A 57671-nucleotide genomic window follows, 5' to 3' on the forward strand; every position below is an offset into this window, starting at 1 on the left:
GTAACTAACAGACACTGCCACACTATTTGGTGACAGGCTAGGAAACGCTTCTTTGCGTAACGTAGTCAACGATAAGGCGCCAATTACAATGGTGCCTACAAGTAGTAAATTGGCAGCTACCGAGTTTCTCGCAAACCAACCAATAATACCTTCTTTTTCGTAAGTTTCTGAACCAGCCATTATTATTAGCCTTCTACAATTGGGTTGATCTGCATGCCTACAACGTAGTTGCTGAGTGGTCGTTTAATGACTTGCGCATCGTCCATCCCTGCAAGTGGTGCAATATAAACCACACCCGCTTTTTCAAAATATTTCTCGACACTGGCTTTGGCTAGTTTATTACCTTGTTCGACGTACCAAATTTCACCAGATTGCGAAATCGCAGATGATGGCAGCGCCCAAACACGTTGCAACTCCCGACCTTCAATATCCACTTTAACAAAGGTGCCAGGGAATAAACCTGTGTCCAAACCAAAAGGATTATCAACAGCAACAATTATAGATCGCTGACGCGAGCTAGTATCAACATGCAGCTCAACTCGAGAGACATAACCCTGCCAAGTCAGCTTATCTTCTGCATCGTTTAATTTAGCTGCTATAGTATTTTCAGAGTTAAGCAAATCAAAATTATTTAATTTAGGTAAGTTTTGCCATTGCCCTAACGACAGCGGCACTTCGACTTCAACCCGATCAGTACTGTACAGAGTGGCTACCGTTGTTGTGGTTTGCACATAGCTGCCCGGTTGAATATCGCGACTGACAATCAGCGCATCGAAAGGCGCTCTGATTTCAGTTTTAGACAAATCTTGCTCTGCTTTTTCTAAGCTGTATTTTGCATTTTCATAAGCAGCCTGCGCAGCTACTAATTGAGGTTCGCGCAATACTAATTCAGAATCAGGTTCACCACCTAAACCTGAGCTTCGCCATTGTAAGCGAACTTGCTCACCGGTTCGCTCTTCCTCTAGTAAATCCAAACGAGCATCAGCTAAGTTACTCTGCGCTAGCGCAACAGCTTGCAAATAAGACGTATTTTCGATTGTTGCCAACAACGTACCCGCAGCAACAATATTACCACTGGCAAAATCTTCACTGACACTGCTGACTCGACCGCTAACTTCGGCACTGTATGTCACTTGATAGTGCGCAGAGGCCTCGCCATAACCCGTTACTTCAGCTACATAGCTTTGCGCACTAACACTCACGACATCAATTTTAGGTGCGCTGCTGGTATTTGTGTTGGAATTACCGGCAGGAGCTGCTCCTGCTGGTTGAGATTCTTGAGATCCGCCTGCTGATTGGGCTGGAGGGCCACCTGGGCCACCTGGGCCACCTGATCCGCCAAAACTAACTAATAGTGCAAGTAATAAAAGTACAGCCGACCCAGCAAAAACTGCGATCGTTATTTTTTTCTGATTCATGGTTGAGTAACTCCTAAGCCAAGAGCAAGTCCTAATTCAATACGGTTTGTTAATCTTTCATATGTCACTTCGGTCAGTTGGGCTTTGACATCAAAGGTGCTGGTTTGTGCTGAAATTAAATCAGCAATATCCACTAAGCCTGCCCGATATTTTTCAATGTAATTCTCTAAGCTTTGCTCCGAACTTTGCAGCGCAACTTCAAGATGGGCTTGTTGTGCCGCTAAAGACCGCTCACTCGATAACGCCTCTTCCACTTCGTTGACTGCATTCAATAGCGTTTCCTGATATTGCCAATAGGCTAATTCTGCGGACAACTCTGCCTCAGCTGCAGCAGCTTTTAACTCACCTGCGTTGAAGATAGGTGCCGACAATTGACCCAGCAAATTCCAAACAGGGCTGGTAAATAACGACTCCACCAATGAATCCGATGAATCCATTAACGCCAAGCTTAAATTAAAACTAGGGAGAAGATCTTTATAGGCTGCAACTGCACGGTAGTCGCTGGCCTCGATATTATAGTAAGCACTTTTTAAATCAGGGCGGCGCGATAAGTCTTGCTCTGGTATAGAAACCAATGGCGATAACACTTCAGGAAATTGACTGTCGACATCCACTGACAAATCGACCCCTAAAACACCAACCAACAACGCAAGACTTCGTTGATTCGAAGTTAATGTCTGCTGATATGCCTGATAGTTTGAAAGTGCCGTTGCCAGTGTGGTTTTAGCGGCGTCCAAATCTTCTAGATCGCCTAAGCCGGCACGGTACTGTTGTAGAATAATAGCTTCGTTAGCTTCTAAAACAGTTAATCGGCGTGATTGTATTTCTAACACCTGCTGTTGATAACTAATTTGCAACCAAGAGCGCATAATACTGGCAGCCAGAGTATCCTTAGCTTCCTGAACACCAGCTAACTGACTGGCGATATCTTTGCTTGCGGCTTTGTTCCTTGCGCTCAGTTTACGCCAAACATCCAACTCCCAGCTGATGGTTAAATCAGTTGAGAACGAAACATCCGAGCCTTCTTCTTTCTCCGCATCTAGCCCTGCGGTCACGCTTGGCCAGCTGTCACTTGCCGTTGAGGTTCGCTGAGCATAAGCCGTTTTTAGCGCAATAATGGTTTGCTGCAAACTAGGATTACTGGCCATAGCCTGTTCGATAAGCAGGTTTAACTCAGAGATATTTATCAGATCGGTAATCAGCAAGGCTTCTTCGGCCTGTTGCTGCTCTCCTTGCCACTGACTAATTTCAGGCGAAGATTGCTCCGCCAGTTCAGCGTAGTTTTGTTTTGGTGTGATGGCGCAACTGGCCAAAGCAGCCATAGCGGCCCCTGCCAACAGATGGCGACGTCCATAGAGCATAATAATGATCCATTTCCATTAGTGATTAGCACACAGTATAGGCAGGCTTAGGTTAAGATCAGGTTAAGACGGTCGCTTTTTTACCTAGAAGGGTTAGCTCAGCCGACTTAAGTTAGTCAGCAAAGCCATAAAGGTTATGCTTGTGGTACAGCGCATAGTTAACCACCGCGACAATACGATTTAATGAGTTACGCTCTTCTTCGTTTAACTCAGCGGTCATCGACTCAACTAAACTCGGGTAAGCTGCTTGGCAATCGCTTAGGCTGATTTCGATATCATCAAAATAGACCGAAAACTGCGCAATAAAGTCGGAATTTAACTTTTCTGCTAACGATGAGATATAACGTAATTCATCAAAATCGATAGCACCGATAAAGGCTAAATTGCCTGAATCGACGGTTGAGGTTCCAGAAAATAATTCAAATGCCATGCTTAGCCACCTGCCTGCTGCTGTTTAGATAAGTAAAAGTTACCAGCTTTAAGCCAAGGATTCTAATCAGTGCCTGTCAGCTCTAGAAATTGCGTAAAGCAATCAACAATAACGAGGATGGCACCGACCGGTAGATGATTTAATCCACCAACTGATCTTTCACCTGTTCCAGCAAGAAATCCCTTAACACCTGATTTGCATGAGAAAGATAACTGTCCTTACGCCAAGCAATACTCAGATCAACATAGGTTGGTTCTTCGAACGGCCGAGTTACAATTTGATCGTCTTCCTGAATCGCTACCTTCCACATAGTGGTAATGGCATAGCCTCGTCGAATAAGCTGTTTCATTAGTGGGAGTAGATTGGTTCGATAGCCGATTCTCGGCACCATATCTTCACGCCGACTAATGCTATTTAAAAAATTCTGATAAAAATAACTCTTCCGAAACAGCACCAATTCATAGGCGAGAAAATCGCGATAGTAGATGACTTCTTGCTCTGCCAATGGATGATCTTCCGCCATGCACACAATCATTTCTTCACGTGCTAGAAGACCACTTTCCAATTCAGGCCCAACAGCGTTTTCGGCAATGACACCCAGTTCAAGATCACCATCGATTAATGACTGCCGAATACTGCCCGTACCTGCATCCAAAATATTCAAGGCAATATCAGGATACTGATGTTTAAACGCCATTAATAACGGAGGTAAAAAGTAAGAGCCTAACATGCCTGGCACGACGATTTCGGCCTCACCTTGCTGCAACCCTTCTAGGGCGCCCATGGCTAATTTCGCATCTTTGGTTTGCTTAAGAATTTGCCTAGCGTACTGCATGAATTGGCGGCCGGCTTCGGTTAAATCAACACCTCGATCACGGCGATGGAACAGCCGGACGTTTAAATCCTCTTCGAGCTTTTTGATGCTCGCGCTGATTGCGGGTTGCGCCAAGTGTAGCTTACGGGCCGCAGCAGAGATGGTGCCATTTTCGGCCACGCTGACAAAGTGCTGTAACTGGCGAATTTCCATGCTTAAGGCCTCTGGTAACACTGAAGGTATAAATATTATCTATACACTGAATAAATACAAAATATTTTTTTTATTGCCCTTAACACCTTACCCTACGCGCACTTTCAGCCCACTCCTATGTTTAGAAGTTAATACATTGAAACCACTGCATCACAGCCAACTCATTACTGTGTCAATTTGCCTCTGTTCTGTTGTCACCTTCTTTAATCTTTATTGGGTACAGCCACTGCTACCCTTACTGCAAAAAGATTTTGGCATTAGCTCGCTGGGTGCGACGCTTTCAATATCTTCAGCTCTGATGGGGGTCGGGCTAGGCTTACTCATTTTTGCTAGCTGGTCAGATGCTATTGGGCGTTGTAAATTGCTCATCATTGGCACGGCAGGCGGATTATCGATCACGCTCATCATGCCTCTTATTGAAAACTACAATGTATTTATTGCCCTGCGTTTCATTCAAGGTACCTTATTAGCTGCCTGCCCTGCGGTTGGTGTACCGCTATTGGGAGATGAGCTGAGAAAAAGTTGGCTTGCGCCTGCTATTGGCTTTTATATCGCAGCCAATTCTATTGGCAGTGTCAGTAGTCGCCTTATTGCTGGTTTATGCGCCAGCATCGGCGGTAGCTGGCAATCTGCAGCAATGGTTGTTGCTCTTTTAAGCATGCTGCTATTTGCAATCGTGTTATATATCTTACCTGCCCAAAAACGTTTTAAGCCTACTCCATTCAATTTAAAAGACTGCTTAAAATCTTATCAACGACATTTGCGCAGGCCGCGACTCATTTTGCTGTACGTTATTATTAGCCTAATGTTTGGTAGTTTTGTGAATCTATTTAGTTTCTTAATGATTACGCTAGGTGCAGCGCCTTATGAGTTACCCAGCAGTATTCTTAGTCTAATGTTCATTACTTTTTTTGGCGGTACGATCAGTGCTTCGATGGCAGGAAATTACGCCAAAAAGCATGGCCAGATTTCCGGCGTCGCTATCGGTATTGGCATTATGTTATGTGCAAATCTATTTTTGCTTGAGGGTCATTTAACGGCAATGGTCATAGGCATGATCATTATGGCATCAGGTTTCTTTTTCGGTCATGCTCATGCTTCTACGCTAGTCGGTCGCAGCTGCAAAAAACATAAGGGCAGCGCCCAAGCACTATACAGTTTATTTTATTATGGCGGCGCTAGTGCTGGCGCATTCGTACTTGATCCTTTTTATCAAGCTTGGGGCTGGTCAGGTATTGTTTTTGGAACCAGTACTGCCTTTATTATTTGCTTAGCCTTAATTGCCATAGAGTATTACTACATCACCGACGCTCGCGATGCTAAAGCGTCGGCGGCTTAAAGCCGAAGTCTCTACGCACTCGCTTTTTTAGGTAACCAGAACGAAATGACACTCGCAATAACAATAAAGAACGCCGAAACCCAAAGGCAGGCAACCAAGCCATAAACTTGAAATATCCAGCCAGACAGCACCGTTCCTAACAAGCGGCCCATAGCGTTGGCCATGTAATAAAAGCCGACATCAAGTGAGACACCATCGTCACCTGCGTAACTGACAATCAAATAGCTGTGCAGTGACGAGTTGATCGCAAATAAAGCACCAAAAATCATCAGGCCGACAATTAAACTCACCTGCGGCTGAATATTAAAATTCAATGCTAAGGCGATCAGCGCAGCAGATAAGGCCAGCGGCAATGCCCAATAAAAAGCATGCCTGCCATCCGGTGTTTTTGCCTGTTTACTGCCGGTCAGTTTGGGCGCAAAGCCTTGCACAAAACCATAAGCAATTACCCAGCAAGCTAAAAAGCCACCAACCCACCAATGATTCCAATTAAATTGCGCCGCCAAGTACACTGGCAACGCAACCACAAACCAAACATCACGTGCGCCAAACAAAAACATCCTAGCGGCCGAAAGCAAATTGATAGCGCGGCTTTTAGAAAAAATCTCATTAAATTTAGGTTTATTTTTGGCTTTGCCTAAATCCTGTTTCAGAGTAAAAAGGCTGGCAATCAAAACAGCCAACAGTGCAATAGCCATTGCCAATAGCGCGCCCTGAAAACCTAGCAGTGTGAGTAAGGCTCCGCCGAGAAAAAAGCCAACGCCTTTAAGTGCATTTTTAGAACCGGTCAGAATAGCAACCCATTTATAAAGCTGGCTTTGAGAATCCTTAGGTACCAATAATTTAATTGAGCTTTTCGCGCTCATTTTGTTTAAATCTTTAGCAATACCGGACATCGCTTGTGCAGCCATGACCCAAGGCACGGTCAACAGACTTACCGGAACCAACAACATCGACAGCGCTAATATCTGCAACAGCAAGCCAACGTTCATGGTTTTGTTCAGCCCTAAGTGCGCACCCAGCCAACCACCGACTAGATTGGTAATAACGCCAAAAACTTCATAAAAAATAAACAGCATGGCAATCTGCAAAGGGCTGTAGCCCAAGCCATGAAAATAAAGCACAACCAACATTCGCAGTGCGCCGTCGGTCAGTGTAAAGGCCCAATAATTACCCGTAACAATAATGTACTGACGTACCTCAGATGATAGCTGCGCTAATGCTTTCATAGTTTATGCCTTATCAGATAAACCGACTTTTAATGCCAATTCTGCAACCCGATTTGAATAACCCCATTCGTTATCGTACCAGGCATAAATTTTCACTTGGGTTTCATTAATTACCATGGTCGACAAGGCATCAATAATGCTCGATCGCGGATCGGTCTTATAATCAATAGAAACCAACGGGCGCTCTTCAAACCCTAAGATATCTTTCAGTTCGTTTTCGCTTGCCGACTTCAATAACGCATTAACCTCTTCGGCAGTGGTCGCTCGTTCAACTTCAAAAACGCAATCGGTTAGCGATGCGTTAGTCAGTGGAATGCGAACCGCATGGCCGTTTAACTTGCCTTTAAGCTCAGGGAAAATTTGCGTAATGGCTGTTGCTGAACCCGTCGTCGTCGGAATCAAACTGGTGCCACACGAACGCGCTCGGCGTAAATCTTTATGTGGCGAATCGATGATCGTTTGGGTATTGGTAATATCGTGAATGGTGGTCATCGAACCATGCTTGATACCCAATTTTTCGTGAATCACTTTAACAACCGGCGCTAAACAGTTAGTGGTACACGAGGCGGCTGTCACAATAGGGTGCAGTTCTTTATTGTATAAATCGTCATTCACACCGACAACGACATTCAATACGCTGCCATCCTTTACCGGTGCAGTGACCACGACACGCTTAACACCCTGATCCAAATAGGCTTGCAACAAAGCTTGGCTTTTCATCTTGCCGCTGGCTTCAATCACCACATCGCAGCCACTCCAATCGGTATCAGCAATCGCTTTGTTTTGAGTACAAGAAACTTGTTTATCATTAACAGAAAACGAAGCGCCATCGGTTGCTACAGCTTCGTGTTGCCAGCGACCATGAACGGAGTCGAAATTTAATAGATGCGATAACGCTAAAGCATCACCTGCTGGGTCGTTAACCTGTACAAACTCTAAATCTTTCGAGCCAAAACCTGCGCGCATCGCCAAGCGGCCCATGCGGCCAAAACCATTAATCCCGACTTTGATTGTCATCGTAAGCTCTCCTATGTGCCATTTAATTCGCCGCTCAACGCCGCAAAAATAGAATCAGTAAAAATTATTCGCCAATTGAATAGTGTGTTTTTAAATAATTAAGATGTGGTGCCAGCGTTAACGCCTTTGGTCGTATCGACTGAATTTGAGTTTTCGTCTCTTGCCAGCTAAAGCCTGCTTCCAACATTAAAATGGCGGCCATTAAGCCAGTACGACCGGTGCCACCGCGACAATGTATCGCAAGCGTGTTTTTATTTTCGACCAACTCTAATAGCGCGGCTTTATTTGCTTGCCATGCTTCGGCAAAAGCAGCCTCAGGTTCACAGTCATCTTCAACGGGTAATTGAAACCAACGCATACCCATATCGGCAATTTCATCACCCAACGTAGCAACACCCAATTGGCTGAGTTCTGCATCACCATTCATGGTAATAACCGCGGTTGCGCCTGCTTGTTGCAATACCGTAAGAGCATCGCTAATGGAGGTTTCTTTGGTGCCAGGGCAAGGGGTGAATACGAATGTCGAACCATTCGCTAAGGCTAGCGTATCATGTGGGTGCATATAGAATTCCTCTGTTAAAACTGACTGTCGAGTGCTGCTACCTGACTTAATTACGGCAGGGTGACTATATAAAAGGCTGAGTCTTATACAGGCCTAGCTACTAAAGGCCTAATTACTAAAGACTTAGTTATTAAAGGCTTAGTTATTAAGACTTTGCATAAAGGCATAGTACTACGACGACATATGCGGGAAAACATATATGTTCAATATGACAAAGAGATGACAGCCCGCCAACCTAAGAAACAGACTGGCGAATGGCAGCGAGCCAACTAATGAGCGAGGCGGCTGCGAAGCAATAAGAAGATAAAGTAGCAGCCACCAATAATAGCCACAATGGTTCCGGCTGCGATCTGCGCGGGGTACAGCACCAGCTGACCAAACGTATCGGCAACGAGCATCAAATTAGCGCCGACCAATAAGGCACAAATAAGCTGAGCTAAAACCTTACGCGCGCCAAGCATGACGGCAATATGAGGCGCCAGCAAACCAACAAACGCGACCGGCCCCATGACACTGGTCACTAACGCAACGAGCAGCGCTACGGCACACAAAAGCAGCAGAAATGCCCGCTGCACATTGAGTCCACGGGCATGAGCAAAACTACGGCCACCTGAAATCAGCGTTAACCAACGATGCGCTGTAAACACCAAAGCGAGAATAACCCCAACTACAACAGCTAAAAGAAGCGCCGCCTGTTGCGATACTCGATACGTCGAGCCTGCCAACCAAGCCAAGATGTTATAGGAAGTTTCATCGCCGCGCGCCATGCAAAAATGCACCAGCGCTTCGATCATGGCACCAATCGAAATACCGATCAGCACCACAATAGAGGGCGCGTATTGCTGCTTTCTTGCCAAGAGAATTAACGCCAACAACGCCAACGCACTACCGAGCAACGCCAACAGTGGCCCAGAATGATAGATGTTATGACCAAAGAAAATACTCGCCGCGACCAGCATTAATGTCGCACCTGCGGAAATCCCGAGCACATCAGGGCTGGCGAGCGGGTTATAAATAAGCCGTTGCAATAACACACCAGCAACTGCCGTTGCACTGCCAGCACTGATCGCGGTCAGCATTCTTGGCCAACGTAACGACCAGTTATAGGAACCTGGCAACGAAAACTGCCAACGCTTACCAAGCTCTGTAACATCAATATGAATAAAGCTGGCAAAGCTGATCATTAACAACAGCAGTAATACCAACAGACCCACAGTCACATGAGTAAAGCGAAATCGGCTGTCTGGCAAAGCAAGGTGTAGATTATCTTTAGCCTGTAATTTCACGCGAGAAAAATAGATCAACGCCGGTGCGCCGATCATCGCTGTGGCAACACCAGTGGGCAGTAAGTTAGTGCTAACATTAGTAATAGCAATGGCGAGCGAGTCGGCCAACATTAATATGGCGGCACCTAAAAAGGCACTTAATACTAATTCTTGCCGTGGTAAACGAGCGCCCATTAGCCGCGAGGCGTTGGGTGCCAATAAGCCAATAAAGCTGATCACACCGACGCTGGCAATCGCCACCGACAAACTCCAAATCGCTAAACAGAAGAGCAATAAAAAAGCAGGGATTAAAGAAAGCCCGCGCGCAGAAGCATTGCTCTGCCCTAGGCGTAATAGCATTAACACTCTAGGCGCAAAAACTAAAATCAATAATAACGGCGAAAGCCTTGGCGCTAACCATTGGAAGGTCTGCCAACCGTTCTGTTCTAAATCACCCGCACCCCAAATAAATAAACCCGTCGCGTATTGGTTGTGCAGTAAAATAATAGCAGTCGCAATAGAGCCAAAGAGTATATTGACCGCCAAGCCTGCCAGTACAATCGGCAAGCCTGAAAGATTAGAAAAACCTGCAATCAATATCACCAAGACTAAAGCCAGCATCGCGCCAAACATAGCGATGTATAAACTTAAGTTGGCGGTAATAACCGGCAGCCAAATAGAGCCGATGACTAACGCTAGCCAAGCACCTGAAGCCGTGCCTAACGTGAGTGGCGACACCAACGGATTTTGCGTCAACTGCTGCATTAGGCTGCCAACGATGCCTAATGTCGCACCGACAAACAACGCAACCGCTAAACGAGGCAACCTATTTTCCAGCATCAAAATCGCATCGAAGCTCAGCTCTATATTCTGCTGCAACAAGGCAGATTTAATCAGCAAAAGTTGCTCACTGAACGCCACATCAATACCAACCTGAAGGCTAAAAATTGCCACCAAGCTAAGTATTAAAAATCCGCCGATCGTCCTTTTCATTTACGTCATCATTTCCAAAAGTTATTTAACTCAGCTACTCGCTTTACTTCTCAAGTGCTAACTTTTTATTTAGGTGCTAACTCTAATAGAGCATTGGTCAACACTTCGGCGTTGTACAAAATCGCCATAGCGCCACCGTAGTTCCAAGCAGGCTCAACCGCAGCAACATTGCCTGCTTTTACAAATGGAATCGCCTGCCAAAGGTTGGATTTATCAAGCTCAGCCTGTTGTTCAAACGGCAAATAATAGAGCGCCAATGTTTCGGCCGGTAAACGGCCTAGTTCTTTAACACGTTTTTGAGTAACACCCCATTGAGTTGCAGGTTGTGGCATTGCAGGCTCAAAACCTAAACGCTGCAAGGCATACTGAGGGATTGAATTATCGCCATACAGATAAATCGATTTTGTGTCGGCAAAGCGGTAGCTAATAACTTTTGGAAAATCATTATTATAGGCTGCGGCTAGCTTTTCTTTCATTGCATCAAGCTGGCTTTCCATCTGCGCTAGGCGCTGCTCGGCGTAGGCTTCTTTACCTAATGCTTTAGCCATTAGACGATAATTTTTAATCGCCGCCTCTGCATTGTTGTGATCTTCATTATAGGTATGGAAATAAAGCACAGGCGCAATGGCTTCTAATTTTTTTTGCAAGCCAAGCTGCGGTGAAGCAATGATAATAACGTCCGGTTTTAATTCTGCTAAACGCTCTAGGTTTGGCTCCATACGGGTACCAATATCTTCAACCGATTCTGGTACCGCAGGGCGAACAACCCATTCGCTGTATTCTTTAATGTTAGGTACAACAATCGGCGTCACACCAAGCTCTAAAACTTGCTCGGCGATATCCCAGTTCAGTGCTGCTACACGCTGCGGAGTTTTTGGCAAGGTTTGCATACCATGACTGTCTTCAACCTGAATATCGGCAAACGCACTTACCGCAAAAGTGAAGACAGCTGCACTGAGCAGTGCTTGTTTTAATAATTTGATTTTCTTCATCATAAAATAACCACCTGTTCTGATCGGGTTGGGTGTGGGATAAGCTGTATTTCTGTGTTGTAAAGTTGCGACAAATTTTCTGCCGTCAGTACCGTTTTTGCTTCACCGGTAAATAAAACTTCGCCTTGCTTGAGAGCAATAACTTGGCTTGCGTAGCGCAATGCCAAATTTAAATCGTGCAAAATAACCACGATGCCGCGCTGGTTAATTTGGTTAACTGCCTTAAGCAGCTCCATCACTTGAATTTGGTATTGAATGTCGAGCGCAGAGGTTGGCTCATCTAAAATTAGCAAGCCGGATTGCTGTGCTAACAGCATCGCGATCCAAGCACGCTGACGTTCACCGCCAGAAAGCTCATCAGCCAAATGCTGTCGCAGCGCCGCCAAGCCGGTTTGATTAATCGCCTGATCAATATATTTTTGATCCTCATCGTTCCAACGACCCAACGCGCCGCGCCAAGGGTAACGACCTAAACGGATCAACTCTTCAACATTTAAACCTGAAACCTCGGGTAATTTTTGCGGTAAATACGCAACCTGCTGTGCCAAGATTTTTTTGTTGTAGTCAGTTACTGGTTTATCTTGCCATGCCACCGAACCATGATCGGCCTGTAACTCTGCGGCCAGTAATTTAACCAGCGTCGACTTGCCTGAGCCGTTATGGCCTAACACGACAGTAAAGTCGCCAGCAGCAATGGTTAAATCCGGAACATTAAGAATTTTTTTTCCGTCGCGAATCACTTCAACATCAGTCAGTCGATACACGGTTATTTCCTATTTATTTTTTGTCGATGTAAGCGCGGGCAGTCAGAACAGAGCTCACCACCTTGCGTTTTGTAAACCAAACAGCAACTGCGCCGCACAAAATTAAGCGAACCATCATCGGCTATATTAAACGCTGATAAATAATTTTCGGATAATGAAAAAGCCGCCAACCATTGCTTGCCCTGTTGCAAAATTTGCTCGCCGCTAAACTCCGGCTTCAATTTTTGTAACAGCACTAGATTTGCCAAAATTGAATCCGCTAACAGCACCTGAGTAAAACTTAACGGGCAACGCTTCCAGCGATCAATTTGCTCACGGTAATGATCAAAAAGTGGTTTTAATTGTTGGCCTGAGTTTTTGATAAGACTGGCTTGATTCGCACTATAAATCTGGGCACGTTCAAAACCAAAACCCATAATATAAACGCTGTGTCGTTTTTGCGAAAAGCCTTTAAACGACGGCACGCAACCAAACTCGTAAGTGCCAATCATGGCGATATAAAGCGGCTGCCATAACAACAGGCTCCAACAACGCGCCAACCAATAGCTGTGTCCGGCTTCAGGCGTTTGCTCGGCAATGGCGTCATACAGCTGCTGAATAACGGCTAGGTCTTGCTCACCACCAGCGACATCCTCTGAACGCGGCGAAGCCAACTCGCCCTTTAAATAGGGCGAAATCTGTTGGCAAGCATCGAACAGCTTTGCCAGCATCGCATCATCCGTTATGTCGTTGCTATCTAACATCAGGGCCGTCATATTCACCTTATAGATCACACATCGACAAAAAAATTATCGACCTTACAAGCGCTCAATAGCCCGCACAAGGCGGGCTAAAATTTTTTATCTAATTAAGCTAACCGATTAGAATTTAATATTTAAATTCGCAGTGATATTTCGCTCTGCGCCATACCAGCAATTTTCTGAATCGTAACAGCTGTAATACTCTTCATCGAGTAGGTTATTTACCACAACACTAACCGTCGCATCTTCAACCTTTGGAATCACTGAGCCTAAGTTATAGCCAAGTGATAAATCGAATAACGTATAGTCAGGCACGGTACCTGTGTTAGCTGCGTCAATCTGCATTTCGCCAACGTAGCGGACACCACCGCCGATACGCGTACCGGCTAATATTCCACCGTCAACAAAGTAATTGGCCCACAGGCTAGCACTGTGTTCTGGAACCCAGATAGGCTGCTTACCTTCATAACCATTGTCGTCATCTTCCGTGATTTCCATATTAATGTAAGTATAGCTAGCCGCTAAGTTAAGGCTCGGAGTTAAAGCAATTTTTGCGTCTAACTCAGCACCTTGAGAAACCAACTCACCTACCTGTAGGTATGGTGCGTAAACGTTGCTCGGGTCTGGCAATAGCGCATCGGTTTTAGTGATATGGAATGCAGAGCCAGTAAATTCGACATTGCCCGCGTAAGGAGCATATTTAATACCGGCTTCTAGTTGCTGACCTAACTCTGGCTCGTAGGCATTGCCGTCAGAGTCTGTTCCTGCGGCAGGTTCAAAGCTCGTCGCATAGCTAGCAAAAGGCGACAGACCATTTGCAAATTCATACAGTGAGCCTACTCGGTAAGAGAATGCTTGGTGATCGGCGTCACTTTCATATACAACGTCATAAGTAAAGTCTTCAAAATAGCTGCTGCTTTGATAATCATCATAGCGGCCACCTGCAATCACCACGAGCGAACCTAAGCGAAGCTGATCTTGGAAGTACACACCAAGCTGCTCAACTTCAACATCGTCAACGGCGACATAACTTTCAACTACCGTGTCGGTATCGAGCAAATAATTATCCGCATCGAAAATGTTAAAGCCGTAGAAAGATGCGTCGGTTGTATAGTATTCACTATAGTCACTTACACCGCTGGTAGATTGGTAATCTAGACCTGCTAGTAAACTATGCGTTATTGGGCCGGTAGTGATTAAACCCGATAACTGGTTATCGATCGCTATCGATGACAACTCTTCATCGGTGCTATAAATATTACGCGCCAACTCTCCTGTAGATTCATCAAATACACCGGATTGATGATAAGTATTTTGCTGAGCTAAAGCGCCATCTGTGTATCGAGCATTCTGTAAGAAGCTCCAGTTTTTAGATAGCTCGTGGCTAATCTTATAACCCAGCATTAGCACTTGGCGATCGAACTCATCCCAGTTGGCATCACCTGCGTAAGTAGAAGAATCGGTTGAGCCGTTAGCGTTGTCGTAAATCATTCCAGAAGCAGGCAACGCTGAATTCATACCCATACTTGGATCGTTCTGATAATAGGCATTCACATTAATGAGCGTTTTGTCGCTGACATTCCAGTCTACTGAAGGAGCGATTAAATAAGACTCTTCTTCTGTGGTATCGACCTGACCTTCTTTATAACTGCCCTTAGCAATTAACCGATAGTTAAAGTCGCTATCGCCAACTTGTCCTGTGGTATCTACAGAGCCTTGACGCAACAAACCCGTACCAGTGGCAAGGTTAACTTCGGTAGAGCTAACGCTGCTAGGTGCTTTAGCGATAATGTTCACCATGCCGCCCGGTGGCATTGTGCCATACAGCACCGATGTTGGGCCTTTAAAGACTTCAAGCTGCTCAATAGCAACAGGGTCAATTTGCGGCTGTAAATTCCAGCCATTCAACGGGCTTAGAACGAGGCCATCGTAGTAGCTACGATCCACATCAAAGCCACGAATATTGAAAGTATCGTACATAGTTACACCGCCGCCACGCACTTCTGTATTAACGCCTGGCGTAAAACGTAATGCTTGGGTAACAGAATCCGCGGCTTGTTGCGCGATTTCTTCCGCACTAATAATGCTAATGCCTTGCGGTGTTTCTTCTGGGCGCAACGATGTTTTGGTGGCTGTGTTGCGGTAGGTTTCGCCTTTAACTTCAATGGTTTCGGTTTCTTGCTCGGCGCCATAGGCTGGCACTGCAAGCGCTAGAGCTGCCGAAGCAACAGCAATACTAACGGCAAGTTGTTTTAAACCTGCGTATTCAGGAATTCGGTTCATGATACTTCCACCCTCAAGGGATTTGTAAGTGATAAGCAGACTCTTGTGCAAATGAGAATCATTAGCAAAATAGTACCGCTGAACCGATCCATAAAATTAACAATTTGGTGCAACTTTGCAGTTTGTTTGAATTTTTTAAGCAGAGAGCTGAGATAAGGCTCGGTGGCTAGAAACGAATAATTAGAAGCGAATGAGAAACGAATAAAGTGCTAGAGGCTGATAATCGGCAGCCAATACTCTGCTTTGACCTCTTTTCGAGTGGAGTCGTAAGGCGGGTAATAGATTTCAATTTCGTAAACATCGTCCAAGCCAGCATAGCCAGAAGCCGGCAACCAAGAAGCCATCAACCAAATAATGGCTTTATGGAATTGCTCGACTGGGCCCTGATAAGGCAATACCGCGTAATCGTGCTCTAGCGTGCGTTTGTGTTCAATGCCATCGCCGACCAGCACCGCATCGATATGGTCAGCATCTATTCCGGCCCAATACCGTAGCTCGCCTTGAATACGCTGACTAAAACCGTCGATTAGACCAATGTGCGGCACTTGCCGTAAAGCCTCATTCGGCAAACGGCCAAAAAAATCATCCCACGCACGCGGCACGCTGATGCCAAAATCGGGCTCGGCCGAGAGCAACCCTTTAACTGTGTAAGGCGAACCAACAAAGTCGAATGATTTACCGCGCTCTAAACGCACCTGATAAAGCGACGCTTCAGGGTATTGAGCAAACTGGTCGTCTGGTTTTTTCAGTGGCGTTTTCACGCCAGTAAGAACACCACGGCTGCGATATTCTTTTGGTGAACAGCCAAAAAACTGTTTAAAGGCTCGGCTGAAGGTGATTTCTGAACTAAAACCAAACTCCAGCGCGATATCCATAATCCGATGATCAGTCACTAACAGCTGTTCCGCGCATCGACTGAGTTTTATTTCGCGCACATATTGCGCCACGCTGTAGCCGGTATAGTCCTGAAACACCCGCTGCAACTGCCAACGCGACCAACAGCTGTGCTCAGCCAAGCCTTCTAAAGTGAGCGACTGACGAATGTTCTGATGGATGTGGTCCAAAACCTTTTCTATTCGGTTGAAGGTTGCGGCTGCAGGCACGGCTATTACTCGTGATGACGGAATGGCGTTATGATAACGCGAAAATGAGAATGATTATATTTTATATTCTAATAAGTCGATGGTCTTTTGCTATATAAAACGCCCCTCGACTAGCCTGAACCCTGTTATAACCTTTAACTCACCCAACATTGCTTTATGTTACTCTTGTGACAAATCATCAATACCTGCCGACATCTATATGACTCAAAACAGCTCTTCTCACCTACCGCAATGGTTGGCGGTTACCATTTTAATTAGTGTTGCCACCATGTTTGCAGGCAATCATGTTGCCGCCCGACTTGCTTTCGATAGTGGCGCAGGCCTTATGATCGCGTTAATTGCCCGCAGCGGATTTGCCTTAATCATTATGGTCAGTCTGGTTATTTGGCAAGGCCATTCGATTCGCATTCCAAAAGGTAAGCGCCGCTACCAACTTCTTCTAGGAGTTATGATTACACTACAAAGCCTGTGTTTGTATTCTTCTGTCGCGCGCATTCCTGTTCCCATTGCTTTATTGCTCGTTAACTCTTGGCCAATTGTTTATACGCTTCTTAACTGGGTGCTTTCAGGCGTACGACCAACGCGTTTTTTTGTGATGGTTTTAGCCATGATCAGCTTCGGCCTGCTATTAGTTTTAAATATTCCACAGCTGTTATCTGGAAGTCACACACAGGATGAAAACTGGGCGTCTGGTGTTACCTTAGGTGCAATGTCTGGTTTCTTTCTCGCAGTCGCGATGCGCTTAATGGACAATCAACTTTCTCAAATAAGCGGCTCTGTTCGCAGTAGTTTTTCAATGCTGCTTGTGTTTTCAGTTATATTAATTGCTGGGTTTGCGGATATTGTACCCAATGGCATGGCATTACCAACGCACTCCATCGGCTGGGTCGGCCTTGGCGCATTAGCGTTGCTCTATGGTGCAGGCTCATCGCTTCTATTTATTCTTCTGCCACATTTAAATATGGCGCGTAACGCACCTATCGTAAACTTCGAACCCGTTGCTTCTTTGTTTTTAAGCTTCTGGATTTTGAGCCAGATGCTAACCTTTATTCAATTAGTTGGCGGCGCCATCGTTATGACGGGCATCTTGTTATTAAGTTTTTCTAAACGCTGATTGAAGGCTCTGGCCCCTTTGATTCCTAATGTTTATAACGTACTTATAAAGGCCGTGATTTTTTTAAGGGGCTCACCTGAATGGTAATGTATTAGTTGAATATTTAGCTTTGAGCTTATTCTAATAGCCATTTCAAGCTCTGCATCTTGAAGTTGCTGCAATAGTTCTATATCAAATGTTGCGCCGTCTCTTTCTTTTAACCTGCTGTGAATGGTTTTTACATCGCAAGTTAGGACGACAACGGCTGAGAGGTTCAAGGATTCAAATACACTATCTTTGAGCCTTAAAACAGAGTTACTTTTATCGATAAGGCAGAAATGACCATCTAACAATAATTTTTTATCTGAAATTTGATTCAATGCTTCAATTAGTACTAGTTGATTCCGTTCAGCCTTATCTATAGCTTTCGATGTTTCTATGTACTCTGAATTTGCTTTTATAAGAGAACTGCATGAATAGTGTTTAATTGCCACGTCTTCCTGTATTTTTTTGCAAAAAGTTGTTTTTCCAACTCCATGTATACCTGCAATAAACACTATTTTTTTCATATTATGCCATCTTTGGAAACATATCGTCATTTAAGTAGCTGAATGATTGTGGAGCGGTCACTTTTTTCGATAACTGACTAAGCTTAATGGGAGTGTCATACTTAATAACATCGGCTATCTCAATAGCGTAAGCTTTTTTTCTGCCTATAAAATAGGAATCAAAAAAGCTTTTCTGTATTCCAGAACTTTTTTTAGTTTTTTTCCATATTAATTCAGGTGAATTGTCATGTATTTGTTCGATTGAAAACTCACCAACTATTTTTCCTTCAGGCATTGTTGAGTAAATGACGATTTTTTTAATATCGTTCCTTTTGAATATGGACTTTCTATACTCAAACTTCTTCTCGCCTGAAAATATTCTTTCAACATATTCTGGCTTAATTGATAATAAAACGTTCATTGACATTACCTAGTCCTAGCATTTTTAAATAATTAGAATGACTTACTTCTAATAGGTTTATTCTTTCATCCAAGATGCAACCCTCTTCAATAAGTTGCCCTCTTGTTACTCTGTTCTTAAATGCCGTGTTATATGTGAATCTTATAATGTTGGGGTATCTTTTTGAATTGTAAAAAGAAACTAATTCGTTTTCTGTAAAGACTGAATAAGCCGATGTATACCTTAGGAAATCGTCGAGAGTGTCAAACTCATTGATTGATCTTACTTCCTCAACTACGCATAGTGATGTTATAACTGATCGATACCATGCTTGACCAGGGCGATCACTGGTACGATATATTATTAAACCATCACCTCTTCTTAGATTCTGAACGCCGTGCGCAGCGCACAAATAAATTTTATGAATGCTATTTGTATGTGAGACATCTTGGATTATATCGTATGTTTCATTATTTAAAATTGAATCCGGTAACATTCTAGTGTGATAGTCTGGGTATATTGAAAGTAAATACTTTCTAGAGTTAGAGCTAACCATTGGATAGTTTTCTAACATATCTGTTTTAGTGTTATACATGTCTTTTGTTAAGACATTTTCTATTCCATTCGATGTCATCTTTGACCCGTGTATAACAAAGCCATATCTCTGAAATAGATTCATTAAATAGTCGTGTTTTGAAAACACGGTGACATATATATTGTCTGAATTAAACTCAAATGCGAGATCAAACATTTTTTTAATAAACCGCTCACCACGCCTTGTACCAACTGATTCAAATTTAAATGTACCAATTTTTAAATGTTTACCATTTGGTAGAGATGGTGAAATGTCGTTCACTTCTCCATCTTCTATTTTTAGGTACATAAAACCTTCGATACCGTTGCTAGTATTGTAAAGAACATAAGCAGATGATCCTTCATTTGCTTTTTTCATAAACCAGTCAGAGAATTCAGTGTAATCAGCTTTGAGACTGTCAAAAAAAATATCGTTTAAATTAATGTTCGAGAAGTTTTGGTATACGAGGTTTTCCATGATTATCCCTTTTTAAAATGGATGTTTTGATAGGCATCAAAACATCTTCCTTAGTTATCTACATTTATATTAATTTGATCTCATAGGGATCGTTACACTCTGGCAGTCCTTTTTCTGACATTTTTTGAACCTTGTTAGTCAGATGGCCTCTCAGCCTTCCTTTCCTACTTCACTACACTGGAAAAATCCGGTGCCGGTATTGCCACTCCATTTAATCAGGATAACTGGAGTCATTAGTAATCCCTTTACTACGAAGAGCTGAGCAAGATTACCTACCCATTTAACGCCATGTGAAGGTGTGAACAACGCAATACCAATACTACCGCATACCACCTTAAACACTAAATCCAATGCATTTTCTGAAGTCGTAATTGCTGCTCTGGTACCCAACCCGGTGAACTAGGTGCTCTTGATAAACGCTGCATGATGACAAGATTAGCAGCTCACCGTACTCACTTTCACAACACGAACGTAATGAATGGGCCACTCGCTAATTGAGTTTGTGAGCCTCTAAATACGCTCTTGCCTCCATACATAGCGAAAGGCATCGTTTTTAGTATCGGAAACAATGCTCTGACTCTGTTCTAACAGCCATAAAACCGCCCCAACCAGAAGGATATCGCATTTCTACTGCTGCTTAATAAAGCTCTTTTTCGATATCATCGAGCGCCATAACACTTTATTCCACCGCCTAAGCAGCATTATACGGAGCGATTTTTAAGACTTCTTAAAACAAAAAGCTCCGCTGAATAATCCTAATATGCTATCTCTTGCGCTAGCCTGTCAATTTGAATATTAAAAAATCTGCTATAAAAAAAGCCGACAAATATCGGCTTTAAAAAGATTAGCTGAACGGTATTAGCCGCAGTGGCTAAGGATTAATAGTTATAACCATCGTGACTGTTGCTAAGTTCGTAAATACTCAACTTGGCAGAATCATCACTGTCGCTCACATCATCATTTAAATAAATGCCGGCTTTAAAGAACATATAATTGTTGGAATCATCATAGCCGCTGCTCGACATGCTTATTTGCTTATATGCTAATTCTTGGCCATCCTGACTGATGGTGACAGATAAATAATCGCCATCGACATCGATGCTATAGGAGAAGGTTTCATTCAGTTTAATGCCGTCAGAAGGGTCAGTGAGGTTGGCCATATCTTCAACGTCAACATAGCTATTGTCACTGTTATCAATCATGTTACCCAACAGGCCGTACCATTTTTCTTTTTCACCATCCTCTTTTGCTTCTACTGAAGGCTCGTGCGCAAAGTAGATAGAGCCATAGGTGTTGTATGGGTACTTATGATAATAAAGTCGGATCGGTTCGTTACCACTGGCGTGGATTTGACCAATCACAATGCGGCCAACTTTTTTGTAGTTCTCTAAGTCATCTTCATCCGAAGGGTTCGGGTCAAGCGAGCCAGTTGTGGTGACTTTATTAACAGCCAGCGTTACATCTAATGTGCCATCAATACCGCCAAACTCATCGTAGTCGCTACTGTTAATTGTTGAGAATGCCCAGTTATTGAGACGACCATTTCCGTCTGGGTCATCTTCATAGTCATAGCTAGTATCAATGCTGGTATCACCACGGCGAAGCATTTCTCTTAACTCGGTACGGGTATATTTTGTACCCGATGATGTTTTGTAACCGCCAACGGTACATTCAAATACCATGGCGCCGCTGTCTTCATCGGTGTAAAAATATTCGCTTTCGTAGTTTTCATCATTGAGTTGATCTTCTTTGATGGAGTCGGCTTTACCGTCACCGTTGGTATCGGTCGGTACACTTAAATACCAATCCCAAAGATCAAAGTTTCCTGCTGGTGCAACATCAGTACTCAGACCATAGTCACCGCCATTTGAACCGCCGCCTGAAGAACTGCCACCTGAAATAGTAACTTCGTTAATATCGGTCCAGTCCGAACCGGTACTATTGGAGAAAGTTTTAATGCGAACATAACGAGCAGATACAGAATCGAAACTGTAGCTTTCAAAATCACCATTGCTGCTAACCAAACTGCTGCTGCCATAATAAACTTTGGTCCAGTCACTGGAGTCACCATTTTCGCTCAGCACTCGAATTTCAAAGTTGTAAGTGCGTGAGTCGCCTCGACCCCAAGCGATAGAAACTTCGTTCACCGATTGATCGCTAGCCAAATCTAATACTAGGTTTTCTGATGCGCCGTTTGCTGCGGCCCAACGAGTTTCCCAAGCACTGCTACCGTCGATAGCATTGCTGGCAGGGTAACTGCTGTGAGAACCACCCCAGTCGCTGGCATTGTCGATGTTTAATGTTGCTGCGTGCGCACCTGCCGCTGCCAATAAGGCAGAGCATAGAAGCCAATTTTTTTTCATTGTGTAACCTTTATATTTTTATTGTTAATTAGGTTTTGATTTAAAGTCTATTGGCGTTTGAAACACTCAATAGTTCATGTGCCCTAACGGTAAATAGATTTGCGTTTAAATTTTATTTTTATTTATAAACGCGACTTACCGTAAAACTAGGTTGAGTCGTCGACTTCTTTACAGACGACATCAGAAAAATACACTAACTTCTCAAAATGGCAATGCTATTTGTCATATTATATTCATAGAAATTGCGCTGAATCTAACGAATCGGTGTTCTAGAAAATAAAACCAAGCTTGTTTTTAGCTAAGCCCAAAAAAGCGTCAAGAGTTTGGTATACAAAGCGAAACAGACGCACAGCAAAAAACCATTAAACTGCGTTGCAAAGACTTATTTTTTACAGAGCTTGGAGCCACATTATGGTTATCTCTAACAACCCACTTTCGACTGGTTCATTAAACAATACATCGAGCCGCATCGAGACACTGTTTGAACAGTTAAGCTCTGCAAAACAAATTAATAGTGCTGCCGACAATGCCGCAGGCCTTGCGATTTCGACTAGCTTCACTACCGAAACACAAGGAAATATTCAGGCGATTGAAAACGCCTCAACCGGAATTTCTTTAGCGCAAACAGCGGCCGGTTCTTTAGAAACCGTCACAGACAACGTTCAGCGCATTCGTGAATTAGCAGTACAGGCGGCCAACGGCACTTACACCGACACGCAAAGAGAAGCGATTAACGCCGAAGCTCAACTGCTGATCGAAGACACGACAAACATTCTTGAAGAGTCTAATTTTAATGGTGTATCACTGTTTGACGGCGACCAAGCACAAGTCTTCCAAGTCGGTGCCGACGCTGGCGATACGCTGAGCGTCGAAAGTAATAGGTTAAGCGATGAAATTGCTGAATTAGATTTCAGCTCGATTGATCTTTCGACTATTGAGGGAGCAACGGCGGCCTTAGATATTAGCGACAGTATTATCGATGCTGTTAGTGCTACAGCGGCAGAATATGGCGCTGTGCAAAACCGATTTGAGTCGACCATCAGTTCATTAGAAGAAACGGTACTCAACAGTATTGAAGCGACCTCGCGTATCCAAGATACCGACTACGCAGAAGCCACCAGCCAATTGGCCAGCGAACAGGTAAAAGAGAAAGTTGGCATTGCCATGCAAGCACAAGCCAATGCCGACCAAGAAACCGTTCTCAAACTGCTGGGCTAATTGAACCAGCCAAAAACTCTCGGCTATTTTTTAATAGCGCGTTATCGGCCGCTATTTCAACCAACTTTTTATATCGTCTTCTTTTGGTATGCCTCCGGCATGAACGATTTTTTCATCGATCACCACTGCCGGTGTTGACATCACTCCGTAAGCCATAATATCGGCAGGGCTATCCACCTTTTGTAAATCAATTTCAACAGCCAACGAGTCTGCGGCTTGCTTAATGAGTTCTGCTGTTGCGACGCAACTTTTACAACCACTGCCTAACACTTTAATCGTTTTGATAGTTTTCATATTTTTCTCCTAATAAATTTAAGCTTGGTTTTATAATGTTTAAAACAGGCTGACGGTGTTAAAAATCCACCCAATCAGGGTAAAGGCGGTTAACAGAATGGCGAACACTGTCGCCAATAAACGCCACTGCATCACCTGCTTTAACAACAAAAATTCTGGAAAACTCGCCGCCACTGTACTCATACAAAAGGCGAGCGTGGTACCAACTGGCAAACCATTGATAAGCAGACTTTCCATAATTGGAATAACACCGGTGGCATTCGAATAAAGCGGTATACCTAACAAAACCGCCGCTGGAACCGACCACCATTGGCCTGCACCCAAGTGTTCAGCGATCCAACCGTCTGGCACAAAACCATGTAATGCGGCACCTAAACCGACACCAATAATCACCCACTTCCAGATGCGTTTAAAAATACTCAGCACCTCTTCTGCAGCAAACTGATGGCGCTGTTTGAATGTTATTTTTTCAGCCTGCGCTGAGGTCGTCTCAGTCGTTGGCGCTAACGCAGCGTCGCTATCTTGCTGTCCTTGCGCTAAGGCTTTAGCGGCAAAATCTTGCAACCAGCGTTCAGCTTTTATGGCATCCAAAAACATTCCCGATAACACACCAACACTGATACCGACCAAAATATAAAGAGCGGTAAATTGCCAACCCAGAAGGCCAACCAATAGCAATACCGCAACCTCATTAATTAACGGTGACGTAATAAGAAACGCCATGGTGATACCTAAAGGAATGCCCGCCGACGTAAAGCCTAAAAATACCGGGATGCTGGAGCAGGAACAGAAGGGGGTGATTGAGCCAAACATCGCGCCTAACCAATAGCCTAAAAATCGATTCTTGCCGGATAAAAAGGTACGTACCCGCTCAACATTTAACGACGCGCGTAACAGCGCGATAAGATAGATCATCACCAACAGTAGGGCGAAAATTTTGCTGGTGTCTTCAATAAAAAAGTGCAGCGCTTGGCCGGCTTTCGTTTCTGGGTTCATTGCCAACAGCTGATAAACGACCCAAGACGCAAATTGAGTAAATATCTGGAACATAAGCTACCTCTATTTGTATACCGTTTTAATAAAGACGGTTGGGTAGCGAAAAGGATGCGCATTATTTTTATTTTTTTAACGCCAATAGCTTAAACCGCTATAAGCGACTTAGTCGCGTGCGGTAAAACCAGCAACATGTTGCTGTTCATCAAACTGAACCTGACAGGCCGTTTGCAACTGGGCTTGTAAGCGCTGCCGTGCTCTTCGCAGCCGTGACTTTACTGCCGTAATAGTCAAACCATGTTGGGCGGCATAATCGGCCTGTTTCATGCCGTCAATATCACAGGCTTGCAATATGGCTCGATCATCGTCTGAAATCTCACTCAGTACTCTTGGCAAACAGCATTGTGCTAGGTAGTCGATCAGTTCTAGCTCGTCTTCGGGTTGTTCGATAGAGAATTCATCGATATCAACCTTACCGGCGTGCTTACGTTGCTGATCAATCAGTAGGTTTTTGGCCACACGAAACAACCAAGCTTTGGTATGGGTTACCTGACAAAAACCGTCTCGCTGACGCAGCAGTTTTAAAAAAACCTCTTGAGTTAGGTCTTCCGGTAATAGGTTGTCATGTTTAATGGTTTTTTTGAGCCATGATAACAACTCAGCTTCATGATCTTGCCAAGCTTTTAACGCACATGGCACTGCACCTACATTATTTTCCATCGCTGTCATTCCTAAAACCCAGTTAAGCGATAGTAACGCGAACATTGCTGAGGCGCTTGCAGTAGATCAAACAAGCTATTTTTTGCATAAAAAAAGCCGGCGATAGCGCCAGCTTTTTCAGGTTATTTAAATAACACTTATATTTAGCAATCGATGTCGTAACAGTGTTTGCTATAGAGTGTTTGTGCTTTAAGCCAAACGTCGCCAATTTCGCCAGAACCGACTTTTTGGCCATCCACTTGGATAACAGGGCCGACTTCTTTACTGGCACTGGTCATCCAAATTTCATCGGCATCTAACACTTCTTGCTTGCTAACCGCGCGCTCAACCACTTTGATATCGCTGTGCTCAGCAAGAATAGTTAATAGGATTTTTCGGGTAATCCCAGGCAACAGTTCATCGCTTAATGGCGGTGTATAAACCACACCGTCCTTAACAATATAGGCATTCGAGGAACTGCCTTCTGTTAAGTTACCGTCACCATTAAACAGTAGGGTTTCATCGTAACCCTCGCCGTAACTCTGTTGGAAATGCAAAACATTACCGAGCAGTGAGGTCGATTTAATATGACAACGCTGCCAACGCAGATCATCAGCAGTTACAACCTTTAGGGTATGAGCTTGTGCTTTATCGGCGACATGAGCTGGGCCAATTTGCCATGTGTAAGCAAACACTGTTGGCTCAACTTTATCGGGGAAACCATGAAAACGTTTTTCGTAGGTGCCTCGGCTAACTTGGATATAAACGTTTAAATCGTCACCGTCGTTTTTTTCTAACAGCTCTGCAATCACTTGCTTCAATGGCTCTGCATCGAACTCTACGCCAATAGAACGCAAACCGTTTTCCATACGCTTTAAATGCAGACCTAAGCCAACACCCTTACCCTGATGCGTTGGAATGACTTCATAGATACCGTCACCAAATAAAAAACCACGGTCCATTGGTGATATTTTTGCCTCAGAGGCTTCCATATAAGCACCATTTAAATAGACGATCGACATAATGCCTTCACTCCTGCCAGTTACAAAGATTGACGGTAATTTGCCGCCAATAGGGTTAGTTCATTTAATAATGCAATGCCCACTTCCATGGACAATCCATCTTCGGTTAATTCATTTTTACGGGTAACGCCATCGACACTGCCCAGTTCAGATAAGAAACTTAAAATCTCAGCGGGCTTATGCTGGCTAAGCAAAGGCTTATTAGTAATGCACTCCAACAAGGCAACCAAACCAATCGCTCCCCAGTTAGAGACATCTGCCAATACCAGTTCAGTACAGCTGGTATGTGCTGGCTGAATATCTAAAGAGCGAACCGCTTCTTTAACTTTGCCCATACCGATTTCATTGCCGCCATCGCCAATGGCAATGGTTTCGCACTGTGCGTTTTCAAAAAAGGAATCGAAACAGGCGGCGCGTTCGCTGATGACTTCGCCGCGCATATTGTAATACTGGCCGTCTTCAGAAAGCCCCGGTCGCTCAATAGAAATCAGCAACTCAGGCTGCCAATGCGCCAATGCCGATAACGCTTCTGATTTTCGCTCGGCATGCGGGCCAACAATGAGAGGATGAACGCGATAGCTCTTCCTTAATTGTGTAGAAAGCGGCGCGCCACAGACTAATACAGGCTCGGCACCTAAGGCTTCCAGTGCGTTATATAAACAAATCGCGCCAACAGGGCCATCGGTTTCGAAGGTGTCGCCTACTGGAAAGCCAGTGCCAATCAATACCGAACCCTTAACGTTGGCCATTAATTGCGCCGCACGTAATAACGAGCCGCCTTCTATTTTGCTGTATACATCTTGCATGCCGCGCAAATTACGCTGCACCAAGATGGCTTCCATTTTTAAGCCCAGCGCTTCTAGTGTTGTTGCCATAAACGCCTCGTTAAAAAACAGCTAACTTACTGTTTGGAATGTCAGTGACCAACATAGCGCCAGGGCTATGGGTGATGCAGATCGGTGGTTTTGCCTGTTTTATAACTGCTTGTGGTGTGACACCACAGGCGGTAAAGACCGGTAGTTCGTCGTCATTAACGGTTACGGCTTCGCCATAGTCCGGCGATTGAATATCGCTGATACCAATCAGTGCTGGGTCGCCCAAATGCACCGGCGCACCATGAACATCGGGGAAACGGCTGCAAATTTGGATCATGCGGATCGCATCGGCAGCTTTAAAAGGACGCATACTGACCACCTGATTACCATAAAAGCGTTCAGTCGGCTGGCAGGCCATATTGGTGTTAAACATGGGGACGTTTTTCTTTTCGCTGATATTGCGAATTTCCAAACCATCCGCCAATAAGGCCTCTTCAAAAGAAAACGAGCAGCCAATCAAAAAGGTGACAAAGTCATCTTGCCATAGGTCAGCGACATTATTGGGCTCATCGGTCATTTCACCTTCGCGCCACACTCGGTATTGCGGTAGATCAGAACGGATATCGATCTCTTTACCACCGATGTTTAAAATCGGGTCGCCCGGCGTCTTAGAAAACGCCACGATAGGGCAGGCTTTGGGATTTTGCTGAGCAAAGACAAAAAACTCATCGGCCCAGTCTTTTGGCAATATCACCAGGTTAGCCTGCACAAAACCGGCACAATAGCCCGATGTATGGCTAGTGAAGCTGCCGTCACGACAAGCTAAGCGTAATTCTTCAGGTGTCATCTACTCTCTCCAAAGGATCCTGTTCACAGATAGGGTGTTTTACAAGCAATCTTTATGCGTAAACCCGCCTGTGTTTTTCAACCGTCATCTTAGCAAATTAGAATTAACAGTTCGTTAGGCTATTTAACTTAAATAAAGTAAGAATAAAGAGTTAAATTCTGTATTAATAAACAAAATAGATGAAACCACTTAAAATAAATTAATATTCAGGAATTAACTCGATGTGTGAATTTGATCACCTGTTATCGATCCCAATAGGGCTGATCACCAAGCTGCTCGGCAATAAAATCGATCAGCAATCGGCAACGCTGAGGCAAAAATCGATTGCGCGGATAGACCGCATAGGCGGCGCTTTCTGGCCAGCGATATTCGTTCAGTAATGGCACTAACAAGCCCTGCTTTATCGACTGATAAACTAAAAAGCTCGGCAACATGGTGATGCCATGCCCGTTAATGGCAAGTTGCTGCATAAAGTCGCCATTATTCACCTGTACACTGGAATTTAAGCGCAATTGCCGGTGTCGGCCCTGCTCATCAATGCACTTCAACTCCGCCTGCTTAGCAAAGCCGTACTGCAAAAATTGGTGCGTCTGCAACTCTTCTAATGTTTGTGGCGCCCCCTGTTTTAGTAAGTAGTCGGGGCTGGCGCAAAGCACTTGCCGGATACGGGTAAGCCGTTTGGCCTGATAACTGGAATCACGCAATTCACCAATGCGAATCGCCAGCTCAAAGCCCTCTTCAACAAGGTCGACACGTCGATCGGAAAAATCTAACTGCAGCTTGAGTTGAGGGTGCTCAACTAAATACTGGTCAATTAAAGGGCTTAGATGCATAAGGCCAAAAGACAACGGCAAGCTGAGTTTCAGCGTGCCTTCAACACTGCTATGCACGCCGCTGGTTTGTTCGTCGAGAGTTTTAATCTCATCGAGGATATTCATCGCCCGCTGATAATAATGCTCTCCCGCTTCGGTCAAACTGAACTTACGCGTAGTCCGGCTCAACAGTTGGCAACCAAGTCTGGTTTCCAATTCATTCAATCGTCGACTCACGGCCGATTTGGCGATACCCAATTGCTCAGCGGCTCTGGTTATACCACCGGTATCGACAATGCGTACCAGCATCGCCATTTCTTCAAGCTGCCCCATATTGTTCTCCAAATCAGAACTATGAATGCCATTTAAGCTAGTTTATCTATTCTTAGTCAACAAATACTCTAGCACCAACGCCAACTAAGGAGCGCAATATGAAAACGCAACGTACGCTATTAAAAGCAATTCCCGGCACCGCTACGGCTGATGGTGCGGGAGTTAAACTGACTCGACTCATCGGAACTGCCGAGCTGGATATGTTCGACCCATTTTTACTGCTCGACTGCTTTGAAAGTGACCAGAGCGAAGATTACATCGGCGGCTTTCCTGAACACCCACATCGCGGCTTTGAAACGGTCACCTATCTACTAAATGGCAAGATGCGCCATAAAGACAGTGCCGGTAACGAAGGCATCATCGAACCTGGCGGCGTTCAATGGATGACCGCAGGCCGAGGCATTCTGCATTCTGAAATGCCGGAACAGGTACAAGGCTTGATGAAAGGCTTCCAGCTGTGGGTAAACCTACCAGCCAAAGCCAAAATGATCGCACCTGCTTATCAAGAATACAGCCCAGATAGTGTTCCGGTTGAACAGCATGAAAACGGCAGCCAAATTGCGGTTATTGCAGGCAAAACCGACTTAGGTACCACCGGGCCAGTGCTGAACCCATACATCTCGCCGACCTATTTGGATATCACTCTGAGTGAATCGGCAATGCTGCAGCAAACGCTACCAGCAACACATAATGCCTTTATTTACATGATTGAGGGTGAGCTGAGCATTGGCGATGCAAACCAAGCTGAACAGACATTATCGGCGAAAACTCTAGGTCTACTTAGCCAAGGCGAGCAGGTAGAGTTCAAAGCAACAAGCAAGGGCGCTCGATTCTTACTGATCGCCGGTGAGCCACTGAACGAACCCGTTGCTCGTGGCGGCCCATTTGTGATGAACACTAAAGCCGAAATTGTACAGGCCTTTGCCGACTTTCATGCTGGTCGTTTTTAAATTAGACACCGATCACACTAAGACTAAAAACTGAGCCAGCATGACAACTAAACTGGGTTATGTTTGTCTGACTGTGTTGTGACTCACACGCTTTTGTCATTAAAAGGTATTGAACAATGAACCACTCTTCTAATGCAAAAAACTACAGCTGGTTAATGATTAGCATCCACTGGCTCAGTGCCTTGGTTGTTATTGCCATGTTTGCGCTCGGGCTGTGGATGGTTGGTCTAGATTATTACAGCCAGTGGTATCAAACAGCTCCGGCCTTACATAAGTCGGTTGGTATCTTACTGTTTGCGCTCACGGCTGTGCGTTTTGGCATTAAGCTAGCCAGCCATACGCCAGAGGTGAGCGGCAAAATTTTTGAGGTTATCGCTGCCAAAGCCGTGCATCTGTTCATCTATTTTTTGATCTTATTGCTGTTTGTTTCTGGCTACTTGATTTCGACACCCGATGGGCGCGGTATCGAAGTATTTAATTGGTTTACTATTCCAAGCATCGGTGAGTTATTTGAAAATCAGTCAACCATTGCTGGACGCATTCATTACTTCACTGCCTTAACTCTGATCGCATTTGCAGCATTACACGCACTTGCGGCGTTAAAGCACCACTTTATTGATAAAGACAACACACTTAAAAAAATGATGGGGACATCGAAATGAACAAGACTCAGCTGAATAAAAATGTTTTTTCAAAAACCGCTTTATCGACTCTTTTAAGCGCCGCTGCTGCGATGCCTTTAACTGTTTCTGCCGCTGATTACGTTATCGATACCGATGGCGCACATGCATCGGTAAACTTTAAAGTTAGCCACCTTGGTTACAGTTTTATAAATGGCCGCTTTAACGACTTCAGCGGTGACTTTTCTTACGATGCAGACAACCTTTCCGCCTCTAAAATCTCAATGACGGTTAACACTAGCAGTCTAGATTCTAACCATGCTGAGCGCGACAAACACCTAACTGGCAACCGCTTTATTAATGCTTCTAAATTTCCAGAAGCCAGCTTTACCAGCACCAGCGTAACGGATTTAGGTGACGGCAAACTATCTCTGGAAGGTGACATGACACTTTACGGTGTGACCAAGCCTATAACGGTTGATGCAACCTTTATTGGCGAAGGCAAAGACCCTTGGGGTGGCTATCGCGCAGGCTTTATGGGCACAACCCGCTTAGAGTTAGCCGACTTTGGCATTCCTGTTTCTGGTGCATCCAGTTATGTTTTGCTAGAAGTACAGGTTGAAGGTGTGCGTAAGTAACAAGCGAAAATAAATACACTAAAAATGTAGACTATTTAAATAATATCTAATCATAAAAAAAACCGGCAGCTGCCGGTTTTTTTTATCAGTATTAAATTCGTGAATTTTTACATAGACATCGCTTTATCAAACACTACGTGGCTATAAGCGCCAACAGGTTCTTTAGTGATAACTGGAGTTGAGTCACTATTTAATAGCACATCAACGGTACGCTGATACGCCGCAGGATCTAAGTAACCAATACCTTTACCTGTTGTGTTAAGCAGCTTAGCGACTTCACCCATCATACGAACTTGGTGCTCTTCAGTTTGTGCGCCAGTGTCGTCATATTCTAGAACGATCATCGCGGCTTCTTCTGGGTTTTCTGCCGCCCACTGCCAACCTTTGATTGAAGCTTTTAGGAATTTAGCGTACTTCTCAACCATTTTAGGATCGGCTAAGTCTTCTTCTAAAACATAAAGACCGTCTTCTAGTGTCGCAACACCTTCGTCTTCATATTTGAAAAGTGTTAACTCTTCTGGCGTTAAACCGCCATCCAATACTTGGCCGTATTCGTTATAGGTCATCGTTGAAACGCAGTCTGCCTGACCTTGGAAAATAGGGTCAACGTTAAAGCCTTGCTTTAATACAGTAACACCGCTGCCGCCAGTTGTTTCATAACCTAATTTCGACATCCAGCTTAGGAATGGGTATTCATTACCATAGAACCAAACACCTAGCGTTTTACCGCCAAAGTCTTTTGGTGTCGAAATGCCACTGGTTTTTAAACAGGTCAACATCATGCCTGACTTGCCGTAGATTTGACCAATGTTAACCATTGGCAAACCCTTTTCACGAGTTGCTAACGCAGACGGTAACCAATCAACGATAACATCCGCGCCGCCGCCAGCAAGCGTTTGTGCTGGTGCGATATCTGGACCGCCGGGCTTAATGGTGACGTCCAAATCTAAATCATCGTAATAGCCATTTTCTAACGCAACATAGTAACCAGCAAACTGCGCTTGAGTTACCCATTTTAATTGCAAGGTTAATTTATCTGCGGCCTGTACAGCTACGCTCGAAGCGAAAAGAACCGCACCCACTGTCAGTGAAACAACGTACTTTTTCATCTATCTGTCCTCGTTTATGCTTAACAAATGCGCTTTACATTACTTTGCTTGCGCTGAACGTACTGACGGATGCCAGAACAAAACAGCTCTCTCCAGCAGAGCTAAAGCACCGTAGCTTATGGAACCCGCTAGGGCAGCGACTAAAATAGTTGCCCAAACCATTTCCATATTCATCCGACCAACTTCTGTCGAAATTCGAAACCCCATACCAACGATGGGTGTGCCAAAAAACTCAGCAACAATAGCGCCAATCAATGCCATGGTTGAGTTGAGTTTTAAGGCGTTAAAAATAAATGGCAGCGCTTGTGGAAACTGATTTTTCACAAATCGCTGAGTACTTTTTGCTGCATAGGTATGCATTAAATCGTTATGCAATGGATCAACCGACTTAAGCCCAGCCAAAGTATTAATGAACATCGGGAAGAAGGTCATCACCACAACCACAGCCGCTTTCGATTGCCAATCAAAGCCAAACCACATCACCATAATTGGCGCGATACCAACAATAGGAATGGCTGAAACAAAGTTACCCAATGGCAATAGGCTGTTCTGCAAAAACCGGCTTTTAATCGCCCAACTGGCGACAACAAAACCAGACACGCAACCGATAAAGTAACCGGCTAACACCGCCTTCATATAGGTTTGTTTAAAGTCGGCCCACAGAGTTGGAATATTGCTGATAAAGGCAACAAAGATTTCACTCGGCGCAGGCAATAGTATTTTTGAAACATCAAAGCCTTTGGTCATACTTTGCCAAAATATCAAAACTACTAAGGCAAATAGCGCTGGCACTAACGGCTTGATATAACGACTATTAACAACCTTGGCGTCAATTAGTTGAGTCAGAGTCGACATCAACTTAGCCGCAGAAAAAATAGCAACTGGCAATAATAGAATCAGCCATTGTTGGTTTTTGTAAAAACCTGCACTAAAAAAGAAACATAGATATAGCTGCGCTAATAAAAGCAAACTATAAACCGAAGTCTTTATTGAATGTGTCATAAGGCGGCTCCTCTTCGACGCAATAAAATTCGTTCAAAGAGCGCAACGATATTAACCAACACCGAACCTAAAATAGCGGCCATTAACAGCGTCGCCCAAATCATCACGGTTTGGCCATAATAGGAACCGCTAAGTAAGCGAGAACCTAATCCACCCTGAGCGCCGGTTGGTAATTCGGCAACCACTGCACCCACTAACGAAGCAGCAATACCAATTTTTAAACTGGCGAATAAATAGGGCTGTGCCGAATACCAACGCAGCTTCCAAAATAATTGCGTGCGCGAAGCGTTATAGGTTTGCAGTAATTCCATGTGTAATTTATCGGCGGAGCGAAGGCCTTTCACCATACCGATGGTCACAGGGAAGAATGACAAATACATCGCGATGATCGCTTTAGGTACAACGCCGGTTAAATTAATGGCACCAAGAACGACGACAATGATCGGCGCTATCGCCAAGACAGGAATGGTTTGCGATGCAATAACCCACGGCATAAAACTCAATTCGAGTGTCCGGTTATGAACAATGCCAACAGCAATGGCAATACCTAACACCGAACCTAAACCAAAGCCTAATAACGTCGATTGCAAGGTGATCATCGAATGGAATACCAATGAGCGCTTTGAGCTTACCTTGGTATCAAAAACCGATTTATACCATTGCTGCAAGACTTGATGCGGCGGTGGCAACATGGGTCGTTTTACCGAAAACGACTCACTGACTACTTGACTGACCGTCCAGCTCTGACTTTTACGTTCGTAAGTTTTAGCTAATTGGTTAGCGTTCATCCATATCGAGGCGACATACCAAATGGCGATCACCGACACGATCGTACAGACGATAGCGAACCATTTTTGATGAATAAATTTTGCTTTCATTCTGATCCTGCCTCGGTGTTAGTCGATCGCATGTTCGTCCGCCAAGGCTTCTCGAATTTCGGCAGCCAACGCGTGGAAGGCTTCCGTATCGCGTAAAGCCAATGTCTTCATTCTTGGCAGCGGGCTTTCGATAACTTTGGTAATTCGACCCGGTCTCGGTGACATCACAACAATGTGCGTTGACAACATGACGGCCTCAGCAATCGAGTGGGTGACAAACACCACTGTCTTTTGCGTTTCTTGCCAAATTTTTAATAATTCGACATTCATGTGATCGCGAGTAATTTCATCGAGCGCACCAAAGGGCTCATCCATCAGTAACAAATCTGGCTCAATGCACAGAGCACGAGCAATGGAAGCACGTTGCTGCATGCCACCAGAAAGTTGCCAAGGGTATTTTTCATGGAAGTCTTGCAAGCCAACCATCTTTAAGTATTTATCAATCTGCTTAGTTTGGTGTGCTTGCGAATGACCGGCGATCTCTAACGGCACCGCACAGTTCTTTTTAATGGTGCGCCACGGTAATAACGCCGCAGCTTGGAAAACATAACCGTAAAGTCGGTTGAGCCGTGCATCTTCTGGGCTGGTGCCGTTAACCTTAATATCACCTTGCGTCTGCTTTTCTAAATCGGCAATCACTCGCAACAGCGTTGTTTTACCGCAGCCAGACGGGCCAATAAAAGAAACGAAGTCACCCTCGTTAACGGTTAAATTAATATTAGAAAGTGCATTGACCGGACCGTCGTTGGTTTCAAAAACCAACGACAAGTCGTTCACTTCAATCATGGTACGGCCCGACGAATTTGCATCCGTCGTTGAGGCCTCTGTTTTTTCAGCTAGCGTCATTTAATCATCTCGCTCATGTTCGCACTATCGGTCTACCGATACTGGGCCATTTAGTTCGTTGTACTTTTCAATAGCTTCGTAAACGGTTGGGAAAGCTGGGCGTTTCACATAACGGCCTGCGCCTTCAACAACATTCAGTTCACCATTGGCAAATACCACCTTACCCTGACTGATAGTAGTATCGACAGAACCCTTAACGGTACGGCCTTCAAAGATATTGAAATCAACATTTTGGTGATGTGTTTTTGCTGAAATAGTGTGTTCTTTATTGGCATCCCAAACCACGATGTCGGCATCCGAACCTTCAGCAATACAACCTTTACGCGGATAGATATTAAAAATTTTCGCCGTGTTAGAAGAAACTGCAGCAACAAATTCATTCTCGGTTAAACGGCCTTTGTTAACACCAGAATCCCAAAGAATCATCAGGCGATCTTCAACACCTGCGGTGCCGTTAGGGATTTTAGTGAAGTCGTCTTTACCGGCAGCTTTTTGTTCGGCACAAAAACAGCAGTGATCGGTCGCGGTTGTTTCTAATACGCCACCTTGTAAACCTTTCCATAGCGCGCGCTGGTGATGCTTAGGACGGAACGGCGGGCTCATTACGTGTGCCGCAGCTGACGCCCAATCTTTGTTGTGGTAAACGCTATCATCCAATTCTAAATGCCCAGCCAATACTTCACCGTGAACCCGTAAGCCTTCTCGCTTAGCACGTGAAATTTCATCAACCGCTTCTTCAGAAGAGACGTGAACAATATAAAGTGGCGCACCTAATGATTGAGCAATACGAATTGCGCGGTTTGCTGCTTCACCTTCAACTTCTGGCGGACGAGACTGAGGGTGAGCCTCAGGCCCTGTAATACCTTCTCGCAGTAGCTTTTGTTGCAAGTGGTAAACCAACTCGCCGTTTTCTGCATGCACCGTTGGCATCGCGCCAAGTTCAATACAGCGAGTAAAGCTGTTAATCAATGTTTCGTCTTCGGCCATGATGGCATTTTTATAAGCCATGAAATGCTTAAAGCTGTTAACACCATGTTCACTAACCAGTTTGCCCATGTCTGCATACACTGACTCGTCCCACCATGTCACAGCAACGTGGAACGAATAGTCAGAAACCGAACGCGCAGCCCAACTACTCCACTGTTCAAACGCTTCCATTAATGGCTGTTGAGGGTTCGGAATAACAAAGTCGATAATCATTGTTGTACCGCCAGCTAAACCCGCCGCGGTACCGGTATAAAAATCTTCACTGGCAACAGTACCCATAAATGGCAGCTGCATATGAGTATGAGGGTCAATACCGCCAGGCATGACTAATTTCCCTTGCGCGTCGACAACTTCAACATCGCTAGGTACATCTAAGTCGGTACCGATTTTTTTAATAACGCCATCTTCACAATAAACATCTGCGATAAAAGATTTATCGGCGTTAACGACCTTACCGCCTTTAATTAACAAACTCATAGTTGTCACCCTCGTTGACTGTTGTTTCTATTCTGTGCACGTTGCTGTTCTGTTTTTTAAGCAGGCACGTATAAACCTAATATTTATCTATGCAAGGTTTTGACCAATTGGACAAAAGGTGGCGGTTTTTTTAAACGCCTTGGTTTTGGCTATCGTTAGCGCGGTTATTTTTAAAAATACAAAAATAGAAAAAAAATTTATGAAAATTACGAACCAAAAATGAGCACTGAATTATTGTTTTGCTCATTTGTGCCTAGTTATGGATAAAACGACAAGACAATCAGCTACCACCACAATAAATAAAATAAATTATCGTTAACAAACAAAGACTTAAGGAAAAAATCAACAGATCTATTTAATTTTTAAATGCACCAATGAGTAACAGAATAAAACCTAACCGCCATTCATAACGGTAAAATTTAAAAATATAAGCAAGCCATATAAATGATGCGCTCATTTGTGGGGCATATGGTTTTTAGGAATGAAAAAATAAAGAGTAACAATAGAAAAACAGAGCAGGGCTGTAGCGGTTTAATGGAACGACAATCTAACTTTTAAAACACTTTAAATAAAATTAAAAAACAGATAGGAAATTATAAACACAAATAGAAGAGCTAGTTAAAAAGCTAATTGAAGAGCAATGGTAGCTTGTAAAATAGCTACCATTACTCAACTTATAAAGCATAAGACATCAAGACTTATATCTGTATGCTCATTATTTTTACGAACACTTATTAAACCGCAGCAGCACCTTCTTCTGCTTGCGATGCAATACGCTCACTGGCACCCAGCATGGCATGTAACAATACGTTAGCGCCCGCTTCACATTCCTCAGGCTTGGTATCTTCTAGCTCGTTATGGCTAATACCATCTTTACAAGGCGTGAAGATCATACCGGTTGGGACGATATCTGCCATGTAGCAGGCATCGTGACCAGCACCGGCATAAATATCCATGTGTGAATAATCTAATTCTTCGGCTGCTTTTTTAATATCGTCCGAAGCATTAAATTCAACTGGTGCGAAATACCAGAAATTATCCACCTCTATTTCGATATTGCGCTCTTTGGCAACTTTTGCACAGAACGCTTGGAACTCTTCATCCATCTTAGTCAGCACATCTGCGTTCGGGTTACGCAAGTCTACACTGAACTTAACTTCACCCGGAATAACGTTACGAGAGTTAGGGAACACCTGCATAAAACCAACCGTGCCTAAACCATTATCGTAACGGCCAGCCAACTCTTCGATCTCAGTGATAATTTTTGAGCTGGCAACCATGGCATCGTTACGCAAATACATCGGCGTAGTACCCGAATGCGATTCACGACCTTTAACCGACACATTGTACCAACGAATACCCTGACCTAAGCGAACAACGCCAATGACTTTTTCTTGATCTTCAAGGATCGGACCCTGCTCAATGTGCGCTTCAAAAAAGGCACCGAAGTTTCGGCTACCGGGTTCTGCATCACCGATGTAACCAATTTTTTCTAGCTCATCACCTAAGCGAATGCCATCAACATCGGTTTTATTTAATTCAGTTTCTAAATCAAAACGCCCAACATAAACACCAGAACCTTGCATAGCAGGCTGGAAACGAGAACCCTCTTCGTTAGTCCATACCGTAAATTCCATCGGCGCTTCAGTAACAATGTTATTTTCGTGCAGGGTACGCAGCACTTCAACGCCAGCCAAGACACCAAACACGCCATCGAACTTACCGCCGGTAGGCTGAGTATCTAAGTGACTGCCTGTAGCAACTGCGGGTAAATCATTATTCAAGCCATCACGGCGAGCAAACATATTGCCGAACTTATCGACTGTAACGGTGCAACCACAATCTTCAACCCACTTAACAAAAAGGTCTCGCGCCTTACCGTCAAGTTCTGTACCGACCAAACGTTTACAGCCGCCTTTGGGCGTTAAACCGAACTCGGCCATTTCCATTAGGCTGTCCCAAAGTCGCTCGCCATTGATTCGTAACTCTTTCATATTCATACGAAGTCCTTAATTTGTTAAGTCGCTGTTTTGCAGCGATTGTCTATCGTTTAGCCGACACCCTAACTTGCCCGTTGAACTCATCAGGCCAGCAATAGATAACCTGTTATTAGGCATCGACACCGCTTTACCAAATGGTAAAAGCTTGTGGCAAAAAAATTTGATCGATGATTCATTTTTAACTAAGCGAATCATCGAAACAAAAACCACCATGCAGTTTTTGTTCCCAAATTTTTTATTAGGGTTTAATTTTTTCTGATTTTTTTTAGATATTCCCTCTAAATAACAACAACTTAGCTAACAGTTAATAAATATTTTTTACCTCTTAAACTCTGTTTAAATTCATCGTCAGCAACAACAATATGATTCAATATCGAGCATACAAAAGTCAGGCTCGCGCTTTATCGATGCAAAATTATTGCTGACGAACGCGTGCCGCTGTCGCACCAAAGGCTGCGTGAATAAGTTTGCCAATTCTGCCTATTTAACCCAGAATCCTAGTTTCAGCTTATCACTCGTGATGACCTTCAAGGAGTAACAACCACTGTGACCACCTCTCGTATCCTGCCGCTTGCGCAGCAGTCGACCAAGCCTTCTTCAGCTCGCATAGCCATGGAAACCAACATATTACGCGGCGCTGAAAAGGTATTCGCAGAATTTGGCTTTCACGGCTCAACTATGGATCGAATTGCCGATAACGTCGGTATTTCTAAGCAAAATCTTCTTTACTATTACCCGTCTAAAGAGCGTCTGTACCGCACTGTTTTGCAAAACATCGTTGACCTATGGCTGGAACGGATGACCTTTGCTGACGAACCTAGCCAGTCACCAGAACAGATCATTGCTAACTATGTGCGTGGCAAACTGGAGTTATCTCGGGATTACCCAACGGCCTCAAAAGTGTTTGCGATGGAAGTCATTGCTGGTGCGCCAATTATTAAAGACTACTTACAAACCAGACTTAAACCCCTATTCGACAAGGACATAAAACTGGTTCGACGCTGGGTTCGGAACAAGCAGCTTTCTAGTATCAAGCCGGAACATTTGTTTTTTTCTATTTGGGCGATGACACAAACCTATGCAGATTTTTCGGTACAAATCGAATTAATGATGGGCAAACCAAAGCTGGAACAGAAAGATTTCGATCACGCGACCGAATTTTTAACCACGATGATTTTGCGCGGTATTGTCGACCCAAAATAAGGCACCTTAAAAAAAATTATCCGCTATTTAGCTAATTTTCCATTCTATCGGCACAGTCAACAGACAAATTTTGGATAGCAGACTGTGCCTCTGCTCAAACTCAAACCCTACCTTTAAGCCATTGTATTTAACCAGATTCTGCTCTTTTTGCTGTAAAAATTCAGCGCCAATTCAATAAGCTGTTTTCGATAGATGACAAAAAAATCCCCATTTTTGCGCGAGTCTCGCACCAAAATAATCCCAACAAACAAACCTTTACCATTTGGTAAAAACCGTGCTATTTGTAGTTTAACAATCAATTGACTGAGCTATTTTTAGCTTGGTAAAAATATCACCACGGTCGCTTATTGAGCGAAAAAAAGGGGACGCGACATGCTAACCGCCGAGCAGGCTTACACGTTAGAATCGATCAGCGAGACTGAACTTAACGATCTCTGCGCCAGCGCCAGTAACTTACGTGAAAGTCACTGGGGTGATATTGTCACTTACTCTCGCAAAGTATTTATTCCGCTGACCAACATGTGTCGCGATACCTGTAAATACTGCACCTTTGTTAAAACGCCAGAATCTGGCGAAGCCAACCTGATGACGCCAGACGACGTTTTAGCCACCGCTCGTGCTGGCGACAATCTCGGTTGCAAAGAAGCATTATTCAGCTTGGGCGAACGACCAGAAAAGCGTTATCGTCTGGCTAAAGATTTACTCGCCGCGCAAGGGCACGACTCAACGGTGAGCTATTTATACGCCATGGCGGAATTAGTCATGCAGCGCAGTCAATTAGTGCCTCACATTAATGCTGGTGCGTTAACGGAAAACGAATTGCGGTTTTTACGTCCTGTCGCTGGCTCTATGGGCATGATGTTAGAAACCAACAGCCCTCGTTTAATGCAACCGGGACAAGCGCATCACGCCTGCCCAGACAAACAACCCAAGCGACGCATGGCAACATTAGAAGCCGCGGGGAAACTCGATATTCCTTTTACCACTGGCTTACTTATTGGCATTGGCGAAACCTGGCAAGAGCGTGTCGATAGCCTTATCGCCATTAATCAGTGCCACCAGCAATACGGTCATATTCAAGAAGTCATCATTCAAAATTTTCGCGCTAAAGAAGGCACCGACATGGCAGGCGCTATTGAGCCAAGCCAGCAAGATATGCTTAAAACATTAGCAGTTGCTCGATTGATTCTCGACCCAAGCATCAGCTTACAAGCGCCACCTAATTTAGAGCAGGATTATGCCCGCTACCTTGATGCAGGCATTAACGATTGGGGCGGTATCTCGCCAGTCACTCGCGACTTTATTAATCCAGAACGGGCTTGGCCTCAAATTGAAACACTGAGAAAACAATGCCAAGCGCAGCAACTAACCCTGCAAGAACGACTCACGGTTTACCCAAGCTATTTAAAATCTGGCGCTCGCTACCTAGCAGAAAACGTAAACCAACGTATGCAACTTATTGCGTCTTCATCTGGCTTAGCTGCACATCAGTGCTTCTAGCCGCGAACGTCTCTAAGGAGAATAAATATGTCCTTACATCAGCTCGCTTTAGACACCGAATCTTCAACGGCAAGCACGATTCAACTCGACCAAATAGCAGCGGACATCCGTGACATTTTAAGCCAAGCGCTGAACGGCGAAGAAATTTCTACCGAGCAGGCGATTAAGCTATTTGCCACAGAAGGCGCCGAGTATCGTGCTTTAATGCAGGTTGCCGATCGAGTTCGACAACAACGCTGTGGCGATGTTGGCAGCTTTGTCATTACTCGTAATATCAACTTTACCAACGTCTGCTATCAAGGCTGTAAGTTTTGTAACTTTGCAAAACGCAAAGACGACGATGACGCCGAATTTTTATCGCTCGAAGAAATTGCTAACCGCGCACAAGAAGCGTGGGATCGCGGCGCCACCGAAGTTTGTATTCAAGGCGGCTTGCATCCAAAAATGAGCATCGACTTTTATCGCGATATTCTGCTCACCATAAAAGCGCGCTTACCTAGCATGCATATTCATGCCTTTTCTCCGTTCGAAATTTGGTTCGGCGCTCGGCGTGCAAAAATGAGTTACCGAGATTTCTTAACCGACTTAAAACAGTGCGGCTTGGATTCTATGCCTGGCACGGCGGCAGAAATTTTAGACACAGAAATACGCCAGCAATTAACCCGCAATAAACTCAGTACCGAAGATTGGGTTGAGATTGTTAAGACCGCGCATCAGGTTGGCATTCGCACCACATCGACCATTATGTACGGTCATATTGATCAGCCAAAACATTGGGCCGAACATTTGGCGCTGCTGCGTGACATCCAAAAACAAACCGGCGGCTTTACCGAATTTGTGCCGCTGGGTTTCATCCATTACGAAACCACGCTGTACAACGATAACCCTGACACGGTTCGCCCCGGCCCAACTCGCAGTGAACATTTTAAAATGCATGCCATCGCTCGGCTCATGCTGCAAGGCCAGATCGATAACATTCAGGCCTCTTGGGTAAAAATGGGACCAGAAGTCGCTAGCCAAATGTTGCGTTGTGGCGCTAACGATTTAGGCGGCACTCTGATGAACGAAAGTATTTCGCGTGCCGCAGGCGGTGATCACGGCCAAGAAGTGCAGCCAGAAGACATGGTGGCGAATATTCATCGCGCCGGTTTAGAGGCTTATCAACGCTCTACGTTCTATAAAGAAGTTAAAGCCTATCCGTTGGCCGAGAGCATGAATCAGGCTAGCGTAATGCTACCGGAACAACAAATAAACTGCGTGAGCCAGTCGCTGTGAGCTCTTTAACTAATAATAGCTCTTTAAACAACAAGGACTCTTTAAACAATAAGAGTTCGGCGAAGATCACACTATTAGCTGGCGGTGTCGGCGGAGCAAAAGCAGCCGAAGGGCTTAATGCTAGCCGTTACCGTGATGGGCTTTCGATCATCGGCAACATTGGTGATGACCAAGCCTTTCATGGCCTTTGGGTGTCTCCCGATATCGACACCCTGACTTACAGCTTAGGTGATCGCATCAACCGTGAACAAGGTTGGGGCTTGGCTGGCGATACCTGCCAAGTGCTCAACGGTTTGCAGCAGCTGGGCGTTGATACTTGGATGCAGTTAGGCGATTTAGATTTTGCCACTCACATTTATCGTACCGAACGACGACAGCGTGGCGAGCGTCCACAACAGATCGCAGAAGATATTGCCGTTGCAAACGGCGTCAACGTCAGCCTGATTTTACCGACCGACGACGTCGTTGCTACACGCCTAAGAACGCAAGACGGCTGGCTGTCGTTCCAAGATTATTTTGTTCGCTTGCGCTGTGCTCCTGACGTGCTCGAAGTTGAATACCACAATGCCGAGCAAGCCAAAGCCAACCCAGAAGCGCTTGCCGCCCTGACTCAAGCCGACCTTATTATCATTGCGCCCAGTAACCCGATTTTAAGCATTGGTGCGATTTTAGCGATCGATGATCTTCGCACTCAACTTAAAGCTCGTACCGTACCAGCCATAGCGATCTCACCATTAATTGGCGGCCAAGCGGTTAAAGGCCCAGCCGAAAAAATCATGACCAGCTTAGGTATGCGCGCCGATGCTTTAGGCATTGCACATTATTACCAAGGGTTGATCGACACGCTGGTCATCGACTCGTGCGACCAACACTTACAAGCCGATATCGAAGCGCTCGGCATTCAGGTGCATGTCACCAATATCTGGATGAAAACGCCACAAGATAAAGAGCGGCTGATGAGCGAAGTGGCCGAGCTGGCATTACAAACAACCGTGGGAGAACTTGGATGAAGCCGAATGAGCTAAACATCGTTATCCCGATGAAAGATCCGACTAAGGCGAAAAGCCGATTACGCGATGTGCTGGCACCACAAAACCGAGCCACATTGGCGTTAACGCTGTATCGAAACACGCTGCAATTTTTCGCGGAATTTTTCCCAGAGGCGAACCGCCTAGTGGTCACCGAATCCGCACAAATTGCTGCCATTGCCAAACAGTATCAGGCTGACGTTTTACTCGAAGCAAAGGCTCAAGGGTTAAACCAAGCACTGAACGCAGCAACGCAGTGGAGCTTAAAGCACAAGTTTCATTATCAACTGATTATCCCAGCAGATATCGCCCAATTGAGTGCACATGAAGTAAACCAGCTGTTACTGCAAATGCAACAGGGCCACGACGTCGTGATCGCCCAAGCCAAAGACGGCGGCACCAATGCATTGGCCTGTTCACCACCAAACGCCATTAATTTTTGTTACGGCAAAGATTCTGCCGAGGCGCATTTACAACTGGCACGAGCCAACGGCTTGGCAGTGAAATGCCTAACCCTAAGCCAACTCAGTTTGGACATTGATTGGCCGGCAGACCTTAAACAGCTGCACAGCTCGCACCAAGCCAACCCCTTAACCACTTTCGAGCCGAGGGCTGCTTTATGACACCAGCTTCACCCCAAACCAGCCCTGTGGAGATGCAAGTATTCAGCGTTGCAGGCTTGCCAGATTTCCAACCCGGCATGGATTTAAGCCAAGCCATTATCGAGGCATTGGCGGCACAAAATACCGAGCTAATGGCCGGTGATATTTTAGTTATCGCCCACAAGGTGGTTTCAAAAACCGAAGGTGCGGTGATCGATATCGAACAGGTAACGCCATCGGATGAGGCAATTCAACTGGCAGCCGAGGTCAATAAGGACCCGCGCAAGGTTGAAGTTATTTTGCGTCAATCAAGCCGAATCATTCGCAGCATGAAACGACCAGAGCAAGAAGAAGGCACCATCATCGCCGAACACAAACTCGGTTTTATTTGCGCCAATGCCGCCGTTGATGAGTCTAACGCTGACCACGTCGGCCAATTAATTACGCTACCGGATGATCCGGATGCCAGCGCAATGAATGTCTGCAATGCACTAGAAAAACACTTTGGTTGCCAATTGGGTGTTGTTGTTAGTGACACCTTTGGCCGACCTTGGCGACTCGGGCAAACCAACGTCGCCGTTGGCTTAGCCCGAGTACCTGCCATTACCAAGCTAGATGGCTCTGATGCTTGGGGTCGGGAATTAAAAGTCACGGCTCCAGCCTTTGCCGATGAATTAGCGGCGGCATCTGGCTTACTGATGAGTAAAGACGGCAAATGCCCGGTGATTATTTTTAGAGGCTTGGCATGGCAAGCAAGCGAGTCAAAAGCCCAAGATATTTTACGTTCTAAACGAGAGGATCTATTTCGATGACACAAACATCAACACTGGCCATTTTAGGTGGCACCGGACCACAGGGCACCGGCTTAGCTTTACGTTTTGCCAAAGCTGGCGTTCCGGTTGTGATTGGCGGACGCGATGCAGATAAAGCTCGCGAACACGCCAAAGAACTCAGTCAGCAACTGCCTGATGGCAGCGCAGAAATTACCGGCACTGACAACGCAACAGCAACCGAGCAGGCTGGCGAACTGGTTATTTTATCGGTGCCTTATGCAGCTCATAACGCAACGCTTAGCGAAATTAAACCTCTGTTAAGCGACAAGGTTTTAATCGACATTGTTGTGCCATTGGCTCCGAAAAATCCTAAGGCGGTTGAAATGCCACCCGAAGGTTCGGCTACCGAAGCGGCCCAAGCCTTATTGGGCGAAGACATTGCTGTTGTCGGTGCACTGCACAATGTTTCTGCGGTAACGCTAAACAAGGTTGATCAAGCCATTAACTGTGACGTTCTTGTCTGCGGTAATCAATTAGAACCGAAACGCAAAGTTATGGCATTAATTTCTAAACTGGGTGTTAACTGCTACAACGCAGGTCTGGCAGAAAGCGCTCGATGCGTTGAAGCCATTACGCCTATTTTAATTCGCCTCAACATTTCTAAAGAGGTGCCATTCAGTCATGCGGGTATCACCATTTGCCCACCGGCTGAACATTAATAAAACGATCGTAACACAGAGAATTTTCACTCCAATTTTTAGTTAATAAACGAGGACAACAGAATGGAATTTGGTATTACTTTTAAAGGCTTTGTAAGCCCAGATCGTGCCCGTAAACTGGTTCGCCAAGCAGAAGAAGCTGGCTTTACCTATTGCTGGTTTTATGACTCACACATTCTTTGGCGCGAATCTTTTGTTGCCATGGCAATGTGTATGGAACACACCACCAAAATGCGTTTTGGCCCTTGTGTGACTAACCCTAACATCCGTGATTGGTCATTAGCGGCCAGCCTTTATGGCAGCTTGGCATTACAAAGTGAAGGCCGTATTGATATCGGTTTGGGCCGTGGTGATTCATCGATGCGTGTTATGGGTAAAAAACCTGCACCGCTTGCTCGCGTTGCCGAATTCACTCAAAAAGTAAAAGCCATGGTCAAGGGTGAAGAAGAAGTCAGCTATGGCGAATGCGCCTCGCCGGTGAAATTCCCTTGGGCTAATGGTTATGATCTACCAGTTTGGATTGCCGCTTACGGACCAAAAGCACTGGCGACAGCAGGTGAACATGGCGATGGTTTGATTCTACAAATTGCCGAGCCACAATTGGTTAAATGGTTCTGCGATCAATCTTTAGAAGCGGGTAAAGCAGCAGGCCGCGATATGTCTAACTTTAAAGTTCAGGCAGCGGCTCCGGCTTACTTCGGCAGCAAAGAAGAATGCATCGAAGCAACCAAATGGTTCCCTGCGATGGTGGGTAACCACGTTGCCGATATTGTTGAAAAATACGGCAGCGACTCTGGCTTAGTGCCTCGCAGCTTGACCGACTATATCGAAAGCCGAAAAGGTTACGACTACTCGAAGCATGGCCAAAGCGACAACCCATATTTAGACTTTATCTCTGATGAAATTATCGAAAGTTTTTCTGTATTAGGCAGCGTTGATGATCACATTGCTAAAATCAAAAAACTGGAAGAAGCCGGTACGACTCAGTTTAATATTTATCTAGATAATGGCGATGAAGAAAACATCATTGCTAATTACGGCAATCATATTATCCCTAAGTTTCAAGGCTAATAAGATCTAGGATTAATAAGCTCTAGGGCTAAAAGCTTCAAGGCTGATAGCCCAGCGATAATCTGATAACCAAGGCGAGTTCGAAAATCGCTTTAACAAGAGCCTAGCGGCAACGCTAGGCTCTTTTTTTTCATGATAGGTTATTAAGAGGTTTTTTCTGACAGGCCTTTTTGCTGACAGGCTTTTTCTCTGAAAGACTTATTGTGCTACTCGTCTAAACGAATACCACAGCCTTTTAGTACAAGGCGCGTAATCAGCTCGATACCGGCATCATAGTCTTCATCCCCGAGGCGGTTTTTTTCTAGCATGATGCAGCTTTGCAATGCATGATCGGCATAGCCTTGTGTTGATGTCCATAGCATGAAGATTAAATGTTCTGGACTGATCGGATCCATCCATTTCTTTGCGATCCAGCCACGAAATACTTCGCAGGTTCGCTCAAACTGATCTTTCAAATCTGTTTCTAATTGCTGCCGTAAAAATTCAGCGCCATGCAATATTTCGGCGGCAAATATTTTTGATGCATGAGGGTGTTCTTGGGATTGCTGAATTTTATTTTTAATATAACTCACCAATGCATCGCGCGGGTGTTGCTCAACGGTCATGGCATCCATGTGCCGCATCCAAATCGTCAATTGCTGACTGAGTACCGTGCGATATAGCGCCTCTTTCGATTTAAAATAATACAGCACATTGGCTTTTGGTAACTCGGCCTCTTCTGCAATTGCCGCAATGGTTGTGCCACGATAGCCACGTTCGGCAAAAACTTTTTCTGCCACAGTTAGGATCTGCTCAGAATTTCCTTTGCGGATGTCTGCAAGTTTGCGACGTACCGGCACTGCACTTTTTTCCTGTTTCATGGTTGGTAACACAGCCTTTATTCACTTACGTAACAGCATCATACAAAGTGCTCGAAATAGATAATAAATAATGCAACAGATTTGAGCCAATAACCATCCTCAGACTATTTGAACCAAAAAACATTGTCAGATTAAAGGTATGCCCGCGCCTGAAATATTTTCATGCCTAATACTTTTGGCTAATCGATGATCCTGCTGAATTAACGACAAAAATATATAACAGAGTGAGGCCGCGATAAAAGCTGTGTTCTCGCTTGATCTTTGCAAGCTTTTTAGCCAAAGTGACTGATTACCCAACCAGCTTACTTAGGAAGTCATAAAAATGAAAAACAAATACATTGGTATTATTTTAATCGTGATTGGTACTGTGCTCGCTTACTGGGGTTACCAAGAATTCGATTCTGCTGGCTCACAGTTTAATCGTGCTTTAGGTGGCGATATCAGCATGGAAGCATTAGTCGGATTAGTCGGCGGTGCTGTTTGTATTGTGGTCGGAATTTTCCGCGTTAAATAACAGCTTTGTTGCACAAAACAACCTTGCCCTAGCGTTCAGCTTTGGCAACTCATAAGCCCACAGCCGTGGGTTTATTTTTTTTATTCGCTATTGAAATCTCAGCGTAACCTGTCAAATTAGTAGCCATCTATTCTGATGATGGAGACAACTATGACTGACACGTCACTTTCGAAACAGGCACAGCAACAATCAGCCGCTATGGACCATATTGCCCAACTGTATCAACAGGCGTTTAGCGACAACCCAACGCAAGTTGAAGCCAGCCAGTGGTTGGCCGAACAACTGCCTAAAGGAGCTAAAGTACTGGATGTCGGTTGCGGTAGCGGTGTACCAACGGCCAAGCTATTAGCCGACCAAGAGATGGATGTTCTAGGCATCGACTTTTCCAGCAAGATGATCGAGTTAGCTCAACAACAGGTCGCCAATGCCAAGTTTCAAATTATGGATATTAGTAATATCGATTTTGAAGCCGAAAGCTTCGATGCCATTGCTTGTTTCTTCTCATTATTAATGCTGAAAAAAGAGGATATTGTCAGCTCTCTTAAACAGCTCTACCAAACCTTAAAACCTGGTGGCTACTTCCTTATCTCGATGGTTGAGGGTGACTTTGACTATATCGAAATTCCTTTTTTCGATACTAAAGTTAATGTTTCTGCCTATACGAAATCAGCACTAGAAAGTGAATTAACAGCCGCAGGTTTCAGTATTATTAAAAGCCATGACGTCGAATTTCGTGCTTATAAAGAGGCCGCAGCTGAGCAGCAAATATTTATTTATTGCCAGCGTAACTAGCCTAAATAAAACCAATCGGAGTTCGAACCAACTCATAATACTGCCGCAAAAGATCAGCAATCTTTTCCGACACAGCTTAAAAATGGCTGCTAGACTCTAATAAGCGTTTAGACATTGAAAATAAGGAAACAAAGTGGCGGCAGTATTAATAGTTGAAGATTCAAAAATGGTCATGAAAGTGCTTAAGCACGTTGCTTCGCGAGAAGTCTTAGAGCATGACGTTATTTATGCACAATCACGTGCAGAGGCCAATAAACAGCTAGAAAGTCGCTCTGACTGGCTGGCGGCTATTATTGACCTAAACCTTCCCGATGCACCTAACGGTGAATTGGTCGATGATGCTTTAGAAAAAGGCATCCCTGTCGTCGTACTGACAGGCAGTGTCGACGATGAAAAGCGCGAACTACTGACGCGTAAAGGCATTGTCGACTATGTATTAAAAGAAGGTCGCTACAGCTACCAATACGCCGTTAATCTGATTAATCGCCTGACCAAAAACCAGTCGATCAAGGTATTAGTCGCTGAAGACTCAACCGCCACTCGCAGCTATATTCGTGAAGTATTGAAACGTAATTTATTCCAAGTGGTTGAAGCGAGCGACGGCCAAGAAGCACTGAATGCGATCTTGGCTGACGATGAAATCCGCCTTGTGCTAACCGACTACAACATGCCAAACATGGACGGCTTTGAGTTGGTACATGAATTACGCCATAAACACGAGAAAGTCGATCTCGTCATTATTGGCTTATCTTCGGCAAACGAAAGCCATCTATCGGCTAAGTTTATTAAAAGCGGCGCTAACGACTTTCTATTTAAACCCTTCTCGCAAGAAGAGTTCGCCTGCCGTATTTTCCAAGCGGTGGAATCCATGGAGCGGCTCGAAGAGATGCGCCGCGCTGCCTATACCGATTTATTAACCGGTGTTGGCAACCGTCGTCATCTGATCGAAAAAGCTCGCACCGCCTTTGCTCAAGCTTATGAATCGGGCAATCCATTGGCGCTGGCGGCTATCGACATCGACCAGTTTAAGCATATCAACGATGACTATGGCCACGATGCTGGCGACGCCATTCTGGTAGCCTTTGCCGCTCAGCTACAACAATCCTTTGGTCGCTTTATTGTTGCTCGTACCGGCGGCCAAGAGTTTTGCATTCTGTTCTCAGGCTTAAGCAGTGAGCAGGCAGCTAAAATGGTCGACCTAGTTCGACAGCAGGTCGAAAATGAGTTTTATCAAACCTCGGTTGGTGAAGTCAGTATGACCTTCAGTGCCGGTATCGCTCAATTACCAGCAGAGAACCTAGAGGCATTAATGAGTGATGCAGACCAACAGCTGCAAGCTGCCAAAGAAGCCGGCCGTAATCAGGTCAGTTTCACCTAAGGCCTGCGCTCATTAGCTGCTTACTAGCCACCTATAAGAGCGGCAGCCGTTAACATACCGTCTGCCGAGCCGACACTAGGCGTTTAACATACTAAACGCCTTAATTCAGCCTATCTATCAGTCCATAAAAGCGCTCCGTTCGGCTAGATTTTATGAATCAACAAACAAAACTGACGTCCTGTACTTTGCGCGCCCTTGGAATCATAACAATGGCCCTCATAGAAAGACGTTACGGCCTTGAATGGCGCAGGAACTTATTTCAGCCTCGCCACTCTATTGTTGTTACGATTATTGTTGCGCAGCGATTAATTGTGCTTACAAGCCACGAGTCGATCGACCGCATCGCAACGCCGCCTCAGCCAACCAGCAGCACGAAAGGGGAATACTTTGAGAATCCTAACCTACAGCTTAATGCTAGCGCTTGGTGTTAGCGCCCAAGCCACCACTTTTAAATGGGCCGGCACTACCGACCCTCAAACCATGGACCCTCACGCCGTTAACTCTGCGCCGGTTCTTGGCTTCCTGAATAACATCTATGAAGGCCTCGTTCGTCGCGGTCCTGATATGTCTATTGAACCTTCTTTAGCAACCGCTTGGGAGCCGATTGGTAATGGCGAAGGCTGGCGCTTCCATTTACGTCAAGATGTCAGCTTCCATAACGGTGCCGAATTTAACGCCGACGATGTCGTGTTCTCTTATCAACGTGCCAGCTCAGAACCTGCCGATGTGAAAGGCTGGTTTGCACCTATTGAGTCAGTCAAAAAAGTCGACGACTACACGGTCGATTTTTATACCAGTGCGCCAAACCCTATTTTCCCAGACAGCATTGCTAACTGGATGATTATGGATTCTGACTGGGCAAAAGAAGTCGGAGCTGAACTGCCAAATAAAGACGCAGGCAATGCCGCAACGCTACAAACTAATGGCACTGGCGCTTACATGCTAAAAAACCGCCAGCCGGGTTTAGAAACCACCCTAGTGCGTTTTAATAGTTGGTGGGGAGGCGAAACTGGCAATATTACTGAGGCCACCTTTACGCCAATTCAAAACCCAGCAACAGCCGTTGCCGCTTTGCTGTCTGGCGATGTTGATATGATCAACCCGGTACCGATTCAAGATGCCGCTCGCTTAGAAGGCAATGCCAATGTTCGTGTGATTAAAGGCATTGAAGCTCGCGTTATTATGCTTGGCTTTGCTCAAGGCGCAGACACATTAAAGTACGGTGCCAACAAGGGTGAGCCGAATCCATTCTTGGAACCTAAAGTGCGCCAAGCGGTTGCACACGCGATTAACGTACCGGCGATTCTGCGTACTATTATGCGTGGTAATGCAGAACCTGCGAGCCAGTTAGTCAGCCCTGCGATGCGTGGTTACTCAACTGAGCACAGCGCTCGCCCTGAATTTGATGTCGCCAAAGCGAAAGCTCTATTGGCCGAAGCTGGCTACGCGGATGGTTTCTCATTTGGCCTAAAATGCCCGAACGACCGCTATCTCAATGACGAGGCCGTTTGCCAAGCGGTGACCTCAATGCTTGCCAAAGTTGGTATTAACGCAGAGCTCGACGCCATGCCTGTTCGTAACTACTGGCCAGAATTGCGCGAAGATAACTTCGATATGTACTTACTCGGCTGGTCGCCAGGTACGTTCGACCACGAGCACCCAATTCGCTTTTTAGCCTCAACACCCAATGCTGAGAAAAAACTCGGCTCATGGAACTTTGGTGATTACTCCAACAGCCGTATCGATGAACTGTTGCCGATGATTCAATCAGAAATTGACGACTCAAAACGTCAGGCCATGATTGATGAAGTCACCGAGCTTTATCAAAGCGAACAGGCTTATGTGCCGCTGTACATTCAGCCGTTAGTCTGGGGTACTGGCGCAGACGTAAGCTTGGTGCAGCGTCCAGACAACTTCTTTATTTTGCGTTGGGCCTCAGTAAACTAAGCACTCAGTGACAGTAAGGCAGCCACCAACACTGCCATTTATAAATTCACTGATTCGTTAAAACCTCTGTTGTGGGCTTGCTGCTCATTGGCAACAGAGGTTGTTTTTTATTGATACCATACACACCCAATCTATTTTCAATGTCGCCCGGAGAAGCACGGTGATTAACTACATTGTTAAGCGAATCGCACAGTCCTGTCTGGTTCTATTAGTCGTTGGCCTGGTCGCCTTTTCTATGTTTCGCTTTATTGGCGATCCGATCGACAATATGCTCGGACAAGAACGCACCGAACAGGATATCGCTCGGCTGCGCACTGAGTTAGGACTCGACCAACCCTTTGTTGTGCAATACCTCAGCTTTTTAAAACAGGCGATTCAAGGTGACTTTGGCGTCAGTTATCGCCAAGGCCGACCGGTAGCGCAAATTATTGCCGAACGCGCACCAGCAACGCTTGAGCTTGCTGCGGTCAGCGCATTTTTTGCCATTTCAATCGGCATCGCCTTGGGCGTATTTACCGCCATTCGGCGTCACGGCGCTAGCTCTCATATTGTTATGGCCGCCTCGCTGATTGGCGTTAGCCTGCCGACCTTTTTAATTGGCATTCTGCTGATCTACACCTTCAGTGTGGCATTAGGCTGGCTGCCAAGTTTTGGCCGAGGAGAAACCGTACAGCTGGGCGCTTGGAGCACCGGCTTTTTGACCAAAAGCGGCTTAATGGCTTTGATTCTACCTTCGATAACCTTAGGGCTTTATCAGATGACGCTGATCATGCGTTTAGTTCGCTCTGAGATGCTCGAAGTGTTACGCCAAGACTATATTCGTTTTGCCCGTGCGCGCGGCTTAAGTGAACGAGTCGTCAACTTTCGTCATGCGTTAAAAAATACTCTGGTGCCGGTTATTACCGTCACCGGCTTGCAGCTGGGTTCCATTATTGCGTTTGCCATTATTACCGAGTCGGTCTTTCAATGGCCGGGCTTGGGGCTGTTGTTTATCAACGCTATCCAATTTGTCGATATTCCAGTCATGGCCGCTTACTTGATGCTGATATCCGTCATGTTTGTTGCCATCAATCTGATCGTCGACCTGCTCTATGTTTTCATTGATCCGCGCTTACGCACCGGAGGCCTATAACCGATGCCTAGTCTTATTTCTTCTCGTTTACATCGCCTGTGGCAAAGTGATCTTAGCTGGGCGTTTCGCCATTCGCCTGTGGCAATGCTGTCGCTGTTGGTGGTGTTTATTCTTATTTTCAGTGCCTTATTTGCACCATGGCTGGCGCCTGTAAACCCTTACGATCCGGCTGGCTTGGATTTGATGAACGGCTTTACCGCGCCCCTCACTGCCAATGATTTTACCGGCGAGTCCTTCTTGTTAGGTACCGACGATCAAGGCCGTGATGTGCTTTCGACCATCCTTTATGGCATGCGAATTTCTTTGTTTGTTGGTTTTGCCGCCGTTACCTTTGCCATGGTTTTAGGCATTTCATTAGGCTTGTTGGCTGGCTATTTAGGTGGCTGGGTCGACACGGTCATTATGCGTATTGCCGATGTGCAATTAACCTTTCCTTCTATTTTAGTCGCCATGTTGATCTTTGGTATCGCCAAAGGTGTCACGCCAGTTGAATACCGCGACCAGATGGCAATATGGGTGTTGATTATTGCCATTGGCCTTTCCGATTGGGTGCAATTTGCCCGCGTTGTGCGCGGTGCTGCCATGGTAGAAAAGCAGCGCGAGTATGTGCTCGCTGCGCAGCTTATCGGCCAGCCTTCAATCACCATTATGTTGCGCCATATTTTGCCAAATGTACTTAGTCCTGTATTTGTTATTGCCACTATCTCGCTGGCGCTGGCGATTATCGCTGAAGCGACGCTGAGCTTTTTAGGCGTTGGCGCACCACCAACGCAGCCAAGCCTCGGTACGCTGATCCGTATTGGCCAAGGCTTTATGTTTTCAGGTGAATGGTGGATTTTATTATTCCCAGCCTTAACGCTTTTAGCACTGGCACTGTCTGTTAATCTATTGGGCGACTGGTTACGCGACGCCCTCAACCCTAAGCTGAGGTAAGCATGTCTCTGTTAGATATTGAAAATTTAACCGTTGCCTTCCCTCATCGAGAGCAGGAATTTATTGCCGTCAACAATGCCAGCCTAAAAGTAGAAGCGGGCCAAATTCATGGTTTAGTCGGCGAATCCGGTGCTGGTAAATCGACTGTCGGCGCGGCGATTATGGGTTTGCTCGACAAGCCCGGCTACATAAAAAGCGGCACCATTTCGCTGAATGGAGAAACCATATCGGGCCTCAACAGCGATGCCATGCGCGAGCTGCGCGGCCAAAAAATCAGCATGATTTTTCAAGACCCGCTAACCTCGCTCAACCCCTTGCTAACGGTAGGCGACCAGCTGGTTGAAACCATCCGCTGTCATCTGCACCTGTCCGAACGCGAAGCCCATTTACGCGCGCTCGATTTGCTCAAGCAAGTGCGAATCCCTGACCCTGAAACGCGCCTTACGCAATACCCACATCAGTTTTCTGGCGGCATGCGGCAACGCATTGTTATTGCATTAGCGCTCTGTTCTGAACCGGATGTGATTATCGCCGACGAACCAACCACCGCGTTGGATGTTTCGGTTCAGGCGCAGATTCTGCAACTCATTAAAGAGTTGGTGAAAGAAAAACAGGTTGGCGTTATTTTGGTCACTCACGACATGGGCGTCATTGCCGAAACCACCGATGTCGTCAGTGTCATGTATCAAGGCCAAGTGATTGAAAGCGGGGCGACGCAACAACTATTGCGCCAGCCGAGTCACGCCTATACTCAAAGCTTAATTTCAGCGGTACCAAGACCGGATAAAAAGCTGCATCGTTTTCCATTGGTGAATTACCAAAAGCAGGTCGCTGATTTTAATGTTGAGCAACTGGCAAAGCACTGGCAAAAATCGCAACTGAATATCGAGCAACCCTTGCTTGAGGTGAGCGGTGTCAGCAAAGAATTTTTAACTCATGCGTCGTTATTGCCATCCAAAAGGCGCTACTTAAAGGCCGTCGATAACGTCAGCTTTTCTATCGAGCAGGGACAAGTCTTTGGTATTGTCGGTGAAAGTGGTTCCGGCAAATCAACCATCGCTCGCGTCATTGCTGGCCTTTATAAAGCCAATGCAGGCAGCATTCGCTTTGCTGGCCAAAGCGCATTCGATAGCTCTGAGCAGGTGGCGCAGTACCGCCGACAAATCCAGATGATTTTTCAGGACCCCTATTCCTCGTTAAACCCACGCATGCGCATAGACGCCATTATCGCTGAACCGGCCAAGCACCATAAACTGCTAACCGGTAAAGCTTTGCAACACCGCGTTGACGAATTGCTGGATCAGGTCGGTTTGGGCCATGACGCTGGCAAAAAATACCCGCACGAATTTTCCGGCGGCCAACGCCAACGCATTTCTATCGCCCGTGCGCTAGCAACCCAACCTCGGCTTTTAATATGTGACGAGCCAACCTCGGCGCTGGATGTTTCGATACAGGCGCAGATACTGAACATCCTAAAAGACCTGCAACAGCATTTGAATTTAACGATGCTGTTTATCAGCCACGACTTGCCCGTTATACGGCAAATGTGCGATCAGGTCGGCGTCATGCAAAATGGCATCATGGTTGAACAGCAGGCAACAGAAGAGTTGTTTAATCACCCGCAACATCGGTACACTGAAGAGCTGCTTTCCTATATGCCTAAATTCGACGCAGTCGTTGCAGGTTAAAGGGCTGAGTGAGCTTTGCGTTACATCGCCAAGCTTCGCGCCACTAAAGACATAAGCTGGCTCAGCTCAGTTTATGTCTTTTACTGTTGATGGCTTCGGATTGCAGCCTATTTTTTATTAACAAATGTTGTAACCTATCGGGCTTGGCTCGTTATAATCCTGTTTGCTAGGCCCTTACGTTTTATGGAAATCTCAATGTCTAAATTTTGTTTGACCGTCTCTTGTCCTGCCCGTCGTGGCATCGTAGCAGCCATCTCTGGATTCTTAGCTGAAAAAGGCTGTTCAATCGCAGACAGTGCTCAGTTTGACGACCCAGACACGCGACACTTCTTTACTCGTATTAGCCTTGAGAGCGAAGAGGGCGCAAGCCTTGAACAACTGCAACAGGGGTTCACGGCAATCGCCAATGAATTTTCGATGCAGTGGGCCATTCGTCCAGAAGATGAAAAGATGAAAGTTTTGATTATGGTGTCGCGTTACGGCCATTGCTTAAATGACCTACTGTATCGCAGCCGTATTGGTACCTTACCGATCGAGATTGTCGGCGTGGTTTCGAACCATATGGATTACCAAAAGTTAGTGGTCAACAACGATATTCCGTATCACCATGTTAAAGTCACGCCAGAAAACAAAGCCGAAGCCGAAGCGCAGCTGTTAAACATCGTTGAAGAAAGCGGTGCTGAACTGATTGTGCTGGCGCGCTATATGCAAATTCTGTCTGACGTTTTATGCCAAAAAATGTCTGGCCGCATCATCAATATTCACCACTCGTTTTTACCTTCGTTTAAAGGCGCAAACCCATACATGCAAGCCTTTAAAAAAGGCGTGAAATTAATTGGCGCGACCTCGCATTACGTTACTGCCGATCTCGACGAAGGCCCGATTATTGAGCAGGACACAACACGTGTAACCCATGCGCAATCACCAGCCGATTACGTCAGCCTCGGCCAAGAAGTAGAGTCTTCCGTACTGGCTCGTGCCATTCACGCTCACGTTAATCACCGCGTCTTTATGAATGGTGACAAAACCATCGTCTTCCCGCCATCACCAGGCAGTTACTCTGCAACTTCGATTGGTTGATTCTTAAAGCTATAAATCTGATAGCCATAAAAAAGCCGACATAACGTCGGCTTCTAATCAAACACTCTGACCCTTTTTACTGATTTTATTAAGTTTACTTTTAATTTATCAGGCCTTTTGAACGTTATTGCCACCTATCATGGCGCGCTACTTGTTCTTTAAATGCAGAAGAAAATGATCTCATTTTAGCCTGTAGTAGGCGTTTTTTTCCTGCATCTGTTCTTGTATAAATCAGTTCAGATATGCAATCAGCAAACATGGAGGTTTCTACAATACCTGCTTGGCAAAGAGATTCGATTACGGCCTTGCCAATTTGTCTTAATGCTCCATCAACCGGCAAATAAAATATTAGAATTTTTAACATTGCGATTGTTTTAGGAAATTTATAAATCAACATACCAACTATACAAAGGAATAATATTCCGAGGTAGTTGTTTGGCGCGGCTGATCTAGCAAAGTAAGACCATAGTACGGCGCTAAAAATTAACGCCGCGAAGTGCTGGTATTGTGTTGGTTTTAACTGCGGGAACGACTCTCGATATAGTGCTTAATGTTAGAGCCTGCTGCCATCGTTTAGTTATGTTGGTTAATCTGTATTAGTTCCGATCTAATCTGACACTATATTCAATCGTTATCTGTCAAAGTAAAAAGAGAGGGG

The 57671-nt window shown here is 45.2% G+C and carries 56 protein-coding genes (2 of these 56 only partly in view); 22 read left to right on the forward strand and 34 right to left on the reverse strand.

Features of this window, described 5'->3' with window-relative positions; translation table 11 throughout:
- From FME95_RS07585 to FME95_RS07605, 5 genes are all read right to left on the reverse strand, one after another.
- Window positions 1-180, reverse strand: partial view of an efflux RND transporter permease subunit gene (locus FME95_RS07585; protein WP_147713787.1) — the 5' end (the start) only. The gene continues 2982 nt to the left of window position 1, outside the view; 180 of the gene's 3162 nt are visible here — the first part of the coding sequence; the start codon lies at window positions 178-180; its stop codon lies off the left edge, out of view.
- A gap of 5 nt (window positions 181-185) precedes the next feature.
- Complete coding sequence (locus tag FME95_RS07590) at window positions 186-1418, reverse strand: efflux RND transporter periplasmic adaptor subunit (RefSeq protein WP_147713788.1); 1233 nt, start codon at window positions 1416-1418, stop codon at window positions 186-188.
- Window positions 1415-2779 (reverse strand): TolC family protein, encoded by a 1365-nt coding sequence (locus FME95_RS07595; RefSeq protein WP_147713789.1) that lies wholly within the window; start codon window positions 2777-2779, stop codon window positions 1415-1417. The genes FME95_RS07590 and FME95_RS07595 overlap by 4 nt, the downstream gene beginning before the upstream one ends.
- 112 nt (window positions 2780-2891) lie before the next feature.
- On the reverse strand, window positions 2892-3209 hold the full coding sequence (locus FME95_RS07600; RefSeq protein WP_147713790.1) for a hypothetical protein: 318 nt from the start codon (window positions 3207-3209) through the stop codon (window positions 2892-2894).
- Window positions 3210-3348: 139 nt separating this feature from the next.
- The gene (locus FME95_RS07605; RefSeq protein WP_147713791.1) at window positions 3349-4236 is read right to left on the reverse strand and encodes a LysR family transcriptional regulator; all 888 of its coding nucleotides are present in this window, start codon (window positions 4234-4236) and stop codon (window positions 3349-3351) included.
- A gap of 136 nt (window positions 4237-4372) precedes the next feature.
- Here FME95_RS07605 and FME95_RS07610 point away from each other — a divergent pair, with 136 nt between their 5' ends.
- Window positions 4373-5575 (forward strand): MFS transporter, encoded by a 1203-nt coding sequence (locus FME95_RS07610; protein ID WP_222709921.1) that lies wholly within the window; start codon window positions 4373-4375, stop codon window positions 5573-5575.
- A gap of 11 nt (window positions 5576-5586) precedes the next feature.
- On the opposite strand, the gene arsJ is transcribed toward FME95_RS07610, so the two are convergent.
- The 9 genes from arsJ to FME95_RS07655 all read right to left on the reverse strand — a co-directional run bounded on the left by arsJ (window position 5587) and on the right by FME95_RS07655 (window position 16523).
- Window positions 5587-6804 carry an organoarsenical effux MFS transporter ArsJ gene (gene arsJ / locus FME95_RS07615; protein ID WP_147713793.1) on the reverse strand — a complete coding sequence of 406 codons (1218 nt, stop codon included), beginning with the start codon at window positions 6802-6804 and terminating at the stop codon, window positions 5587-5589.
- A 3-nt stretch (window positions 6805-6807) separates the two neighbouring features.
- A complete protein-coding gene (locus FME95_RS07620; RefSeq protein WP_147713794.1) occupies window positions 6808-7821 on the reverse strand; it encodes an ArsJ-associated glyceraldehyde-3-phosphate dehydrogenase in 1014 nt (337 codons plus the stop codon).
- A gap of 64 nt (window positions 7822-7885) precedes the next feature.
- Complete coding sequence (locus tag FME95_RS07625; RefSeq protein ID WP_147713795.1) at window positions 7886-8383, reverse strand: phosphatase domain-containing protein; 498 nt, start codon at window positions 8381-8383, stop codon at window positions 7886-7888.
- 269 nt (window positions 8384-8652) lie between these two features.
- On the reverse strand, window positions 8653-10641 hold the full coding sequence (gene fhuB / locus FME95_RS07630) for a Fe(3+)-hydroxamate ABC transporter permease FhuB (protein WP_147713796.1): 1989 nt from the start codon (window positions 10639-10641) through the stop codon (window positions 8653-8655).
- Window positions 10642-10706: 65 nt separating this feature from the next.
- Window positions 10707-11636, reverse strand: a complete 930-nt coding sequence (locus FME95_RS07635; RefSeq protein WP_147713797.1) for an iron-siderophore ABC transporter substrate-binding protein — start codon at window positions 11634-11636, stop codon at window positions 10707-10709.
- Complete coding sequence (locus tag FME95_RS07640; RefSeq protein ID WP_147713798.1) at window positions 11633-12397, reverse strand: ABC transporter ATP-binding protein; 765 nt, start codon at window positions 12395-12397, stop codon at window positions 11633-11635. Before FME95_RS07640 ends, FME95_RS07635 begins: the two co-directional genes overlap by 4 nt.
- A 2-nt stretch (window positions 12398-12399) precedes the next feature.
- Window positions 12400-13152: a siderophore ferric iron reductase gene (locus tag FME95_RS07645; RefSeq protein ID WP_147713799.1), complete on the reverse strand. Its 753-nt coding sequence runs from the start codon at window positions 13150-13152 to the stop codon at window positions 12400-12402.
- 105 nt (window positions 13153-13257) lie between these two features.
- Window positions 13258-15420: a TonB-dependent siderophore receptor gene (locus FME95_RS07650; protein WP_147713800.1), complete on the reverse strand. Its 2163-nt coding sequence runs from the start codon at window positions 15418-15420 to the stop codon at window positions 13258-13260.
- A gap of 209 nt (window positions 15421-15629) precedes the next feature.
- Window positions 15630-16523: a helix-turn-helix domain-containing protein gene (locus FME95_RS07655; RefSeq protein WP_147713801.1), complete on the reverse strand. Its 894-nt coding sequence runs from the start codon at window positions 16521-16523 to the stop codon at window positions 15630-15632.
- 199 nt (window positions 16524-16722) lie between these two features.
- Between FME95_RS07655 and FME95_RS07660 the strand changes: the two genes are divergently transcribed.
- On the forward strand, window positions 16723-17637 hold the full coding sequence (locus FME95_RS07660) for an EamA family transporter (protein WP_187265471.1): 915 nt from the start codon (window positions 16723-16725) through the stop codon (window positions 17635-17637).
- A 32-nt stretch (window positions 17638-17669) separates the two neighbouring features.
- On the opposite strand, the gene FME95_RS07665 is transcribed toward FME95_RS07660, so the two are convergent.
- The 4 genes from FME95_RS07665 to FME95_RS07685 all read right to left on the reverse strand — a co-directional run bounded on the left by FME95_RS07665 (window position 17670) and on the right by FME95_RS07685 (window position 21978).
- Window positions 17670-18185: an ATP-binding protein gene (locus FME95_RS07665; protein ID WP_187265472.1), complete on the reverse strand. Its 516-nt coding sequence runs from the start codon at window positions 18183-18185 to the stop codon at window positions 17670-17672.
- Between the two features lies 1 nt (window position 18186).
- A complete protein-coding gene (locus FME95_RS07670) occupies window positions 18187-18585 on the reverse strand; it encodes an ASCH domain-containing protein (protein ID WP_147713804.1) in 399 nt (132 codons plus the stop codon).
- A complete protein-coding gene (locus FME95_RS07675; protein ID WP_147713805.1) occupies window positions 18563-19615 on the reverse strand; it encodes an N-acetyltransferase in 1053 nt (350 codons plus the stop codon). The genes FME95_RS07670 and FME95_RS07675 overlap by 23 nt, the downstream gene beginning before the upstream one ends.
- An 878-nt stretch (window positions 19616-20493) precedes the next feature.
- A complete protein-coding gene (locus tag FME95_RS07685) occupies window positions 20494-21978 on the reverse strand; it encodes a polysaccharide lyase family 7 protein (protein ID WP_147713806.1) in 1485 nt (494 codons plus the stop codon).
- 411 nt (window positions 21979-22389) lie between these two features.
- Between FME95_RS07685 and FME95_RS07690 the strand changes: the two genes are divergently transcribed.
- The gene (locus FME95_RS07690) at window positions 22390-23196 is read left to right on the forward strand and encodes a flagellin N-terminal helical domain-containing protein (protein ID WP_147713807.1); all 807 of its coding nucleotides are present in this window, start codon (window positions 22390-22392) and stop codon (window positions 23194-23196) included.
- A 51-nt stretch (window positions 23197-23247) separates the two neighbouring features.
- Here FME95_RS07690 and FME95_RS07695 read toward each other — a convergent pair whose 3' ends face one another.
- The 7 genes from FME95_RS07695 to FME95_RS07725 form a co-directional block, all read right to left on the reverse strand.
- The gene (locus tag FME95_RS07695) at window positions 23248-23490 is read right to left on the reverse strand and encodes a thioredoxin family protein (RefSeq protein WP_342783517.1); all 243 of its coding nucleotides are present in this window, start codon (window positions 23488-23490) and stop codon (window positions 23248-23250) included.
- A 39-nt stretch (window positions 23491-23529) separates the two neighbouring features.
- Window positions 23530-24540, reverse strand: coding sequence for a permease (locus FME95_RS07700; RefSeq protein ID WP_147713808.1), 1011 nt, complete (start codon window positions 24538-24540; stop codon window positions 23530-23532).
- 108 nt (window positions 24541-24648) lie between these two features.
- Window positions 24649-25203, reverse strand: coding sequence for a sigma-70 family RNA polymerase sigma factor (locus tag FME95_RS07705; RefSeq protein WP_147713809.1), 555 nt, complete (start codon window positions 25201-25203; stop codon window positions 24649-24651).
- Window positions 25204-25346: 143 nt separating this feature from the next.
- Entirely contained in the window at window positions 25347-26204 is an 858-nt protein-coding gene (locus FME95_RS07710) for an aminotransferase class IV (RefSeq protein WP_147713810.1), read from the reverse strand.
- 20 nt (window positions 26205-26224) lie between these two features.
- Complete coding sequence (locus tag FME95_RS07715) at window positions 26225-27079, reverse strand: glutamate cyclase domain-containing protein (RefSeq protein WP_147713811.1); 855 nt, start codon at window positions 27077-27079, stop codon at window positions 26225-26227.
- A 10-nt stretch (window positions 27080-27089) separates the two neighbouring features.
- Entirely contained in the window at window positions 27090-27866 is a 777-nt protein-coding gene (locus FME95_RS07720; protein WP_147713812.1) for a putative hydro-lyase, read from the reverse strand.
- A gap of 242 nt (window positions 27867-28108) precedes the next feature.
- Complete coding sequence (locus FME95_RS07725) at window positions 28109-29011, reverse strand: LysR family transcriptional regulator (RefSeq protein ID WP_147713813.1); 903 nt, start codon at window positions 29009-29011, stop codon at window positions 28109-28111.
- Window positions 29012-29109: 98 nt separating this feature from the next.
- On the opposite strand from FME95_RS07725, the gene FME95_RS07730 reads away from it, so the two are divergent.
- The 3 genes from FME95_RS07730 (at window position 29110) to FME95_RS07740 (ending at window position 31219) form a co-directional block, all read left to right on the forward strand.
- Window positions 29110-29961: a pirin family protein gene (locus tag FME95_RS07730; protein ID WP_147713814.1), complete on the forward strand. Its 852-nt coding sequence runs from the start codon at window positions 29110-29112 to the stop codon at window positions 29959-29961.
- Window positions 29962-30077: 116 nt separating this feature from the next.
- A complete protein-coding gene (locus FME95_RS07735) occupies window positions 30078-30623 on the forward strand; it encodes a cytochrome b (RefSeq protein WP_147713815.1) in 546 nt (181 codons plus the stop codon).
- Window positions 30620-31219 (forward strand): YceI family protein, encoded by a 600-nt coding sequence (locus tag FME95_RS07740; RefSeq protein WP_147713816.1) that lies wholly within the window; start codon window positions 30620-30622, stop codon window positions 31217-31219. Before FME95_RS07735 ends, FME95_RS07740 begins: the two co-directional genes overlap by 4 nt.
- 107 nt (window positions 31220-31326) lie before the next feature.
- On the opposite strand, the gene FME95_RS07745 is transcribed toward FME95_RS07740, so the two are convergent.
- From FME95_RS07745 to FME95_RS07770, 6 genes are all read right to left on the reverse strand, one after another.
- Complete coding sequence (locus FME95_RS07745; protein ID WP_147713817.1) at window positions 31327-32328, reverse strand: ABC transporter substrate-binding protein; 1002 nt, start codon at window positions 32326-32328, stop codon at window positions 31327-31329.
- Between the two features lie 39 nt (window positions 32329-32367).
- Complete coding sequence (locus FME95_RS07750) at window positions 32368-33330, reverse strand: ABC transporter permease (RefSeq protein WP_147713818.1); 963 nt, start codon at window positions 33328-33330, stop codon at window positions 32368-32370.
- Entirely contained in the window at window positions 33327-34208 is an 882-nt protein-coding gene (locus FME95_RS07755) for an ABC transporter permease (RefSeq protein WP_147713819.1), read from the reverse strand. Before FME95_RS07755 ends, FME95_RS07750 begins: the two co-directional genes overlap by 4 nt.
- 18 nt (window positions 34209-34226) lie before the next feature.
- A complete protein-coding gene (locus tag FME95_RS07760; protein ID WP_187265473.1) occupies window positions 34227-35054 on the reverse strand; it encodes an ABC transporter ATP-binding protein in 828 nt (275 codons plus the stop codon).
- A gap of 24 nt (window positions 35055-35078) precedes the next feature.
- Window positions 35079-36518: a dihydropyrimidinase gene (gene hydA, locus FME95_RS07765; protein ID WP_147713820.1), complete on the reverse strand. Its 1440-nt coding sequence runs from the start codon at window positions 36516-36518 to the stop codon at window positions 35079-35081.
- Between the two features lie 734 nt (window positions 36519-37252).
- Complete coding sequence (locus tag FME95_RS07770; protein ID WP_342783518.1) at window positions 37253-38518, reverse strand: Zn-dependent hydrolase; 1266 nt, start codon at window positions 38516-38518, stop codon at window positions 37253-37255.
- Between the two features lie 546 nt (window positions 38519-39064).
- On the opposite strand from FME95_RS07770, the gene FME95_RS07775 reads away from it, so the two are divergent.
- The 8 genes from FME95_RS07775 (at window position 39065) to FME95_RS07810 (ending at window position 46689) form a co-directional block, all read left to right on the forward strand.
- Entirely contained in the window at window positions 39065-39721 is a 657-nt protein-coding gene (locus FME95_RS07775; protein ID WP_246109338.1) for a TetR family transcriptional regulator C-terminal domain-containing protein, read from the forward strand.
- A 372-nt stretch (window positions 39722-40093) separates the two neighbouring features.
- Window positions 40094-41221 (forward strand): 7,8-didemethyl-8-hydroxy-5-deazariboflavin synthase CofG, encoded by a 1128-nt coding sequence (cofG, locus tag FME95_RS07780; RefSeq protein ID WP_147713821.1) that lies wholly within the window; start codon window positions 40094-40096, stop codon window positions 41219-41221.
- 27 nt (window positions 41222-41248) lie between these two features.
- On the forward strand, window positions 41249-42496 hold the full coding sequence (gene cofH, locus FME95_RS07785; protein WP_147713822.1) for a 5-amino-6-(D-ribitylamino)uracil--L-tyrosine 4-hydroxyphenyl transferase CofH: 1248 nt from the start codon (window positions 41249-41251) through the stop codon (window positions 42494-42496).
- Complete coding sequence (gene cofD / locus FME95_RS07790) at window positions 42493-43506, forward strand: 2-phospho-L-lactate transferase (RefSeq protein ID WP_147713823.1); 1014 nt, start codon at window positions 42493-42495, stop codon at window positions 43504-43506. The genes cofH and cofD overlap by 4 nt, the downstream gene beginning before the upstream one ends.
- The gene (gene cofC / locus FME95_RS07795) at window positions 43503-44147 is read left to right on the forward strand and encodes a 2-phospho-L-lactate guanylyltransferase (protein ID WP_147713824.1); all 645 of its coding nucleotides are present in this window, start codon (window positions 43503-43505) and stop codon (window positions 44145-44147) included. Before cofD ends, cofC begins: the two co-directional genes overlap by 4 nt.
- Complete coding sequence (cofE, locus tag FME95_RS07800; RefSeq protein WP_222709922.1) at window positions 44144-44938, forward strand: coenzyme F420-0:L-glutamate ligase; 795 nt, start codon at window positions 44144-44146, stop codon at window positions 44936-44938. The genes cofC and cofE overlap by 4 nt, the downstream gene beginning before the upstream one ends.
- The gene (gene npdG, locus FME95_RS07805) at window positions 44935-45618 is read left to right on the forward strand and encodes an NADPH-dependent F420 reductase (RefSeq protein ID WP_147713825.1); all 684 of its coding nucleotides are present in this window, start codon (window positions 44935-44937) and stop codon (window positions 45616-45618) included. Before cofE ends, npdG begins: the two co-directional genes overlap by 4 nt.
- A 63-nt stretch (window positions 45619-45681) precedes the next feature.
- Window positions 45682-46689 (forward strand): TIGR03842 family LLM class F420-dependent oxidoreductase, encoded by a 1008-nt coding sequence (locus tag FME95_RS07810; RefSeq protein WP_147713826.1) that lies wholly within the window; start codon window positions 45682-45684, stop codon window positions 46687-46689.
- A gap of 206 nt (window positions 46690-46895) precedes the next feature.
- Here FME95_RS07810 and FME95_RS07815 read toward each other — a convergent pair whose 3' ends face one another.
- Window positions 46896-47549 carry a TetR/AcrR family transcriptional regulator gene (locus tag FME95_RS07815; RefSeq protein WP_147713827.1) on the reverse strand — a complete coding sequence of 218 codons (654 nt, stop codon included), beginning with the start codon at window positions 47547-47549 and terminating at the stop codon, window positions 46896-46898.
- Between the two features lie 322 nt (window positions 47550-47871).
- Between FME95_RS07815 and FME95_RS07820 the strand changes: the two genes are divergently transcribed.
- The 8 genes from FME95_RS07820 (at window position 47872) to purU (ending at window position 57013) form a co-directional block, all read left to right on the forward strand.
- Window positions 47872-48063: a DUF3185 family protein gene (locus FME95_RS07820; RefSeq protein WP_147713828.1), complete on the forward strand. Its 192-nt coding sequence runs from the start codon at window positions 47872-47874 to the stop codon at window positions 48061-48063.
- A gap of 150 nt (window positions 48064-48213) precedes the next feature.
- Window positions 48214-48855, forward strand: a complete 642-nt coding sequence (locus FME95_RS07825; RefSeq protein ID WP_187265474.1) for a class I SAM-dependent methyltransferase — start codon at window positions 48214-48216, stop codon at window positions 48853-48855.
- A gap of 133 nt (window positions 48856-48988) precedes the next feature.
- Window positions 48989-50233, forward strand: a complete 1245-nt coding sequence (locus tag FME95_RS07830; RefSeq protein ID WP_147713830.1) for a GGDEF domain-containing response regulator — start codon at window positions 48989-48991, stop codon at window positions 50231-50233.
- Window positions 50234-50620: 387 nt separating this feature from the next.
- Window positions 50621-52180 carry an ABC transporter substrate-binding protein gene (locus tag FME95_RS07835; RefSeq protein ID WP_222709923.1) on the forward strand — a complete coding sequence of 520 codons (1560 nt, stop codon included), beginning with the start codon at window positions 50621-50623 and terminating at the stop codon, window positions 52178-52180.
- 160 nt (window positions 52181-52340) lie between these two features.
- Entirely contained in the window at window positions 52341-53312 is a 972-nt protein-coding gene (locus FME95_RS07840; RefSeq protein WP_147713831.1) for an ABC transporter permease, read from the forward strand.
- Window positions 53313-53315: 3 nt separating this feature from the next.
- The gene (locus FME95_RS07845; protein WP_147713832.1) at window positions 53316-54245 is read left to right on the forward strand and encodes an ABC transporter permease; all 930 of its coding nucleotides are present in this window, start codon (window positions 53316-53318) and stop codon (window positions 54243-54245) included.
- A gap of 2 nt (window positions 54246-54247) precedes the next feature.
- A complete protein-coding gene (locus FME95_RS07850; protein WP_147713833.1) occupies window positions 54248-55933 on the forward strand; it encodes a dipeptide ABC transporter ATP-binding protein in 1686 nt (561 codons plus the stop codon).
- A gap of 195 nt (window positions 55934-56128) precedes the next feature.
- On the forward strand, window positions 56129-57013 hold the full coding sequence (gene purU, locus FME95_RS07855) for a formyltetrahydrofolate deformylase (protein WP_147713834.1): 885 nt from the start codon (window positions 56129-56131) through the stop codon (window positions 57011-57013).
- A gap of 124 nt (window positions 57014-57137) precedes the next feature.
- Here the strand turns inward: purU and FME95_RS07860 are convergent, their stop codons facing one another.
- Complete coding sequence (locus FME95_RS07860) at window positions 57138-57410, reverse strand: hypothetical protein (protein WP_147713835.1); 273 nt, start codon at window positions 57408-57410, stop codon at window positions 57138-57140.
- A gap of 227 nt (window positions 57411-57637) precedes the next feature.
- A protein-coding gene (locus FME95_RS07865; protein WP_147713836.1) for an SEL1-like repeat protein crosses the window boundary here: on the reverse strand, window positions 57638-57671 show its final stretch. It continues 1181 nt past the right edge of the window; 34 of the gene's 1215 nt are visible here — the last part of the coding sequence; its start codon lies beyond the right edge, outside the window; it ends in the stop codon at window positions 57638-57640.

Origin of the sequence: Reinekea thalattae, assembly GCF_008041945.1 — a bacterium.
Classification (GTDB): Bacteria; Pseudomonadota; Gammaproteobacteria; order Pseudomonadales; family Natronospirillaceae; genus Reinekea; species Reinekea thalattae.

Bases quoted from the DNA above. Each gene is read 5' to 3' on its own strand.
- FME95_RS07590 (WP_147713788.1), bottom strand. From the start codon at position 1,418: ATGAATCAGAAAAAAATAACGATCGCAGTTTTTGCTGGGTCGGCTGTA.
- FME95_RS07595 (WP_147713789.1), bottom strand. From the start codon at position 2,779: ATGCTCTATGGACGTCGCCATCTGTTGGCAGGGGCCGCTATGGCTGCT.
- FME95_RS07600 (WP_147713790.1), bottom strand. From the start codon at position 3,209: ATGGCATTTGAATTATTTTCTGGAACCTCAACCGTCGATTCAGGCAAT.
- FME95_RS07605 (WP_147713791.1), bottom strand. From the start codon at position 4,236: ATGGAAATTCGCCAGTTACAGCACTTTGTCAGCGTGGCCGAAAATGGC.
- arsJ (WP_147713793.1), bottom strand. From the start codon at position 6,804: ATGAAAGCATTAGCGCAGCTATCATCTGAGGTACGTCAGTACATTATT.
- FME95_RS07620 (WP_147713794.1), bottom strand. From the start codon at position 7,821: ATGACAATCAAAGTCGGGATTAATGGTTTTGGCCGCATGGGCCGCTTG.
- FME95_RS07625 (WP_147713795.1), bottom strand. From the start codon at position 8,383: ATGCACCCACATGATACGCTAGCCTTAGCGAATGGTTCGACATTCGTA.
- fhuB (WP_147713796.1), bottom strand. From the start codon at position 10,641: ATGAAAAGGACGATCGGCGGATTTTTAATACTTAGCTTGGTGGCAATT.
- FME95_RS07635 (WP_147713797.1), bottom strand. From the start codon at position 11,636: ATGATGAAGAAAATCAAATTATTAAAACAAGCACTGCTCAGTGCAGCT.
- FME95_RS07645 (WP_147713799.1), bottom strand. From the start codon at position 13,152: ATGACGGCCCTGATGTTAGATAGCAACGACATAACGGATGATGCGATG.
- FME95_RS07650 (WP_147713800.1), bottom strand. From the start codon at position 15,420: ATGAACCGAATTCCTGAATACGCAGGTTTAAAACAACTTGCCGTTAGT.
- FME95_RS07660 (WP_187265471.1), top strand. From the start codon at position 16,723: ATGACTCAAAACAGCTCTTCTCACCTACCGCAATGGTTGGCGGTTACC.
- FME95_RS07665 (WP_187265472.1), bottom strand. From the start codon at position 18,185: ATGAAAAAAATAGTGTTTATTGCAGGTATACATGGAGTTGGAAAAACA.
- FME95_RS07670 (WP_147713804.1), bottom strand. From the start codon at position 18,585: ATGAACGTTTTATTATCAATTAAGCCAGAATATGTTGAAAGAATATTT.
- FME95_RS07675 (WP_147713805.1), bottom strand. From the start codon at position 19,615: ATGGAAAACCTCGTATACCAAAACTTCTCGAACATTAATTTAAACGAT.
- FME95_RS07685 (WP_147713806.1), bottom strand. From the start codon at position 21,978: ATGAAAAAAAATTGGCTTCTATGCTCTGCCTTATTGGCAGCGGCAGGT.
- FME95_RS07690 (WP_147713807.1), top strand. From the start codon at position 22,390: ATGGTTATCTCTAACAACCCACTTTCGACTGGTTCATTAAACAATACA.
- FME95_RS07695 (WP_342783517.1), bottom strand. From the start codon at position 23,490: ATGAAAACTATCAAAACGATTAAAGTGTTAGGCAGTGGTTGTAAAAGT.
- FME95_RS07700 (WP_147713808.1), bottom strand. From the start codon at position 24,540: ATGTTCCAGATATTTACTCAATTTGCGTCTTGGGTCGTTTATCAGCTG.
- FME95_RS07705 (WP_147713809.1), bottom strand. From the start codon at position 25,203: ATGGAAAATAATGTAGGTGCAGTGCCATGTGCGTTAAAAGCTTGGCAA.
- FME95_RS07710 (WP_147713810.1), bottom strand. From the start codon at position 26,204: ATGTCGATCGTCTATTTAAATGGTGCTTATATGGAAGCCTCTGAGGCA.
- FME95_RS07715 (WP_147713811.1), bottom strand. From the start codon at position 27,079: ATGGCAACAACACTAGAAGCGCTGGGCTTAAAAATGGAAGCCATCTTG.
- FME95_RS07720 (WP_147713812.1), bottom strand. From the start codon at position 27,866: ATGACACCTGAAGAATTACGCTTAGCTTGTCGTGACGGCAGCTTCACT.
- FME95_RS07725 (WP_147713813.1), bottom strand. From the start codon at position 29,011: ATGGGGCAGCTTGAAGAAATGGCGATGCTGGTACGCATTGTCGATACC.
- FME95_RS07730 (WP_147713814.1), top strand. From the start codon at position 29,110: ATGAAAACGCAACGTACGCTATTAAAAGCAATTCCCGGCACCGCTACG.
- FME95_RS07735 (WP_147713815.1), top strand. From the start codon at position 30,078: ATGAACCACTCTTCTAATGCAAAAAACTACAGCTGGTTAATGATTAGC.
- FME95_RS07740 (WP_147713816.1), top strand. From the start codon at position 30,620: ATGAACAAGACTCAGCTGAATAAAAATGTTTTTTCAAAAACCGCTTTA.
- FME95_RS07745 (WP_147713817.1), bottom strand. From the start codon at position 32,328: ATGAAAAAGTACGTTGTTTCACTGACAGTGGGTGCGGTTCTTTTCGCT.
- FME95_RS07750 (WP_147713818.1), bottom strand. From the start codon at position 33,330: ATGACACATTCAATAAAGACTTCGGTTTATAGTTTGCTTTTATTAGCG.
- FME95_RS07755 (WP_147713819.1), bottom strand. From the start codon at position 34,208: ATGAAAGCAAAATTTATTCATCAAAAATGGTTCGCTATCGTCTGTACG.
- FME95_RS07760 (WP_187265473.1), bottom strand. From the start codon at position 35,054: ATGACGCTAGCTGAAAAAACAGAGGCCTCAACGACGGATGCAAATTCG.
- hydA (WP_147713820.1), bottom strand. From the start codon at position 36,518: ATGAGTTTGTTAATTAAAGGCGGTAAGGTCGTTAACGCCGATAAATCT.
- FME95_RS07770 (WP_342783518.1), bottom strand. From the start codon at position 38,518: ATGAATATGAAAGAGTTACGAATCAATGGCGAGCGACTTTGGGACAGC.
- cofG (WP_147713821.1), top strand. From the start codon at position 40,094: ATGCTAACCGCCGAGCAGGCTTACACGTTAGAATCGATCAGCGAGACT.
- cofH (WP_147713822.1), top strand. From the start codon at position 41,249: ATGTCCTTACATCAGCTCGCTTTAGACACCGAATCTTCAACGGCAAGC.
- cofC (WP_147713824.1), top strand. From the start codon at position 43,503: ATGAAGCCGAATGAGCTAAACATCGTTATCCCGATGAAAGATCCGACT.
- cofE (WP_222709922.1), top strand. From the start codon at position 44,144: ATGACACCAGCTTCACCCCAAACCAGCCCTGTGGAGATGCAAGTATTC.
- npdG (WP_147713825.1), top strand. From the start codon at position 44,935: ATGACACAAACATCAACACTGGCCATTTTAGGTGGCACCGGACCACAG.
- FME95_RS07810 (WP_147713826.1), top strand. From the start codon at position 45,682: ATGGAATTTGGTATTACTTTTAAAGGCTTTGTAAGCCCAGATCGTGCC.
- FME95_RS07815 (WP_147713827.1), bottom strand. From the start codon at position 47,549: ATGAAACAGGAAAAAAGTGCAGTGCCGGTACGTCGCAAACTTGCAGAC.
- FME95_RS07820 (WP_147713828.1), top strand. From the start codon at position 47,872: ATGAAAAACAAATACATTGGTATTATTTTAATCGTGATTGGTACTGTG.
- FME95_RS07825 (WP_187265474.1), top strand. From the start codon at position 48,214: ATGACTGACACGTCACTTTCGAAACAGGCACAGCAACAATCAGCCGCT.
- FME95_RS07845 (WP_147713832.1), top strand. From the start codon at position 53,316: ATGCCTAGTCTTATTTCTTCTCGTTTACATCGCCTGTGGCAAAGTGAT.
- FME95_RS07850 (WP_147713833.1), top strand. From the start codon at position 54,248: ATGTCTCTGTTAGATATTGAAAATTTAACCGTTGCCTTCCCTCATCGA.
- purU (WP_147713834.1), top strand. From the start codon at position 56,129: ATGTCTAAATTTTGTTTGACCGTCTCTTGTCCTGCCCGTCGTGGCATC.
- FME95_RS07860 (WP_147713835.1), bottom strand. From the start codon at position 57,410: ATGTTGATTTATAAATTTCCTAAAACAATCGCAATGTTAAAAATTCTA.